This is a genomic window from Rhodoferax sp., from assembly GCF_018780565.1.
In the GTDB taxonomy this organism is placed as follows: domain Bacteria; phylum Pseudomonadota; class Gammaproteobacteria; order Burkholderiales; family Burkholderiaceae_C; genus Rhodoferax.
Genome location: NZ_JADMJN010000011.1, coordinates 1 through 57671 on the forward strand (window position 1 = coordinate 1; position 57671 = coordinate 57671).

The window sequence follows — 57671 nt, forward strand, 5'->3', positions numbered from 1 at the left end:
CCCTCGTATGAAGCTTGGGAAGCTGCCGTTCTGCCATTGAACTACACCCGCAGCGCTAAAAATTATAGGAGCCGCCCCCGGGGAGGATGCCCTTCACCCAGGGCGGTTGAAACGCTCAAGGGCGTATGTAGGCCCAACCTTCTTTTTGCCGTTGCATGAGTTGAACAACACCGGCGGGCACATAGCCAATGCCGGCATGCATGTCGTCCTTGCCCAGCTTCTGGTTTTTCATGGTGTTTTCGCAGGCCACCATTTTCATACCGGCTTTGGTCGCTTCGGTGACGCGATTGCCGGTGGTGGCGTCAGCCTTGAGCATGCCAATGCCGGGGCCATAGGCGACGATCTCAATATCGACCTTGTCGGCGCCCAATTCGTCTTGCACGTTCTTGGCGTTGTTCAGGGCAAGGTTCCATTTGGCAGCATCGCCATCGCTGACCTGAAAGACGACTTTGGCCTTGGCGGGCGCAGCGGTCTGCGCCATTGTTCCCAAAGCGAGGGTGGCGCTCAGCGCCCATACGGTGGTTCGGATGAAGGCTTTGCGGTTCATTTCTGAATGTCTCCAATGCAAAGGTATTTGATCTCTACATAGTCGTCCATGCCATGGTGCGAGCCCTCGCGGCCCAAGCCCGACTGCTTGACACCGCCGAATGGCACGTGCTCGGTTGCCAGTATGCCGACGTTGATGCCCACCATGCCGTATTCCAGCGCTTCGCCTACACGGTAGATGCGGCCGATGTCACGGCTGTAGAAGTAGCTGGCCAGGCCGAACTCGGTATTGTTCGCCGCGTCAACGGCTTCCTGTTCGGTTTTGAAACGGAACACCGGTGCAAAGGGACCAAAGGTTTCTTCTTTGGCGCAGATCATGTCGGCAGTGGCGTCTGCAATCACGGTGGGTTCGAAAAACTGGCCCGGCAGTCGCTTTCCGCCTGCCACGATGCGTCCACCCTTGGCGACCGCGTCATCGACATGGCGTTGCACTTTGACGAGCGCAGCTTCTTCGATCAGCGGGCCCTGCGTGACGCCCTCTTCAAAGCCGTTGCCAACCTTCGTGGTCTTGACCTTGGCTGCGAACTTCTGCACGAACTCGTCATAGACGCCTTCTTGCACGTAGATCCGGTTGGAGCAAACGCAGGTCTGGCCTGCATTGCGGTACTTGCTGGCAAAAGCGCCTTCTACCGCGCTGTCGATGTCCGCATCGTCAAACACGATGAAGGGGGCATTGCCACCCAGTTCAAGAGACATCTTCTTCACGGTGGGCGCGCTTTGAGCCATCAGGATGCGGCCTACTTCAGTGCTGCCGGTGAAACTGATGTGTCGCACCACATCGCTTGCGCAGATGACCTTGCCCACGGCAATCGAGTTGTCGGCATCAGCCGTGATCATGTTGAGCACGCCTGCTGGAATGCCGGCGCGAATGGCCAACTCTGCGGCCGCCAGGGCCGTCAGCGGCGTCAATTCGGCAGGCTTGATGATGACCGGGCAGCCTGCGGCGAGTGCGGGGGCAACCTTGCGGGTGATCATGGCCAGCGGGAAATTCCAGGGCGTGATGGCGGCGCACACGCCGATCGGCTGCTTGATCACCATCAGACGGCGGTTGTTGTCAAACTGGGGGAGTGTTTCACCATTGACGCGCTTGGCTTCTTCGGCAAACCATTCCACGAAGCTGGCGCCATAGGCGACTTCGCCCTTGGCTTCGGCAAAAGGCTTGCCCTGTTCGGCGGTCATGATGCGCCCCAGGTCTTCCTGGTTGGCCATCAGCAAGTCAAACCATTTGCGCAGGATGGTGCTGCGTTCCTTGGCGGTCTTGTTACGCCAGGCGGGCCATGCCGCATTGGCGGCGGCGATGGCTTTCTCTGCATCGGCGGGCCCCAGGTTGGCCACGTCAGCCAGCTTTTGGCCGGTGGCCGGGTCCAGCACATCAAAGCGGCTGGCGCCAGACAGCCATTGGCCGTTGACCAGTGCATCGGTCTTGAACAGGGTGGGGTCTTTCAGCAGGGAAAGGGGTGATGTGTTGTCAATGCCTGCAGTTTTTACATTCATTCAAAGTGCTCCTAGGGATCTCAAGATTGTGCCTTAACTGCCAGTCAGGGCTTGTTCAAGGATTTCCAGAGCCTCGTTGAAAATGGGCTGTTCAATCGTCAGCGGGAAGAGAAAACGCAACACGTTGCCATCCACGCCGCAGGACAACAGAATCAGGCCCCGCTCCAGTGCGCGGGCCTGCACTTTTTTGGTGAAGTCCGCATCCGGGTTGCCTTCTGCATTGCGGAATTCGGCGGCGACCATGGCGCCCCAGCCCCGAATGTCGGCGATCTGGGGCACACGGCCTTGAAGGGCCGTCAAGTGTGCCTTGAGCTGATTGCCAAGTTGTGCGCCTCGGGCAGGCAGGTTTTCTTCTGCCATGACCTCAATCACTGCATGGGCTGCGGCAACTGCCAGCGGGCTACCCGCATAGGTACCGCCCAAGCCGCCGGGGGCTGGTGCATCCATGAGTTCGGCACGCCCTGTCACTGCGGAAAGGGTAAGACCACCGGCCAACGATTTGGCAATCGTCATGAGGTCAGGCGTGATGCCATCGTCTGCGAAATGGTCCATGGCAAACATCTTGCCTGTGCGTCCAAAGCCGGTTTGAATTTCGTCAGCGATGAGAACAATGCCGTGTTCGTCGCAGAGTTGGCGCAACCATTTCGCCGCCTCACGATGGAGGGTGTTGAAGCCACCTTCACCCTGGATCGGTTCAAAAATAATGGCGGCCACCCGCGATGGTTCCAGGTCACATTTGAAGAGCTGGTAGATGGCCCGTTTGGCGTCGGCAAGAGAGGTCTCATCTGAAGGGAAGGGGACGTGATAGACCTCAGGGGCAAAAGGACCGAATCCCGCCTTGTACGGCTGTACTTTGCCAGTCAGCGAGACGGCGAACAGGCTTCGGCCGTGAAATCCGCCACCAAATGCGATAACGCCGCTGCGCTTGGTGGCATAGCGCGCAATCTTGATCGCATTTTCAACCGCCTCGGCGCCGGTCGAGAACAAGGCCGTCTTCTTGGCATGGGTGCCAGGGGTCAACTGGTTCAACTTCTCGGCAAGCGCGATATAGCTTTCGTACGGCACAACCTGGTAGCAGGTGTGGGTGAATCTTTCCAGCTGAGCCTGGATGGCGGCAACGACCTTCGGGTGGCGATGCCCCGTATTGAGGACGGCAATACCGCCCGCAAAGTCGATGTAGCGACGGCCCTCGACATCCCACAGCTCGGCGTTGGTGGCGCGATCTGCGAAGAAGGTGCCCATCACGCCCACGCCCCGTGGCGTCGCGGCCGCCTTGCGGGCCATCAGGGATTCATTCAAGGAGTGTTTCATAGTCATATTTCCTTTACAGCTTGATCATCACGTGGCGTGCCACGGTGTAGTCTTCCAGCGCATACATCGACATGTCCTTGCCGTAGCCGGAGGACTTCAGACCACCATGCGGCATTTCGTTGACGAGCATGAAATGCGTGTTGACCCAGGTGCATCCGTACTGAAGTTGCTTGGCAACGCGCATGGCGCGACCCACATCCTGCGTCCAAACGCTGGAGGCGAGGCCGTATTCGGAGTCGTTGGCCCAGCCGACGACCTGCTCGGCATCCGTGAACCGGGTGACGGACACCACCGGGCCAAATACTTCGCGCTGCACGATTTCGTCGTCCTGGCGAGCGCCAGCGATGACGGTGGGCTCGAAGAAAAAGCCGGGACCCTGGCGCAGCTTGCCACCTGTGGTGACCTCCATGTGGCCGGCCATTTGAGCGCGCTCGACAAAGCTGGCCACGCGGTTGCGCTGGCGGTCGGAGATCAATGGTCCAAGTTCGACGCCTTCTTCATCCTGTGTACCCATCTTGATGGTGGAGACGGCTGAAGTGAGCTCGGCGACGAGTCGCTCGTAGATTTTGGGGCCTGCGTAGATCCGGCAGGCCGCCGTGCAGTCCTGTCCCGCGTTGTAGTAGCCAAACGTCCGCACGCCCGCAACCACTTCCTCGAGGTTGGCATCATCAAAGACAATCACCGGCGCCTTGCCGCCCAGTTCGAGATGGGTGCGTTTGAGCGTCGTGGAGGCCGCCTGAAGAATCTTGCGCCCCGTGGCAACATCCCCGGTCACTGACACCATGCGAACATGAGGGTGCTCGACCAGGGGCTCGCCTACGCTGACGCCCCGGCCGCACACGACGTTGAGAACGCCTTTGGGCAGGATTTCTGCGGCCAGCCGGGCGAACAGCAAGGCCGTCAACGGTGTCTGCTCGCTGGGTTTGAGGACCACGGTATTGCCGGCGGCGAGAGCCGGTGCGGTTTTCCAGGCGGCCATCATCAGCGGATAGTTCCAGGGCGCAATCGACGCGACAACGCCAATGGGGTCGCGCCGGATCATGCTGGTGTGACCACTGAGGTACTCGCCAGCGATGGAGCCGGTCATGCAACGTGTGGCGCCGGCGAAATAGCGAAAACAGTCGGCAATCGCGGGAATCTCATCGCCCAGGGCACGGGCATAAGGTTTGCCGCAGTTGAGCGATTCGAGCCGCGCAAACTGCTCGGCATGCGATTCAATGGCATCGGCCAGCTTGAGCAGCAATCCGGAGCGCTCTGCGGGCGTGGTTTGCGACCACGTTGCATAAGCCCGATTCGCCGCTGAGACGGCACGATTCACCTGCTCGTGCGAAGCCTCCGGGACCAGGCACAGTACTTCGCCGGTTGCGGGATTGAGAATGGGTTCCTCGGGGCCTTCGCCCCTGACCAATTGCTGGTCAATCAGAAGTTCTACGGGAAACTGTTGGCTGATTTCGGTGGTGTGTCCCATGGACTTGGCTCCTTGTGGCGGGTCGGTATAAAGTTGGATTGGCAGGCTCAGCGACTGTGACTGTCCTCGTCGGAGCGAGTCAGCCAGTACGCAGCAATGATGGGAATGAATGTCAGTGCGATCATGATGACTGCCACAACATTGGTAACAGGCCGCTGGCGGGGTCGGATCAGTTCCTGAAACATCCAGATGGGAAGGGTGGTCTGCTGCCCGGCGGTGAACGTGGTCACGATCACTTCGTCAAAGCTCAGAGCAAAAGCCAGCAGTCCCCCGGCCAGCAGGGCCGAGCCGAGTTGTGGCAAAAGCACGTAGCGGAAAGTCTGGAATGCATTGGCGCCCAGGTCCATGGAGGCCTCCAGCAGGGACGGACTGATGCGGCGCAACCTCGCAACGACATTGTTGTAAACCACGACGACACAAAATGTGGCGTGGCCGATCACGATGGTCCAGAAACTGAACGGGATATCCATCGCGTGATAGGCCGAACGCAGCGAGATGCCGGTAATGACCCCGGGCAATGCAATGGGCAGGATCAACAGCAGGTTGATGGCCTCACGCCCAAAAAACTGGGTTCGTGCCAATGCGCCTGCAGCCAGTGTGCCAAGTACCATGGCAAGGCCGGTGGCCCAGAGGGCGACCTGAAAAGACAGCTTCATTGCATCCCAGACATCCTGGCGTCCCAAGGCCACGGCAAACCACTGGGTGGTCAGGCCCGGTGGGGGGAAGACATAGCTCTTGTCCTCGCTGCTGAACGCATACAGGACGATGAGCGCCAGAGGAATATGCAGAAACAGGACGCCTGACCAGACGGCCAGCTTCAGGCCCACGGACGCGCCGCGAACTGGACGGGACACTTTTTGGGTGGAATCAGATTGCATCGAAAGCTCCCTTGCGTTTGGCGAGCCACAGATAGATGCCAATGATGATGATGGGAACTATCGAGAACGCGGCGGCAAATGGCAGGTTGCCCGCTACGCCCTGCTGGCGGTAGACGACCTGCCCGATGTAGAGCGTGGAATTGCCAATGACCTGGGGAATGATGTAGTCCCCCAGCGTCAGGGAAAAGGAAAAGATGGACCCCGCGGCGATGCCTGGCATGGCCAGAGGAAGGATGACCTTGCGGAAGGTCTGTGACGGCGTTGCGCCCAGGTCGCTCGATGCCTCCAGATAGGAGCCAGGGATGCGCTCAATGGCGGCCTGAATCGGCAGGATCATGAAGGGCAGCCACATGTACACAAATACGATGAATGTTCCCAGCGGTGAAAAGCTCATGGAGCTGCCGCCGACCACCGGCATGGACAGCAAGCCGTCCAGCAGCCATTGCAGATGCAGACTGCTCAACACCCAGGAAATGGCCCCTTCTTTGGCCAGCAGAAGTTTCCAGGCATAGAGGCGGACGAGGTAGCTGGACCAGAGTGGCAGCATGACCGCTACATAGAGCAGCGCCTTTTGCGAGCCGCGAGCATGGCGCGCCATGTAAAAGGCAATCGGGAATCCGATGATTGAACAGGCCAGCGTGACCAGAATTGCCATCACCGTGCTGCGCAGGGCGACGTCCAGATTGGTCGGTGTGAAAATCTCAATGAAGTTGCCGAGGCCGACTTCACGCACCACTTGACCGGTGAAGTCATCCAGTCTGAAAAAGCTGTTTGCCAGCAGGCTGAACAATGAGCCCAGGTAGACAACGCCAAACCAGAGAAGCGGTGGCGTGAGCAACAGGGCGAGCAGCAATCCGCGTCGTGTGTACAGGAGTGTCGACAGGCGGTTGAGCACGCCCGTGTGGGGGCTGAACGAGCTGTGATCCGGTTTCATGGTGCGACGCTATCCCGGTCTTCGATCGGATGGATCGCGGCATCATCCCAGTGAAGATGGGCCACATCGCCCACGCTGGGGGCCTGCGGTGCCGAATGCACCGCCAGGTCGGCCAGCAGTGACTCGGCACCATTCGGCCGCTGCACGGTAACGCGCCAGAAGGAGCCGAAAAACTGAACTTCCTGGACCCGTCCTTCCACACGGGCAATGGACTCTGTCGGTGTTTGGGTGCCGAGTTCAAGCCGGATATGTTCAGGCCGGATCATGATGGTTGAAGCGTTGCCGAACACCTTGGCATCCGCGCCGTGCAACACGTTCGCCGTGCCAACAAATTCGGCAACGAATCGGGTGCTGGGCCGGTTGTACAGCTCGGAGGGTGTGGCAATTTGCTCCAGTCGGCCTTTGTTGAAGACGCCGATCCGGTCGCTCATCGACAGCGCTTCGTGCTGGTCGTGGGTCACGAAGATGAAGGTAATGCCCAGCTTGCGCTGAAGGGCTTTGAGTTCGCTTTGCATTTGTTCGCGCAGCTTCAAGTCCAGTGCGCCCAGTGGCTCATCCAGCAGCAATACCTTGGGTTCACTGATCAGGGCGCGCGCCAGGGCGACCCGCTGGCGTTGTCCACCGGACAACTGCACGGGTTTGCGATGTGCGACCTCGGGCAACTGCACTGTCTCCAGCAGGGCGAGCGCGCGCCGATCACGGGTGCTGCGGTCCACGCCGCGCACCATCAGGCTGTAGGCCACGTTGTCCAGGATGGTCATGTGCGGAAACAGGGCGTAGTCCTGAAACACCGTGTTCACAGGGCGTGAGTAGGGTGGTAGCTGACTCACATCGGCACCGTGAATACTGATGCTGCCGCTGGTGGGCAGGGTGAAGCCACCGATCATCCGCAGGCAGGTTGTTTTGCCCGAGCCGGAGGGGCCCAGCAGGGTGAAGAATTCGCCGGATTGAACATCCAGGCTGACACGGTCCACTGCGTGTACGGATTTTCCCGAAGAGCGAAATACGCACGATACCTCGCGCAAGCTAACAGCCGCAGTCATGAGATGCAGACCTTTTCAAGTAGTCAATAAACTGGATGGTGTACCGTGGATCAGGCCAGTGCCTGATTCACGGTACTGTCTCAAACTTGCAGGCTCACGTGGCGTACGCGAGCCTGTCAGGCTTTAGCGGCCGCCCAGGACGGCGATGTAGTCAGAGGCCCACTTGTGGTAGGGGACACATTGGTTGTTTTGCGTCTTGCACTGGGTGGTAGGTGTTTTCCAGAAGGAAATGCGCTCGAAGTCCTTGTAGCCCTGACGGTCACAACCTGTATCGCCCAGCAACTTGTTGCCCTTGCATGCGGCAGGAACGGCAGGGACCGAGCCAAACCAGGCCGACAGATCACCCTGCAGCTTGGGGTTGAGCGAGTGCTCCATCCACATGTATGCGCAGTTGGGGTTCTTGGCTTCAGCATGCATCATGGTGGAGTCAGCCCAGCCGGACGCGCCCTCGACGGGGACAACGGTTGCAATCGGCGCTTTCTTGGAACCCAGGATATTGGCCTGGAATTGCCAGCTGCCCGATGCCACTACACCTTCGTTGGTGAAGTCGTCGATCTGCACAAAGGCATCGTGCCAGTATTTGCCCACGATCTTGCGCTGGCCGCGCAGCAGGTCCAGGGCGGCCTTGTACTGGGCTTCATTGAGCTCGTAAGGATCCTTGATGCCCAGTGCCGGGTTTTTCTTCATCAGGTACAGGGCAGCGTCGGCGATGTAGATCGGGCCGTCAAAGGCCTGAACGCGACCCTTGTTGCTCTTGCCATCCGGCAAGGTCTGCTCTTCAAACACTACGCTCCAACTGGTGGGCTTCTTGTCGCCAAATACCTTGGTGTTGTACATCAGCACATTCCAGCCCCACTGGTAGGGGACGCCATAGTGTGTGTTGTTCTCAAAATGCCAGGGTGACTTTTGCAGGCGCGGGTCAACGTTTTTGTAGCTGGGGATCAGGCTGACATTGATGGGTTGAACCTTTTTGCCGCGGATCAGGCGGGTGCTGGCGTCGCCGGATGCTGTCACCAGGTCAAATCCGCCCTCGTTCATCAGTGCCACCATCTCGTCCGAGGTGCCTGCGGTCTTGACGTTGACCTTGCAGCCGGTGGCCTTTTCAAAGCCGGTCACCCAGTCAAAATTTTTATCGGTTGCGCCGCGCTCGATGTAGCCAGCCCAGGCGACGATATCCACCTGGCCTTCACCTTTGCCAAGTTTTTGCAGGGGCTGCTGGGCCAAGCCGGCGCTGCCGATCGCCATGACACCCATTGCCACCGCTGCATATTTCAGGAATTTCATAGAGGTACTCCGTTCGGTTTGTTCGATTTCCAGCTGGGCTGGGCCTTTTGCCAGATGCCAAAAGCAGAGGAAATGTAGTCTTGACACCAAGGTCTGTGAAGTTCAATATTCGAAGCCCTTCCTATCTGAATAATAGATAGGAAGGGTAAACCCGAATATTTTTGCGATATCCACGTCCTCGGCTCTGGTCATGCAACGTCACATCACACTCAAGCAATTCCGCTATTTCCTGGCGGTTTCCGAAACGGCCTCCGTTGCTGGCGCGGCCCGAATGATCAACATCGCACAGTCGGCGGTCACCAAGAGTATTCAGGAGCTGGAAGAATCCCTGGGTGTGTTCTTGTTTGAACGTAACTCCAGGGGTATGGTGCTCACGCAGGAAGGGCACCGGTTTCAGGCCAGTGCGCGCAAAGTCATTGCGGCCGTCGCGGAAGCCGGTCAGCTGGCGCGTGGCAAGGTTGAGACCCTGACCGGCAACCTCACGATCGGGGTGACGAGCCTGGTGGCGGGCTATTATCTTGCCGACCTTTTTGCCCGCTTCCAGCGCTCCCATCCTTCGGTCAATATTTCGGTGGTTGAGGATTCGCCCCAGTTTCTGGAGCATTTGCTGATCAATGGCGAGGTGGATCTGGCAATCATGGTGTCCAACGCCCTGGGTGATCCGCAGGCGCTGGTGGTCGAGGAGCTGACCAGTTCACCGAATCGGGTCTGGATGGCCTCCAGCCATGCCCTGGCTGAGCGGCAGGAGTTGACGCTGGCCGAGTGTGCGGCACATCCCCAGGTGGTGCTGGAGGCAGATCGTGTGGAGGGGGTGCTCAGCGCCGTGTGGTCCCGCTATGGTTTGCATCCGCAAGTATTGATGCGAACCTCTTCCCTGGAGGCGGTGCGTTCACTGGTCGGCATTGGTGCGGGCATCACGATCCTGCCGGATTTTCTGTACCGGCCCTGGACCCTGGATGCAGACCATATCGATGTGCGCAGTTTGCGCGATGCAGTGCCCAGTATCAATGTCGGCCTGGTCTGGCGACGTGGCTCTCGAAGTCGCGTGGTGGTCACGGAATTCATCGAGCTGGCGCGGGAGCAGTCCCGCAGCAACCGCATCCGGTAGATTGATGAAATCTATAATTGGCGCCATGAGCTTATCCACCCCTGCCGCCCCCCTTTTCAGCGTCGCCGCCATTCGCAAGGTATTCCTCGATTTTTTTGAGTCCAAGGGTCACACCGTGGTCCAGTCCAGTCCTCTGGTGCCGGGCAACGATCCCACCCTGATGTTCACCAACTCGGGCATGGTGCAGTTCAAGGACGTGTTTTTGGGCACCGACAAGCGCTCCTATGTGCGGGCGGCATCGGTACAGGCTTGCCTGCGCGCTGGTGGCAAGCACAATGACCTGGAAAACGTGGGCTACACCGCGCGCCATCACACCTTCTTCGAAATGCTGGGCAACTGGAGCTTTGGCGATTACTTCAAGCGCGATTCGCTCAAATGGGGTTGGGAGCTGTTGACTCAGGTCTACAAGTTGCCCCCTGAGAAACTGCTGGTCACCGTTTATAAGGACGATGATGAGGCTTATGACATCTGGCACAAGGAAATCGGCCTGCCCGCAGACCGTATCGTGCGCATCGGCGACAACAAGGGCAAGAAGTACGCGTCTGACAACTTCTGGATGATGGCCGACACCGGCCCGTGCGGCCCGTGCTCCGAGATTTTTTACGACCATGGCGCCCATATTCCTGGTGGTCCACCCGGAAGCCCGGACGAAGACGGTGACCGCTTCATCGAAATCTGGAACCACGTGTTCATGCAGTTTGACATGCAGCCCGATGGCAGCCTGGTCAAACTGCCAGCACCCTGCGTGGACACCGGCATGGGCCTTGAGCGCCTGGCGGCCATTCTGCAGCACGTGCACAGCAATTATGAAATCGACATCTTTGACGCGCTGATCAAGGCGGCGGCACGGGAAACGGGTTGTGCCGACTTGAACAACAAGAGCCTGCGCGTGATTGCCGACCACATCCGCGCTACCGCCTTCCTGGTAAGCGACGGCGTGACCCCCAGCAATGAAGGGCGCGGCTATGTGCAGCGCCGCATCATCCGCCGCGCCATTCGCCATGGCTACAAGCTGGACAAGAAGACGCCGTTCTTTCACAAGCTGGTGCCCGATCTGGTGGCCCTGATGGGTGACGCGTATCCGAAGCTGAAGTCTGAAGAGAAGCGGATCACCGAGGTTCTGAAAGCGGAAGAAGAGCGCTTCTTCGAGACACTGGAAAACGGCATGCAGATTCTGGATGCGGCGCTCGAAGGCGGTGTCCGGGTCTTGCCGGGCGAGGTGGCCTTCAAGCTGCACGACACCTTTGGCTTTCCGCTGGACTTGTCGGCCGACGTGTGCCGCGAGCGTGACCTGAGTGTGGACGAGGCCGGTTTCCAGGCCGCCATGGAAAAGCAAAAAGCCCAGGGCCGGGCTGCAGGCAAATTCAAGATGGACCGTGCGCTGGAATACAGCGGTGACGGCAATGACTTTGTCGGCTACGACAGCCTCACGCAGACTACCAAAGTTGTAGCACTGTATGCAGATGGTGTGCAGGCTACCGAACTGAAAGCCGGTCAATCGGGAGTGCTTGTCCTGGATACGACACCTTTCTATAGCGAGAGTGGTGGCCAGGTGGGTGATGCGGGCGCCATCTTCTGCGACAGTGCGATGTTTGAAGTTGGCGATACCCAAAAAATCAAGGCCGATGTGTTTGGCCACCACGGCACCCTGAAAACTGGCGTGCTCAAGGTGGGCGATACGGTGACGGCCCACGTGGACGCAAGCCTGCGCGCCGCCACAGAGCGCAACCACAGCGTGACCCACTTGATGCACAAAGCCCTGCGCGAAGTGCTGGGTGAACATGTGCAGCAAAAAGGCAGTCTGGTCAATGCCGAGCGCACCCGGTTTGACTTTGCCCACAACGCGCCAGTTACCGACTTGCAAATTCGCGACATCGAAGCCCGCGTCAACGCTGAAATTCTCAGCAATGCCGCCACCCAGGCGCGCGTGATGGACATTGAGTCGGCCCAGGCAACGGGCGCCATGATGCTGTTTGGCGAAAAGTACGGTGAGACGGTGCGGGTGCTCGACATCGGCGCCAGCCGCGAGCTCTGCGGTGGTACCCACGTGCAGCGCACCGGTGACATCGGGCTGTTCAAGGTGGTCGCTGAAAGCGGTGTGGCGTCTGGTGTGCGTCGTATCGAAGCCATCACCGGTCAGAACGCATTGGCTTACCTGCAAGACCTGGAAGACAAGGTGACTCAGGTAGCCGGAGCGCTCAAGGCGCCCGTCGTGGAGATCAATGACCGTTTGAGTCAGGTGCTGGACCATACCCGCGCACTGGAGAAAGAAATTGCCGCTCTCAAGGGCAAGCTGGCCTCTGCTCAGGGTGATGAGCTGGTGACCCAGGCGACGGAAGTGAAGGGCGTCAAGGTACTGGCGGCCAGGCTCGAAGGGGCGGATACCAAGACCCTGCGCGACACCATGGACAAGCTCAAGGACAAGCTGAAGACGGCCGTGATCGTGTTGGCCACCGTCGAGGGCGACAAGGTGCAAATTGCCGTAGGCGTCACACCCGACACCACCGGCAAGGTCAAGGCGGGTGAACTGGTCAATTTCATTGCGGCTCAAGTGGGTGGCAAAGGCGGTGGCAAGGCCGACATGGCCATGGCCGGGGGCACGGAACCGGCCAAACTGGCTGCTGCGCTCAGCGGTGTGCTGGCCTGGGTCTCTGCCAAGCTTTGATTTTCGCTATTTAAAAGATAGCGTGCTGTGCTTGTTTTGAAGGGCTGGAGGCTAAATTGGTACTGAAGCCGGCACGCGCCTTCGCCACCCTGTTGGCGGCATGTGCAGCTTTCACCATCTGCCCCCCGGCAGCGGCCCAGGGTTTTCAAGTCATTCCCTGGAGTGATCGCAAACCGGTTTCATTGCCGCTCGGGCCGGATCTGAATGGTCACGTCTGGCGGCTGGCCGATTTGCGCGGCAAAGCGGTGTTGATCAACTTCTGGGCCAGCTGGTGCGAGCCATGTCGTGCCGAAATGCCATCGCTGCAGTCGCTGGCGCAATTTTATGGCCCTGACAAACTGGTCGTGCTGGCGGTGAATTTCAAGGAATCGGCAACGATTGTCCAACGCTATGCCCAGCGTACTGATCTGCAGTTGCCGCTGTTGCTGGACCCCGATGGGAGCCAGGCTCGTCGGTGGGGTGCGAATGTATTCCCGTCCACTGTCCTGATCGGGGCCGATGGGCGCGTGCATGGCGTGGTGCGTGGTGAACTGGACTGGTTGGGCAGGGACGCTGCCAAACTGGTGTCGCCCCTGATGGCGCCGGCCGGTGCGGCCGCCAGGCCAAGCGAAAAAGCGGGCGTCCAGCGATAATTGCCCGGATGAGCCGGGCCTGCCCGTGTTCATCCAAGTCAATTCGGGGTACCTTGACATACGCCGATTGAACTTCCTTTTACCTTTCCGGAGTTCTTTTCATGACCACCGTTCACGCTCATGCGCGCCGAAGTTTTTTAAAAAATACGGCTGCCGCCGTTGTCTCCACTGCGCTGCCTGCTATCAATTTTGCGCAAACGGCCACGCCCGCCGAACGCCAGTTCAGCCCGCAACCCGGTAACTGGCGCACGTTCGAGGTGAGCACACGGGTTGACATCATCAAGCCGCAGGGCAGCACCCGCGTCTGGTTGCCGGTACCCGCCGTCAACACCGAATGGCAAAAATCAATGGAAAACCGCTTTGCCAGCAATGGCCGGGCCGAGTTGATGGACGACAAGCCAAGTGGCGCCCGCATGCTCTATGTCGAGTTTGCCGAGAACGAGGCAGCGCCCTTTGTTGAGCTGACCAGCCAGATCCAGACCCAAAACCGCGCCGTGAACTGGGCACAAAAGCAGGATGTCGTTGCGGACGCTGCCACCGTTCAGCAATGGACCCGTCCCACCAGTCTGCTGCCCACCGATGGCATCGTGCGCAAGACCGCGCAGGAAGCTGCACAGGGCGCCAGCACCGATATTGAAAAGGCCCAGAAAATCTACGACTGGATTGTGGCCAACACCTTCCGCGAACCCAAGGTGCGCGGTTGTGGCGAGGGTGATATCAAGACCATGCTCGAAACCGGCAATCTGGGCGGCAAGTGCGCTGACCTGAATGCGCTGTTCGTCGGCATGTGCCGCTCGCTGGGCATACCTGCCCGTGACGTGTATGGTCTGCGTGTGGCGCCTAGTGCCTTTGGGTACCGCGAGCTGGGTGGCAACCCGGTCAGCCTCAAGGGCGCGCAGCATTGCCGTGCCGAGGTTTTCCTCAAAGGTTACGGCTGGGTCGGCATGGACCCCGCCGATGTTGCCAAGGTCATGCGCATGGAGACTCCGCAGTGGATCAAGTCACCCAAAGACCCGATCGTGGCACCGGTGAACAAGGCCTTGTTTGGCAGCTGGGAAGGCAACTGGATGGCCTACAACACGGCCCATGATTTGAGCCTGCCCAACACCAAAGGTCCCAAACTTGGCTTTTTCATGTACCCCACCGCCGAGAATTCGGGGGGGCGACTGGACTCCTATGCGCCGGATGATTTCAAGTACCAGATCACGGCCAAGGAAATCAAGGCATAGGGTCATTGTCACCATTCGACCGGACTGACGCAACTCGGCATTTTGCTCAGGACCGGTTGAGGGCAGTCTCCTCACAGGAGACCCGATTTCGCCCACCTTGCTTCGCCTTGTAGAGTTGAACGTCGGCCTCGTTGAGGAGGTCTTCCAGATGACTGTGCTGGCGGCGCTCGGCCACACCGAAGCTGGCTGTCAGCACGATGGTTTCGTGCTCGGTGGGCAGGCCTTGGGCTTCGATCGACTGGCGCAGGCGTTCAGCGAACGAACGAGCCTGTTCGAGGCTGGTTTCAGGCAGCAAGAGCATGAATTCTTCACCGCCCCAACGCGCCAGGATGTCGCCATCTCTGCAGGCGAGAGCCAACTGTCTGGCGATGGCCACCAGGGCGTGGTCGCCCGTTTCGTGTCCGTATTGATCATTGACCCGTTTGAAATGGTCAATGTCCAGCATGATCACCGTCAAGGGGCGCTCATTGCGTACTGCGGTGCTCCAGATCGGTCCGGTTCGCTCCAGAAAGGCCCGGCGGTTGTGCAGCCCCGTCAAGGGGTCTATGCCTGCCAACTGGGTGGCTCGCAGGCTGGCCAGCTGGTATTGCCGCATCTGGTGGGTCAACGCGAGCGCCAGAAGCGTGGCCTCGACGACGATGCCCACCTCCACCGCGTGATAACTCACGGGTGTGAATGGCAACCATCCCCATGCAGCCAGGGTGGTTGTGATCGTGCCGACCATGCCGCACAAGGCCGCCGCCAAAAAATAGCGTCCTGCGACCCGGCCGTGGCGAACGGTGAGTATGCCCAAGCCCGCCATGCCCAGGGTGAACAAGGACAGGAAGCTGAAGGCCAGCAGGGCTGCGCCTTCGCGGTAACCCGTGGCGATGCACAAGCCCATCAGACCCAAGCCCAACCAGATACTTTGTCTCACGGTGCGCAGCACCCGGGGCGCATGTTCCCCCAGAGCCAGGAAGCGGCTGGCAAAGATCAAGCCGCTGGAGCCAAACAGCACCATCAGCACCAGGATCACATACTGTTGAATCCAGGGTTGCCCCGACCACAGCCAGGCGTTGCCATGTCCTGTGTAGGCCATATTGAGGAGGACGAGAATGGCCAGGTACAGCGAATAGTACAGGTAGCTGCGCTCCCTCAGCCCGGCGAACAGCATGCTGTTGTAGGCGAACAGGGCAAACAGAAAGCCGTACAGGAATCCATAACCGTAATGGACAAAGCGCTCGTTGGCAACGGCCTTCGTGGCGGGTGTCAACTCAAGGGGCAGCACCAGAACGTCATTCGTCTGGACCCGCAGATAGAGTTCGCTGCGCCCCGGTGCAAACTGGGGGTCGAAAGTGAAGCCTACGCCCGGCGTGAGGCCGTAGGGGTAGGGGTTTTCATCGCCTGTTTGCCAGTGGCTGCTGACCTGATTGTTGTGAACGACGAACACGTCGATCTGGTCGATCCAGGCGGTTCCTGCCACCAGCCGAAACGCCAGCGCGGTGGTGCCGGGGTTGAACACCTCCAGATGCACCCAGACCGGACGGGAGCCGATTCCGTAATTCAGCACCGGCCGGTCTCCCTGACGGAAACGGCCTTCGCGCAGTTGGGCCCGGGCTTCCTCCAGCGTCAGTTGGCGCCCATCCTCCACCAGCATGCGGGCGTGCTCGCCGAGGGATCCTTGCGGGAGATTGGTGAGTTGCAGGGTTTGCGCCTGTGCCAGCCCCGAGGCCACTGCCAGCAGAACCGCCCACAGCAGCTTGCGCCACCAGCCAGAATGCCTGCCCAGGCTCCACAAGCCCGTGACAGGCGCAGCGACGAGGCGAAAGGCGTGGATTGATTGGATTGCGCTGGCGGGTTGCATGTCGAGCTATTTGTTCCAGGCAGATGGTAGAGATGATAGTCTTGCGGTGCGCCTGCCGGGGGTTGATTTTCTCGCTCAAATGTGCGGGCTGGCGTTGGTGTAAACCCTTTCTTTTTGCTGCCGGAAATTCCACCAGGGCAGTACGCCGCGCATGGACAGCACCTGGCCGCTTTGCGTGGGCGCATAACCAGGAATACGGGCCACTTCGTCCTGCCAGGCAGGCGTTTGCAGCAGTTGCAGCAAAGCCTGGATGCCGGGCTGCACCAGAGCGGACTTGAGACACACGAGGTGATAGCGTTCCTGTGCCAGCGGCACAAAATCAAGCCCCGCCCGGTTGGCTGCTACCTCGATACCCAGCCCGGCGTCGGCCTGCCCTGCGGCCACTGCGTGGGCCACGGCGGCATGTGAAGGCTCAGTATGTGAATAGCCTTCAATGTCCCGGCCTGTCAAACCCGCCTGCGCGAGCAGTTCGTCCAGCACCACCCGGGTACCCGTTCCCAGCGCACGATTGGCAAAGCGGGCGCGGTGCGTGGCGATGTCGCTCAGGGTGCCCAGCCGAAGAGGGTTGCCTTTGGCCACCATCAGGCCTTGCGTGCGCAGGGCAAATCCAATGATCTTGTGCTGGCCCGGTTGCAGCAGGCTCTTGTAGGTGCGCTCCGTCAGCGTATCGGGACCCGTGCCCTGCAGGGTATGAAAACCGGCCATGACGCAGCGCCCCTCGTTAAGCGCGCGAATGGCATCCACGCTGCCGGTGAAGCGGATGTCCAGATGAAGCTGCCCGTCGCCATGTGCTTGCTGCAGCGCGTGCTCCCGCAGGGCGCTCAGGGCGTCATCGTGGCTGGCATACAGCGTCACCACGTGGGCGGTATCGTCAAAGGCCACGGCAAAACTGCGCTCCAGCTCGGCACGCAGCGCATCGATCTGCGGTGCCAACCGGGCCTGCGCCTGGCGCTCGGCCCACATCAGCTTGGAGCCAAACTCGGTCAGGCGTGCCGACTGGCCTTTTTCCCACACCACCAGTTCGTTACCGAGTTCGGCTTCCCAGCGCTTGAGTTCGCCCCAGACATGGCGGTACGACAGACCCAGCGCGCGCGCACCGGCAGAGATGGAGCCTTGGGTGCTCACCGCCTGCAGCAAGTCGATCAGCGGGTTGCGCACCAGTGCCGGGCTGCTGTCACGCGAGAGGGTGTAGTGGAATTGGAGCCTATGCACAGCGTTTCATATCGCAGGTAATTAAGTCGATGGCTACGATACCCCAAGTTATGACTTCATTCACTGACAGCGCGGCTACAGCGCTGCAACTTATCGCTTCCCTGGATCCTGGTCTGCTCGCCATCGTGGGCCGCTCTCTGTCCGTCAGTGCCACGGCCTGCGCCATCGCCTGCGTGCTCGGGCTGGCCTTTGGGGCCTGGCTGGGCGTAGCCCGTTTTGCTGGCCGCGCCGCTTTGCTGACTGTGCTGAACACCTTTCTGGCCGTGCCCTCGGTCGTGGTGGGCCTGGTGGTTTACCTGCTGTTATCGCGCTCCGGGCCATTGGGCTTTTTGGGATGGCTGTTTACCTTCAAGGCGATGGTGCTGGCGCAGGCCATTCTGGTGCTGCCGGTGGTCACTGCGCTCACGCGCCAGGCGGTGGAGGACGCGGAAGGCACTCACGGCGAGCAACTGCGTTCACTCGGGGCCAAACCCTTTGTGCGCAGCCTGTTGCTGGCCTGGGACGAACGCTATGCACTGTTGACGGTGATGATTGCCTCGTTTGGCCGTGCCGTATCGGAAGTGGGCGCTGTGATGATCGTTGGCGGCAATATCGAGGGTTTTACCCGCGTCATGACGACTGCCATTGCGCTGGAGACGAGCAAGGGCGATTTGCCTCTGGCGCTGGGATTGGGTTTGATTTTGCTTGGCGTGGTGCTTTTTCTCAATGTGATGATTTCTCTGGTGCGCCGCTGGCGTGAGCGCCAGGAAGTGCGTGGCAGCCGCGAGGTGCCAGCGCCGGTGCTGGAGATCAGCACATGAAGCCGGTGTTTCGACTGAACGCGGCAAGCGTACATTTTGGCCGCCCGGCAACGGCCGTACGCGCACTCTCGGACGTGACACTGAACATCCAGCCTGGCGAACGCGTGGCGCTGGTCGGGGCCAACGGCTGTGGCAAGAGCACCCTGCTGCGTCTGCTGCACGGGCTGACAGCGCCCACCGCGGGGCATGTTCAGTGTGCGCCCGAGGTGCGCCAGGCCATGCTGTTTCAACGTCCGCATTTGTTGCGCATGCCGGTGCAAAGCAATATTGCCCTTGGCCTGTGGCTGCGCGGCACGCCCTGGCGCGAGGCCAAGGTGCTGGCTCTGGCGGCCTTGGCGCGCGTCGGCCTGCCGGAGCTGGCTGCGCGCAATGCGCGCAAGCTGTCCGGTGGGCAACAGCAGCGCGTGGCGCTGGCACGGGCCTGGGCCACACGCCCCGAGGTGCTGCTGCTGGACGAACCCACGGCCAGTCTGGACCCGCATGCCAAACGCGAAGTTGAATTGCTGATTGAAGAGTTTGCCAACGCGGGCGCCCAGGTCACGCTGGTTTTTGCCAGCCACAACTTGGGGCAGGTCAAGCGTCTGGCAAGCCGTGTGATCTATCTGGAGCAGGGGCGGGTGCTGGCCGATTTACCGGTGGAAGATTTTTTCGGAGGGGACCTCCTGCAGTTGCAGTACCCGGCCGCCCATTTGTTTGTCAAAGGAGAACTCGTGTGATGAGATTTTTGGAGATTTTCAGGCCCCTGGCCCTCGTGAAATATGCAACATTTGCTGCTATTTTGATAGCAAATGCTGATGTTCAGGCGCAGTCCGTCGTCATGGCTTCCACCACCTCCACCGAGCAGTCCGGTCTGTTCAGTCACTTGTTGCCGGAGTTTAAAAAAGCCAGCGGGCTGGACGTGAAGGTGGTGGCACTGGGCACCGGGCAGGCGCTTGACATGGGGCGACGGGGCGATGCCGATGTGTTGTTCGTGCACGATCAGGCGGCCGAAGAAAAAATCGTGGCCGATGGCTTTGCCATCAAACGCTTCCCCGTGATGTACAACGACTTTGTGCTGATTGGCCCCGCCGCCGACCCTGCCAAAGCCCGGGGCAAAGACATTGTGGAAGCCCTCAAGAAATTGTCGGCAACCAGTGCCAGCTTTATTTCGCGCGGCGACAAGAGCGGCACGCACGCAGCCGAGTTGCGTTACTGGAAGGTGGCAGGCGCGCAGGACAGCAAAGGCAGTGGCTACAAGGAGTGCGGTTGTGGCATGGGCCCTGCGCTCAACATCGCGTCCAGCAGCGGTGCCTATGTGCTGGCCGATCGCGGGACCTGGCTCAGTTTCAAGAACCGCGGCGATTTGACCGTGCTGGTGGAAGGGGACACCAAGCTCTTTAACCAGTACGGCGTGATGGTGGTGAACCCAGCGAAGCACCCGCATGTGAAAGCGGCCGATGCGCAGAAGTTTGTTGACTGGGTCGTGTCCGCACGCGGACAGGAGGCGATTGCCAGCTACAAGATTGGCGGTGAACAGTTGTTCTTTCCGAATGCCAAGCCTTGAGAGGCTGTGTGGACGTGGCTTGAGTTTTATTTTTCGGGCGGCTGGTGGTGGCAGGGTTTGGGGCACTGGCCCCCGCCTCATACTGTCAAATGCCCAGAAATCGGCGGGGACCAATGCCCCAAACCCTGCGGGCCACCTGGCGTAGATGTCGACTGAAAATTGAGCGCGGCAGGTGCCGCCTATGCGGCGAGAGCGGTCTGTCAACCAACGCTCTCAACTGCAAGAAATTGCTTATTGGGGTCTAGAATTGCTCGAAGACAGTCTGCGGGGTTTGTCGGATTTTTTATACCTGTATAAATCTCAGGCAAAACCACCGCAAGCAAGGCTGCAAGCCATTCTTAGGAGGAAATGATGTCCAGATTATCCCGCAGCGCCCAGAATATCCTGCAAGTTTTGCGGTCTAAATTACGGTCGATCGACGTATAGAACAGTGGCGCTAGCACACATACTGGGTATTTATACAGCGACGATTTTCTGGTAGCGTGCGTAGCTGCGACACAGCGCACGGACAAAAGCGAGCTTTTGACACGGACGAAGTGACACAGCTACGTAGGCTGTTGACCAAAAAAGGGACGGTTTTGAATAGGCAGAATACGCGCCAAGAGGTGTTGCGATCCGCGACAGACCGAGTCAACCGTACGGACACCCGCTACGCGTGTGCCGCACATTTTCGACGTTATCCATGACCAAGCTCAACGCATCTTCAACTCCGCCATCGCGATTCGTGGTGGTCGGTGCGTGGGTTGGCGGATTCGCTGCTGCAGGCGGCTTGGTCGCGATGATCCTCATTGCCCTCGACAAGGTCAGTGGCGGGCATGGCCTCGACACATATCGAACCAAGTGGATGGTTGAAGACAATTGGATCGGCTTTCTTGTCTTTGTCGTCGTGACCATCGGGCGGCAATAATCGGGTGGTTTCAGCGGCGGCGCGAGCAGCGCGAAATTCAACAGCTTGAAACCAAGTATTCAGCGGGGCATCATGGATAACAGGTTAATCGATTGGACCACCAACGGCGGCCAATGGCACCGCCATTCTTCGGTCAGCAGTGCGCCGTTGCCGTCCAATCATCGCCAACGTTAGACCTCATGAAAGTCCCCGCGCTCCGGATCGAAGTCAACGGCGAGTTGGTCGCAGTCGCCGGTGCTCCAGACCTTTCCATGCTTTCGGGCCAAGTGGCGTTCGGCGCCGCCGGTCCCAATAGCATCATCGATACATCCAGCATCGTGTTCAACGTCATGGGCCTGGCACTCAACGGGACGCAGCCCCGACAGCTCACGTGGGCGAATGGGCTTGAACTAAAAGTCGGTGACAGAGTGACTTTTGAGATCGTCGAGGTGTCCGACCCTAGTCCCCCTGGAAAAGTGTTGGCGACACCGTCGTCAGCAGAACTCGCGCGGGAAGCGGCGAAGCAAAAGCGTGGTGGATCACAATGACACTGAGGTCTAACGGGTCGGCCCACGCGGACACACAACATCAAGTTGTCGCTTCGCGACGTGTGTTGCGTGCCGGTGGCCTCCAACGTTAAACATGGCCCACGCCGCTCCCACGTTCCCGTTCTTCGTATCTACTGAGGAGCGCGCTCTCAGCTCCGAAGAGCAGGAAGTTCTCGCGGTTCTCATTGACCGGGAGGCGTTCGAGCTGGCCTCCTCGGCGAGGCCTCTGCGTGTGGTTGGGCGTTGTGGCTGCGGCCAATGTCCCACAGTGTTCTTTCAACCTCCTCGCGTCGGGGAGAACGAACGCGAAGTCTGTTCGTACTCTGGAAAGGACGCGAGCGGAGGAATTGTTGGGGTGCTGCTGTGGGAAAAGGGCGGATGTCCGTCGCAGCTTGAGTTCTACTCTGTCGACGGTCACGACCCCTGGTCACTCCCGCTGCCTAGCACTCTGGAGCGCTTCTGAAGGCCATGTTTAACATGTCAATCGACACGGACCCACAACAGCAGGAGGCGGCTTCGCCGCAAGTTTTGGTGGTCCGGTCATCTTTACGTTGGGTGTCTCAATGAACGACTCCTCCGCTGTTCTCGCAATTGAGCTTGGCCCTGAGTGGGATGACGGTCTACTCTCAAAGCTTCGCATTGCGGTTACGCAAGCCGGAGGAACGATGAAAGAACTTTCGTGGGGTGTTGGCGGCTCTCAAGAAGTGACCACATATCAAATTCAACTCCCAGGTGGGTCAATTGAGGTCAAAGCGGAAACATACATGGGGCTTGTTATTCGAGGTCCCTCTGTGCTTGTCCAACAATTGGCTGCTGCAGCAAAGGCTTCAACCAACTAATCCACCTTGGTTCCCTTCCATGCTTATGTCGTTGTCCCGCTCGTTGGCTATACCTCTATCCGTAAAGACGCCCAACCCTGCGGTCGACCCCGTTCGCTTCGCTCTCTGGACGCTGCGCGATGAAGCTGCACAGCGCCGGTCACCTTGAACGTTAAATTGCACTCATGGTTGTAGATGCCATCAAGGTCTTGGGGTTGCTGTTTAGCGGACCCATTTTTGCGTTTGTCGTGTTGGCCGTGGGTTGCGCTGCACCTTGGCAATTGCTAGGCGTCTGGTGTGGACACAACGCGGTGCTTTCACTTGTTGTCTTATCGGTAGCTGGTTGGCTTGTAGCCGCTGTGGCTGTAGCAGTCATCGCGGGACGAAGGAGAACCAAATGAATTTTTTCAAAATGAACGCATTTGCAACTGTGCGTATTTGGGCGTGTAGTTCATCCGCGCCATGTGGGCACGCAAGCAATTTAACGGGTCGGCCCAGCGGCGACGGCCTGCGGCCTCGCCTGGCCTAAAACGTTAGCCAGCATATGTCCTTGCCATCGCTCTCACACATGGGGATTGGTCTGGCCCTTTCGGTCAGTCTTCACGTTGCTGCAGCAATCCCTCGACTGGTTGAGAAGAAAACAACCGCTTCAGGCCCCACCATCATTGCTTTTGCACCGTCTGAGGTTGAAGGACAAATGGATGATGGGTCAATTGAAGGCGTCGCACATACGCAGTACGCGATGCAAGACACGGCCAAATGCCTGAGCCCTAAGAAAGTCACGTTTCAATTCTGGTTCGCGGATCGCTTGGTAGTCCGCAGTGGAAACAAGACCACGACATTTGAAGTTGGGAAGTTGGGGCAAGGTTTTGGGGCAATCCTTATCGAGCCTGGCCGCCCGCCTAAGGTCGTGTACAGCACGGATGGCCCCTCCACCTTGCAGTTTCTATTGCCACAAGCTGCGTTCGAGCTTTGGCACGCCAAAGGATGTAAAGATGGCGGCTAACAGGTTCGTGGATTGGGCCCACAACGGCAGGAAGCGCTTCTGCCATTCTTCACAACTGAGTGCGCCGTTTCGGTCCATTTGAGACCAACGTTAGGCAACGATGCGAAGACAAGCCTTCTTTCTCGGTGCGATGTTTGTTGGTGCACTTGTGAACGCTCAGCCCGTTCTCAATCCTGTCGGTTCCGGCATAGGCCAGATTTCTATAGGCATGAACAGGTCGACGTTGGAAACAATACTGGGTCAGAAGCTGGAGATCCAATTTGCTGGAAATCGCAGAGGTGGTGTCACCATCTCTGAGCCATCAGCGCTTGCAACTCTGAGAGCCGAGAAGCTCTATGGGAGCGAGGTTGAAGGCATCGATTTGTTCTTCGTTGAAGACAAGGGCGAGCTTTCTCTGGAGATGTTTTCTATCGCCGTGCCATGTGACGCAGTTTCGGCGCTTCGCGTGCGTTTGTCTCAGCAAGCGAAGGCTGGCGCCGTCAGCGCATATGCTTGGGGCGCTGAAGCAAAGCCGGCATGCCGAGTGTGGATGCGGCATGCATAAATTCATTGCAAGAGCAGCCGCTTTGCCCAATCGGGTAGGCAGCGGCTTCTAACCGTCACCCCCCAAACCACCCACCGTGCGGATCCGCAGTGGGCGGTTTGGCGCATTTTGAATGACTGCAATCTGGAAATCTGTATGACCGGTATGGGCCTGCTAGAGGCGAGCCGTTTTCTCCGGACCGCTCACTCAAAATTTAACGTCAGCTTTGAATCGAAACCTAGACCTGGCACGCGGCGATAGCAGCCCTTAGAGGGCGTGGCCCCGTGGGCTATAGTGCTCCGCAACATATCCCAATACATATTCGTTAGGTTTGCGTATGGTGCGTCTTGTAATCATGACGATGGCTCTTGCCGCTGCGTTGCTTTGCCTAGTGACTATGGACTTAGCATGCTTGCTAGTCGCCTGTCGAACTGCACCGCGTTTTGAGTGGAACTTGTCTGACCTTTGGTGGAGTCGAGGCACGGTTCAATTGTTAAGCGAGTTTGCACTGCTTGTCGTTATCCCTCTCTCGATTTTGGCCAGGAAACACATCGAGAGGCCCTTAACGGCCGCTGTAATTGTTGGCTTTGCAAGTAGTGCGCTATCCACAGCGTATGCGTGGCATGCAGAGGGGGCAAGGTCTGAGTTGAAGATCTTTCACTATGCTTTCCCCTACTTAGTGGCCTGGAGCGTGTACGCATATTGCGTTATCCGTGCGTGGCCCAAAACCATTTTAACTTTCCACCCACTTCGCTGGTGCCTAGGTACATTCGCATGCTTCTTTTTCTTTATGTGGGTCAGCGCACCTCGTGGGGGCAACACGCCAATCCCCGTGGACTTTTTTGCAGTGGCTGAAGAGACCGTGCTTCTGATTCTGGTGCTTTTCCCTGTGTGGCTACCCGCGCCGCTGGGAACCAAATGGCCGACCTGGTCAAAAAGGATCGGGGCGCTCATGTTTGTGTTTGCAGTGATCTACCCTTTATCGGTCATATTCATGGTTGATTTTCGTTCTGAGGCCAATGCTTGGCTACTTTCCGCAGCGTCTGTACTGGTGGGTATTGCCCACGTAACTCTTCGTTCCAGTGGAATGCCTGTGGCCACCACTGAGCTCCGAGCTTAAAACTGCGCTTTCAGTGACCGCTTCGGAGCGGAGCGAAAGTCGGCTTTGGGCCTTCAAGCGCCGGTCAACCTTCTCGAAAGCTGTCGCCCGAAATTGAACATCCGCTCTGAATGGCTACGTACTTCGCTTCTGCAGCGGGATCTGTGTTGGCCGACTCAGGATGGCGTGGCGCTCAGCGCAGTGAGGTCAAGGAGGAGCCCAAAGGGCGGGAGACACGAACGGAGTTGAGTGCCACGCCGTCCTGAGTCCAGAAGTGTTCAAGTCTCAACAAGTCTGAAAACCGGTTTTGGAATGACTGCAACGGACTTATCGCGTGCTCAAGCAATGTCGAAGCTATTCAATCCTTTGCCGCGGCGTAAAGATCGAATAATTGCCATTGGCCTGCGCGACCAGAACTTCGCCCGAGTAAACGCGTGATTGCAGATGAGCCACTGTTTTGCCTCTGTTCACAATCTCCGTGGTGCAAGTGATGAGGCCAGAGACCACCGGCTTGAAGTAGCTGATGCTTATTTCCACAGTGGCGCAGATTTCGCCTGAGGCCAGCGTGGGGTACAGTGCGGCGCCCATGCCGGTGTCGGCCAGCGCGTAGACCACCGCGCCGTGCACCACCCGGTGCGGATTCAAATGGTGTTCGGCGATTGTCAGTGAGCATTTGCTGAAGCCTCTCGACTGTTTTTCAAAGCTCAGGCCAATCAGGTCTGAAAATGGGTGATGCATGGGGCTACACCACCAGTTTCAGGCCGCCGTCAACCACAAAGATTTGTCCGGTGGCGTAGCGTGTTCTCAGCAGGCCCAGCGTGGCTTCCACGCAGTCGTCGGGCGTGGCTGAGCGTTTGAGTGGTGCCATGGCCTTGACGCCTTCGTGCTGCGCCTGCCAGTCCTTGGTCCAGGGGGTGGCCACCAGGCCGGGGGCAACGGCATTCACGCGCACGGGCCCACATGATTTGGCCAGCAGCAGCGTCATGTGATTGAGCGCGGCCTTGCTCATGGAATAGGCAATGGAGCTGCCCACGGGGCGCACACCTGCGATGGAGGTGATGTTGACCACATTGCCGTCGTCGCTTTGCTTGAGGTAGGGCATGGCCGCCTTGGTGAGCATCCAGGTTCCTTTGACGTTGACCTCAAAGGTGCGGCTGAAGATGTCGTCGGTGAGGGCCTCCAGATCGTGGTGCGGTATGGCGGTGGTCCATCCCGCGTTGTTCACCAGAATGTCGAGCTTGCCAAAGCGCTGGAGGGTGGCTGCCAGCAGGTGTTCGCCCGAGGCTTTGTCGCTGATGTCGGCTTGCACATACAGGGCGTTGTCACCCAACTCTTTGGCGATGTTCTGTCCGGCCTCCACCGAGGACGCGGAGTTGATGACCACCGAGGCACCCAGCCCGCTGAGGCGCCGGGCAATGGCCTCGCCAATGCCGCTTGAGGAGCCTGTGACGATGGCAACTTTGCCTGAAAATTCTTTCATTGCTGTCTCCTTGTTGAATGTGCGTATTCTGGTGAATCGGCATGGTCCCCAGTGTCCCAGAATTTTGGGCCGGATGGGTCTTGGGGTTTGCGCAAGTTTCATGTGCAAATCCTGTGCCTTGTCGAGGGCCATGGCGTCCCGGCGGCGACAGCAGGCGTCATCCGGTGTATCTTGCCTCCCGTATCCTGTGCTACCGCAAAATTTCCCCCTTACTCATCACCTCACACTGAGAAAGCATTGCCATATGGACCAGTCTTCAAGTTCCGTGACGCCCAAGGTTAAATCGGAACCTCGCGCTCACTATCGTTTCTGGCCCAAGCGGGTGCCGCACGCGATCACGCTCCCGGAGACCTCCTTGTGGGACAACCTGGAGACCAGTGCCCGGCGCTATCCCAAGCATGCGGCGCTGGTCTTTTTTGGACGCGTTTACAGCTATGCCGAGGTGCTACAAAAAGCGGAGCGGCTGGCCGCCTGTTTGCATGGGCTGGGGGTTCAAAAGGGTGACCGGGTGGTGCTGAGCATGCAAAACTGCCCGCAGCTCGTGATTGCGCACTTTGCAATTCTGCGTGCCAACGCGGTGGTGGTGCCGGTCAACCCCATGAACCGCGCCGAAGAGCTCAAGCATTACATCTCGGACCCCGATGCCAAGGTGGCCATCACCACGGCCGATCTCGCGGCCGAGCTGGCCCGTGCCAGTGATGCGCTGGCGCCTGAAATCCGCTTGAAACACATGGTGGTGACGCACTTCACCGATGCATTTGACGCCAACATCTCCGGCGACGATGCTCCGCCCGCCGCATGGACCGAGTGGCTGCTGACGCGTCATGCGCTGCCCGCCCTGCAGGGCGGACAATTGCACAGCTGGGATGACGCGTTAAGCGTGAGCTCTGCGGCACCCGTATTGACCGTTGGCCCGACCGATCTGGCCATCCTGCCCTACACCAGTGGCACTACCGGGCTTCCCAAGGGTTGCATGCATGCCCATTCCAGCATCATGCACAACGCCATTGCCGGTGGTCTATGGGGCAATGGCTCGGCTGAAAACGTGGTTCTCACCGTGGTGCCCATGTTCCACATCACGGGCATGGTCAGTCTGATGCATACCAGCATCCGGGGTGCTGCCACGCTGGTCATCATGCCGCGCTGGGACCGCGAGCTGGCCGGGCGGCTCATCTCGCGCTGGCAGGTGACGCACTGGACCAACATTCCCACCATGGTGATTGACCTGCTGGGCAGTCCTAACTTTGCGCAGTTCGACCTGTCCAGTCTGGTCTACATTGGCGGCGGCGGGGCCGCCATGCCGCAGGCCGTGGCGCAGCGCCTGCTTGAGCAATACGGCTTGCGTTACGTAGAGGGCTACGGCTTGACCGAAACCGCAGCACCTTCGCACAGCAATCCGCCGGATGATCCCAAGCAGCAATGTCTGGGCATTCCGTTCATGAGCACCGATGCGCGGGTCATCGATCCTGAAACCCGGCAGGAAATGCCCCTGGGTGAGCAGGGCGAAATCATCATCCACGGCCCCGAAGTTTTCCAGGGCTACTGGAAGCGGCCCGATGCCACGGCCGAGGTGTTCATCGAGTTGGAGGGCAAGCGCTTTTTCCGCTCGGGGGATTTGGGCCATGTGGATGCGGACGGCTATTTCTTCCTGACTGACCGGCTCAAGCGCATGATCAATGCATCCGGTTTCAAGGTCTGGCCGGCCGAGGTGGAAGCGCTGATGTTCAAACACCCGGCGGTGCAGGAGGCTTGCATCATTTCCACCAAGGACAGTTACCGTGGTGAGTCGGTGAAGGCCGTGATCGTGTTGCGGCAGTCGCACAAGGGTGCGGTGACCGAACAGGACATCATCGGCTGGTGCCGTGACAATATGGCGGTCTACAAGGTGCCACGTACGGTACAGTTTGTGGATGCCTTGCCCAAGAGCGGAAGCGGCAAGGTGATGTGGCGTACTTTGCAAGAGGCAGAGAGCGCCTGATAGCCTTTTTCAGGAGATCGATGTGTTTGAAACTTCTATTGCGGGCAGTCTGCCCAAACCGGCCTGGCTTTCTGAAACGCAAAAACTCTGGCCACAATGGAAGGCGCAGGGCGCCGAATTGCAGCAAGCCAAGGCCGACGCCACGCTCTTGTGGATCAAGGCGCAGGAGGATGCCGGGCTGGACATCGTTGGCGACGGCGAGCAGTCCCGCCAGCATTTTGTGCACGGCTTTCTGGAGCAGGTCGAGGGCATCGACTTCGAGCACAAGGTCACCATGGGCATTCGCAATGGCCGTTACGACGCCCAGGTGCCGCAGGTGATTGCGCCACTCAGGCTCAAAGGCCGTGTTCATGCGTTTGAGGCCCAGCTGGCACGCGCTCACACGAAAAAGAAGCTGAAGTTCACCTTGCCTGGCCCCATGACCATTGTGGATACCGTGGCGGACCGCTTTTATGGCAACAAGGTCGACATGGCGATGGCCTTTGCCGATCTGCTCAACCAGGAGGCGCTTGCCTTGCAGGCCGATGGCGTGGACATCATCCAGTTTGATGAGCCGGCCTTCAATGTGTACCTCAAGGAAGCTGCCGACTGGGGTGTCAAGGCGCTGGAGCGTGCTGCGCGGGGGCTGACCTGCACCACCGCCGTGCACATTTGCTACGGCTACGGCATCAAAGCCAATCTGGACTGGAAAGAAACCCTGGGGCAGGAATGGCGCCAGTACGAGGCCATCTTTCCGGCACTGGCCAAAAGCAGCATCCAGCAAGTGAGCCTGGAGTGCTATCACTCGCATGTGCCGCCAGATCTGATGAAGCTCCTTGAAGGCAAAGACGTGATGGTGGGGGTGATTGACGTGGCCAGCGACGAGGTGGAAACACCTGAGCAGGTGGCCGATACCATTGGCAAGGCCTTGCAGTTTGTGGCAAAAAACAGGTTATTTCCCTGTACCAATTGCGGACTGGCCCCCATGAGCCGCGAGCTTGCGGTGAAGAAACTGGAGGCCTTGGCAGCAGGGGCTGCGTTGGCTCGGCAACGTTATGGCGCAACAGGAGCATCCGCATGAGTCGCAAACCGCTACACACAGCTTCGACAGCAAGCTTTTTGCCCACTGCGGCACCGCAAGATGCTGGTTTGTGTCCAGAGCGCACGGCCCGGCTGATGCAGGTCCTGCAGTCGGAGGTGGATCGTCAGCGCTTGCCCGGCGCCGTCGCACTGATTGCGCGGCACGGAAAGCTGGCCTTGTTTGAAAGCCTGGGTGCACGCGATCCGGCCGCGGGCGCCCCGATGGCACGGGACGCTATTTTCCGCATTTATTCGATGACCAAGCCGATCGTCTCGGTGGCGGCCCTGATGCTGATGGAGCAGGGCAAGCTGCTGCTCAACGATCCTGTTGCTAAGTACCTGCCCGAGTACGGTGCCCAAAAGGTGGCCATGCTGGTGGATGGCAAGGTGCAATTGCAGGATGTGCGCCAGCCAGCGACGGTGCAGGATTTGTTGCGTCACACCGCGGGCCTGACCTATGAATTCATGGGCAATTCCCCTGTGCAGCGGCAATATGCGCAAACCCGCATCGGCTCACGCGATCGCACCAATGCCGAGTTCTCGCATGAATTGGCCGCCTTGCCTCTGATGTTCGAGCCTGGCACGGCTTGGGAGTACGGTCGTGCCACGGACGTATTGGGGCGGCTGGTTGAGGTGGTCAGCGGCCAGGCGCTGGGCGCTTACCTGCAGGAACATATCTTCAAGCCCCTGGGCATGACGGACACCGGATTTTCCGTGCCTGAATCTGACTTTGACCGTATTGCCGAGCCCTTTGCCCGCGACCCCGAGGGCGGCCTGCAGATGCGTGTGATTGATGTGCGGGAAAACGCCGCGATGGAGTCGGGTGGTGGTGGTCTGGTTTCCACGACCATGGATTACGCGCGCTTTCTGCAGTTCATGTTGAACAAGGGCGAGCTCCATGGTGTGCGTCTGCTGGGCTCCAGATCGGTGGCCTTCATGACGGCGGATCATCTGGGCACTATTCCGGTGAACGCGGGTGCGTCGACTGCGTTGCTGCCACCTGGCCATGGTTTCGGCCTTGGCTTTGCGGTACGCAAAGACCTGGGCGTGGCGGCGGTGCCAGGGTCGGTGGGTATGTATTTCTGGAGTGGCATGGCGGGTACGACCTTCTTTGTCGACCCCGCTGAGGATATGTTTGCCATTCTGATGCTGCAAGCCCCGAACCAGCGCGAGTACTACCGCATGCTGTTCCGGGATCTGGTCTACGCCACGCTGGCAGACTGAAAGGACAATAAAAAAGCCGGTAGCCCTTGTTTTATAAGGACTGCCGGCTATTTATTTAATAGCAAATTGCTGTTCAGTCTTCGGCAACCTGCAGTACGAGCTTGCCAAAATTCTCACCGGTGAAGAGCTTGATCAGGGCCTCGGGGAACGTGTCCAGGCCTTTCACCACGTCTTCCTTGCTCTTCATGCGGCCGTCTTTCAGGTAGCCTGCCATTTCAGCCACGGCCAGGTGGTAGCGGTCAGCGTAGTCAAACACCACAATGCCTTCCATGCGGGCGCGATTGACCAGCAGGCTCAGGTAATTCTTGGGTCCTTGAATCGGCGTTGTGTTGTTGTACTGGCTGATGGCGCCACAGATGATGATGCGTGCACCGCGCGTGATTTTGGCCAGCACGTCGTCCAGAATCTCGCCGCCTACGTTGTCGAAGTAGATGTCCACGCCTTTGGGGCAATGTTCTTTCAAACCGGCGCGTACCGCACCGGGTCCGGCCTTGTAGTCGATGCAGGCGTCAAAGCCCAGTTCTTTCACCACCCACTCGCACTTGGCGGCACCGCCCGCAATACCCACGACGCGGCAACCCTTGATCTTGGCGATCTGGCCCACGGTCTGGCCGACTGCGCCTGCCGCACCGGACACCACCACGGTCTCCCCCGCTTTGGGCTGACCGACGTCCATCAGGCCGAAATAGCCGGTCATGCCCGGCATGCCCAGAACGTTGAGCCATTGGGTCAGGCTGCCCACTTTGAGGTCGATCTTGACCAGTCCGTTGCGCTTGAAGTCGGCCTCGGCCAGGGTCAGATACTCCTGAACGCCAAAGGTGGCGGAGACATGGTCACCCACGGCATACTTTGAATTTTTGGAAGCAATGACCTTGCCCACGCCGCCAGCACGCATGACTTCGCCAATGCCCACGGGTGGAATGTAGCTCTTGCCTTCATTCATCCAGCCGCGCATGGCCGGGTCCAGTGAAAGTGCCAGCGTTTTGAGCAGCACGCCGCCCTCGGGTGTCTCGGGCACGGCTTCGCTGGCGCTCTGCCAGTTGGCGCGGGTAGGGATGCCAACGGGGCGGGCTGCCAGACGAATCTGGTGGTTGGTCAGGGTGGCTACGGTAGACATGGAAAACTCCAGAATGAAAAACTGGGCAATCCTAGCGCGAAGCCCATCGGGCCGGGGTAGCGAAAGCGACAGTCGCTAGAGGGTCATGTAGCGGCCAGCCCGGTGGTTGGTCGCCAGCGTCTGGTTCATCACGACAGCACCCAGCACAGACAGTGCCACATGCTGCCAATCCACCAGGGCAAGTGAGCACAGCACAATGCCGCAGTCAAAAGCCATTTGAATCCGGCCGGCGCGCCAGCCAAAATGCTCCTGCAGGTACAGGGCCAGCACATTGAAGCCCCCCAGGCTGGCCCGGTGGCGAAACAGCATGAGCATGCCGGCACCCATCAGCAAGCCCCCCATGACGGCAGCAAAGGGTGCCCAAAGGGTCTGAAAACCGATCAACCGGGGCAATAAGTTGACAAACAGCGAAAGCAGGCCAATGGCCACAAATGTTTTCAGAGTGAAGGCCTTCCCCATGCGTTTCCATGCCAGGCCGTAAAACGGCAGATTGACCAGAAAGAAGACCAGGCCAAAGTTCCAGCCGGTGGCGTAGTGAATCAGGAATGCAATGCCGGCAGTTCCGCCCGTCAGCAGGCCGGTATGGCCAAACATGACAACCCCCAAGGCCACAAACAGGGTGCCCGTGATGAGCGCCTGGACATCCTCGTAGGGACGATGGCGCAGCGAAGCACCCGCCGATTCCGGCACGGTGTCAGGCGCTGAGGTGCGCCGCTGTCTGCGTGCTTTCGTCGTTCGCCGGACTGGAGCAGGTTGCACCACCACAACCGTGAATCGCCTCCTGTGGCAGTGCCTGGGGTGCGTGCACGATGCCGGTGGCTGCGTCATAGCCGACGTTGCGCAAGTGCAGTGCCAGCGCTGCATCCATGCTTTGCGCATGCTGCGGAAACCAGATGCCAAGCTCATAAGCCATTTGGCGCACCACGCCCAGGTCGCCGGCCCGGCCTCGTTTGTCACCTTCGCGCATCACTTGCAAGATCACATCGTGTTGTGTCGTGTGGCAGTTGGAAGACGAAAAATGGGTGTCCTTCATCCATTGATCTTCGCGGCCAAAATGATCGTCCGTATGAGCGATCAAGGTCTCCCATGCTTCCAGCAGCAGTTCGTCCGGTGCGTTGACCACGATGGCCAGCAAATCGACAAACTCACGGTGAGTGTCGTCCATGAAGGGCAAATCGAGTGCGAGTGAATCAGACCATTGCAAGGTGGACATACTGAGATTTCCTGAGAAGTTTTGGCGAGCATACGGGAATCGATTTTTGACAGTTTGACCAAGGTCATAAAATCAGGCAAATCACCTCAAGCCCATGACTGTATCGTTTTCCCCCACCACTATAGCCGCGCCGGCTGACATTGGCGCAGCTTTGCGAAAGCAGGGCTATGCCGTACTGGATGCGCAAACCGTCAGCGCGCAAAGTGGATGCTCTGCGCAAGATCTCCTGGCTTTGCGGCCCCAGTGGGAGGACCTTCCCCCCGATTTGTATCTCAAGGATGGTGGGCGTTACCGTCGGCGTCGGCACTCCTGCTTTGTCGTACAGGATGACCAGGTGACACAGGCGCCTCATCGGGCGCATTGGCAGCCTCTGGAGTACAACGCCTTGCACGGTGGCATGCAGCGCCTGTTTGAGCCAATGCCGCCTGAAATGCTGGCGCAAGCCGTATGGCGGCAATTGCTGGTGTGGCTGGGGCGCCTGTGCTCGGAGCTAAAGGGTGTGCAACCCTGGTTTGTGGAGGCCCATCAGTTCCGGATTGACACCACGGACGGCATTGGGCGTCCGACGCCGGAGGGGGCCCATCGCGACGGTGTTGACCTGGTCGCCGTGTTCCTTGTGGACCGCGAGGGAATCAAGGGTGGTGAGACCCGTGTATTTGATGCCGCTGGACCCAATGGTCAGCGCTTTACATTGACCCAGCCCTGGTCGGTTTTGTTGCTGGACGATGCGCGTGTCATTCATGAGTCCACGCCCATTCAACCCATCACGCACGGCGGACACCGCGATACGCTGGTCGTGACGCTTCGCGCAGAGGGGTTCCAGGGAGAACCCTTCGCTTGATATGGGTCAAAGGGGCATAGTCCAGCAGGTCAGAAACTCAAGCTTATTTCATTTCACCCCAAGGAAAACTCATCATGTTCAAGCACATACTCGTTCCCGTAGATGGTTCATCGACCTCGCAGCTGGCCGTGGAGAAAGCTGTGGGTTTGGCGAAGGCCTTCGGTAGTCGCGTCACGGCGATCTTCGTGATTGATCCTTATCCATTCACCGGTGTGGGGACGGACTTTGCCTACGGGCAGGCCGAGTATCTCAATGCCGCGACGGCGGAAGCCAATGCGGCCATCGCAGCGGCAAAGGCCATGATCGAGAAGGCGGGCGTCACAGTGGATACCGCCGTGATCGAAGCGCACGCCGCCTGGCGCGGTGTGGTTCAGGCGGCAGAGTCTGCGCAGGCGGATCTGATCGTCATGGGCTCACACGGTCGCAGCGGCCTGGAGAAGCTGGTGCTTGGCAGTGTGACCCAAGCCGTTCTGTCGCACACCCATTTGCCTGTGCTGGTGGTGCGCGACTGAACCTCCTGCTCAGCAGCTTTTAGCCGCATTGCCCCACATAACCACAGGCAGTGCAGAAGTCACAACCATCCTTATGGATGACGGTCGGATTGCCACACTCGGGGCAGACTTTTCCTGCCATGGTGGTGGACACCGCGTGATTTTTAGGGGCGTCGAGAACGCCCATCTCGCGCAAGGGGAAACCTTCTTCGTCCAGCACACCGAGCATGGCGTAGCGGTGAATGATCAGGCGTGCGATATAGGCCACGGTGGAGGGCCACGTTTGCTGGCGACGTTCTCCATGCGGCAGGCCCGGCACAAAGGCCATGAAGTGGCCCAGAGGCTCGGCATAGTTGAGCAGCTTGCGCAATTTCATGCCAATCCACGCTGGATCAATGACCCGCATGTCGAGTGACAGCAAGCGGGCCAATCCATCCAGCGCCCGGGGATAGTTTCCCGAGAACCCCACGGCACAAGGTCTGGCAACGATCGCACCATCGGGGCTGGGCAGGTTGACCTCTTTGAGTGTGACCGTGAAGGCTTCGCCAGTTGCAGGGTTGTCGACGTCAACTGACCATGCCAGCGTGCCAGACGGCCCGGTCTGCGGCTCGCCACGGCTGAACATGGCATCGATCACAGGGGTGGGCACCAGCGCATCTTTGCCGGGCAGGGCTTTGAGCTGGTCGCAACGCCAGCGAATCACTGCCGCTGTAGCGGCTACAACACCTGGAAACAGACGATGCTCACCGTGCGGAGGAAATGGCATTTCGAAGGAATGCTCTTCGGCCACGGTGGCCAGCGCGTCCAGTTTCAATTGCAGCCAGGCCGGATCGTTGGCGCGAAGGTCCATCGACAAGGTTTTCGCCAGGGCGCCCAAGCCTCGCGGCTGGTCCGTGCCATTGACCCAGACTTCGAAGGGTTTGGGTGCTCCGCCTTCCTCGGGCGCCAGTTCGCCGACGAACAATGCGAAATCACCAAATGGGTGGTGCACCATGAAGGTCCATGCCGGGTTGCCTGCGGGCAACTCAGGTCGACTCGGCCAGCGCAAGGACGACAGCACGGGAGCGGGCAGGCGCTCCAGCGCGAGGCGCTGATTGGCGCCGTCGATCTGCAGGGGCGTGGCGGTGGCGGGCGAGGAGGTGGGCGTCACACTCAACACGGAGCCCAGTACCGAGTTGGGCCGGTAGGTGGCCAGCCCCTTCAGACCCGATTGCCAGGCTTCCATGTACAGGTGCTGGAAGTCGGCGTAGGGATAGTCAGCGGGCACGTTGACTGTTTTGGAGATGGCGGTGTCGATGAAGGGCGCTACCGCTGCCACCATGGATTCATGGGCCTGTGCGCTCATTTCCAGCGCAGTCACGAAAGCTGATGTGAGTGCTTTTTCCGTGCCGTGCAGATGACGGTAAAGACGCCACGCGTGATCTTCCACGGCGTATTCCTTGAAGCTACCATCCACCATGCGTTTCTTGCGGGTGTAGCTCCAGCTGAAGGCGGGTTCGATACCGTTGCTGGCGTTATCGGCGAAGGCCAGGCTGATGGTGCCGGTAGGCGCAATGGACAAGAGATGTGAATTGCGCAGACCATGGGCCCGTACGCGCTCTTTCAGTCCGGCCGGCAAACGCGATGCAAAGGTCTGACCACTGAGGTAGAGGTCGGCATTGAACAGGGGAAATGCGCCGCGCTCACGCGCCAGTTCCACCGAGGCATCGTAGGCCGTGTCTCGCATCAATTCGGAGATCTGCCGGGCCATGTCCCGAGCCTCTTGTGTGTCGTAGCGCAAATTCAGCATCACCAGGGCATCGCCCAGTCCGGTGAAGCCCAAACCCACGCGGCGCTTGCTGCGCGCCTCTTCCTGCTGCTGTGGCAGCGGCCAGACGGTCACGTCCAGCACGTTGTCGAGCATGCGTGTGGCGACGCGGGCCACATCGGCAAATCCGGCCCGGTCAAATCGTGCGGTTTCTTCAAACGGATTTTCAATGAATCGTGTCAGGTCGATAGAGCCGAGGCAACAGCAGCCGTAAGGGGGAAGGGGTTGCTCCGCACAAGGGTTGGTGCTGGCAATGGTTTCGCAGTAGGACAGGTTGTTGTCCCGGTTGATATGGTCCAGGAACAGCACACCGGGTTCTGCGTGGTCGTAGGTAGAGCGCATGATCTGGTCCCACAACTCGCGTGCCTGCAATTTGCGGTAAACCCACAAGCCCGTGTCCTGCTCTTGATAGGCGCCAGCCGACTTTTGCGCCACACCGGGTTCGGCTCGATGGATCAGTGCGAACTCGCCGTTCTTTTGCACCGCTTCCATGAAGGCGTCACTGACACCCACAGATATATTGAAGTTCTTCAAGTCCCCCGTATCCTTGGCGTGGATGAATTCCTCAATGTCCGGATGATCACAGCGCAGGACGCCCATTTGCGCGCCACGGCGGGCACCAGCGGATTCAACTGTTTCGCACGAGCGATCGAATACCCGCATGTAGCTCACTGGCCCCGAGGCGCTGCTCTGCGTACTTCCGACCCATGCGCCGCGAGGCCGAATGCGCGAGAAGTCATAGCCCACACCACCGCCACGGCGCATGGTTTCTGCAGCCTCGGTCAGGGCCGTGTAGATGCCAGGATGGCCATCTTCGACATGGGCGATAGAGTCACCGACCGGTTGCACAAAGCAGTTGATCAGCGTGGCCGCCAAGTCGGTGCCTGCCGCAGACTGGATACGTCCGGCCGGTAGGAACCCGTTTTGAAGGGCCTGCAGAAACTGGGTCTCCCAATGCTTTTGATGTTCGGGGGACTCAACTTTGGCCAGGGCATGTGCTACACGCTGGTTGACGTCAAAGATGCTCTGCTCGGTGCCTTTGCTGTACTTTTCAAGAAGCACCTCCATGCTGATTTGCTGCGGCGACAATGCAAGAGCTTGTTTTTCCCGATGGGGGGTTTTTTGCGACATATCTGGTTTCCTCAAAATTCGATGGAATACTAGAGCCCCGCTTTGTGAAGTTCATTGATTTGAAACAAGCTTGTCACGATCAATTTAATCCGGACGATACTGTCTGCGTTCCTCCTTGCTGAAGGCAGGAACTGTTTTTTTGGAAGAGGATGCTGAACCATGGATATCTCAAGTTTTGATGATTTGCTGAATGCTGCCCGACAGCAAGCGCAGCCACAACGTTTGCTTTTTGTTTTTGCCAATGCCGATTTGCCGGAAGACAGCACACCAGCACAGCGTGAACGTTTTCTGGCCGGCGAGGGCGGCGCCCTGGTCCCGGTCATGTGCGTGGACAAGACGCCGCAGGAGCTGCTGAGTTTTGCCGATCTGGTGGAGGAATCGCGCGAGTTTGGACAAGACTGGACTATTGTCTTTGCCGCGGCCTTGTCCGGCAGTGCAGGACAGGCGCCCAGCAGTGAAAGCGCTGAAAAGCCTTTGCAGCGCATGGTCGAATCCATCAAGGCGGGCAGCTTGGGAACCTTCATTCCATTTGACCGGCAGGGGCAGCCGGTCATGCTCGCTTAGACCGTCAATAGATCGACTTTCATATTTCTCTACCTTCTCAACAATGTCTTGATATTTTTGATTTAAGTTAAGGACGAGGCCTAAAGGTCGGGCGGACAATGAATTTGCTCGAATCGAATTGTTGCAGCCTTCGGCGAGCCCTGATTGCCACCCGCGTGGTGGTTTGGCTGCTCGGTACAACGGAGTAAGAAACATGAAAGTCCCACGTCTTTCCAGTGTTGCGGCGGTACTGCTGACAAGCCTGGCAATCGCTGCGTTAGCGCAAGATAAGAAGGGTGTCACGCAACCTGAAATGAATTACCAGGCCGGCACCTCTCCTTTGGCCAGTGAACCTATGGTGCAAAGCACCAATCCGAAGGCGCCGCCGATGACGCAGGCTGAGTTTGATGCGGCTCGCAAGATTTACTTCGAGCGCTGCGCGGGTTGCCATGGTGTGTTGCGCAAAGGCGCTACAGGCAAGCCTTTGACGCCGGACATCACAGTGGGCAAAGGTACGGATTACCTGAAAATCTTCATTGCCTACGGCTCTCCGGCCGGCATGCCCAACTGGCAGACCTCGGGTGAAATGACTGAAAAAGAAGTGGATCTGATGGCCCGCTACATCCAGCATGAGCCTCCGACTCCACCCGAGTTCGGCATGGCGCAGATGAAGTCCACATGGAAGGTCATCGTGCCCCCGGCCCAGCGGCCAACGAAGAAGATGAACAGCTACAACATCGAGAACATCTTCTCGACCACGCTGCGTGATACCGGTGAAGTCGCGTTGATTGACGGTGACACCAAGAAGATCATCAATATTGTCAAAACAGGCTATGCGGTGCACATCTCCCGGACATCCGCTTCGGGGCGCTATTTGTTTGTGATTGGACGCGATGCCAAGATCAACATGATTGACCTTTGGATGCCTACCCCCGACAACGTGGCTGAAGTTCGCATTGGCCTTGAGGCCCGCTCCGTGGACACCAGCAAATACAAAGGCAAGGAAGGTGACTTCACCGACAAGCTGGCGATTGCCGGTGCCTACTGGCCACCCCAGTACGTGATCATGAAGGGCGATACGCTGGAACCCCTGAAGATCGTTTCCACACGCGGCATGGTGGTGGGCACGCAGGAATACCATCCGGAGCCCCGGGTGGCATCGATCGTTGCATCTCACTTCAAGCCTGAGTTTGTGGTCAACGTCAAGGAGACCGGCAAGACCCTGATGGTGGATTACAGCAACATTGATGCGCTGAAGGTCACTGAAATCGGCTCGGCGCCTTTCCTGCATGACGGCGGATGGGATTCGACCAAGCGCTATTTCATGGTGGCGGCCAACAACAGCAACAAGATCTCGGTGATTGATGCCAAGGAAGGCAAATTGGCCGCGCTGGTCGAAGTTGGCAAGATTCCGCACCCGGGCCGTGGCGCGAACTTCATTCATCCGAAGTTTGGCCCCGTATGGGCAACAGGTCACCTTGGCGATGAGACTATTTCCCTGATCGGCACTGACCCCGTCAAGCACAAGGCACAGGCCTTCAAGGTGGTGGCCACGCTCAAAGGTCAGGGCGGTGGTGCGCTGTTCATCAAGAGCCATCCAAAGAGCCAGCATCTGTATTCAGACACGCCGTTGAATCCTGATGCCGCACTGTCGCAGTCTGTGGCCGTGTATGACATCAAAAATCTTGAGAAAGGTTACGTGGTGCTGCCCATTGCCAAATGGGCTGACCTCAATGACGACGGTGCCAAACGGGTTGTTCAACCCGAGTACAACAAGGCAGGTAACGAAGTCTGGTTCTCGGTGTGGTCCGCTAAAAACAAACAGAGTGCCATGGTTGTCGTGGACGACAAGACGCTCAAGCTCAAGGCTGTCATCAAGGATCCGCGTCTGATTACCCCGACCGGTCACTTCAATGTGCACAACACCCAGCACGATGTGTATTGATCGCAGCCACGGATGACGTTGATGGTCGAGCCGCTTTGGCGGTCGCGAGAGCCGCCGTATTCTCTCGGATGCGGTGGCTTTTTTGCGGTTGACCTGGATGGGTCGCCGAGGTTTTCTAAATTGATCGGAGTTGATTTTATGAAATACGTTCTTTCTCTGTCTGCTCTTTTTCTGGCCTTTGGGGCCCAGGCGGCAACGCCTGAAGAAGCCATGAACAAGGCCGGTTGTATGGCTTGCCACGCCAAAGACAAAAAGATGGTGGGCCCGGCATTCAAGGACATTGCGGCCAAGTACAAAGGCCAGGATGCGGTTGCCAAATTGATGGAGAAAGTCCGCAAGGGCGGCTCCGGCACTTTTGGCCCAGTGCCCATGGCACCCAATGGCGTTGACAAAATCACTGACGCCGATTTGAAGGCGGCGGTTGAGTCGATTTTGAAGTCTTGAGGCGGGGAGCAGCAGATTGAGAAATCTGTTGCTCGCCTTTTGTCTATTGGCATTCGGCGCCATGGGGTGGGCGGTGGATGCCCGTGAGTCAAAACTCACGCCTGTCCTGTCACCTGATGGGCATCAGGTATGGATGGTGGACTCCGATCGCTTCGCCATCGCCCATCGCATGGCCTCTCCTTTTGAGTTGGCGGGTGAGTTCCAGTTCTCGCCGGATGGTCGCTACGTGTATGCAGCTTCCCCCCAGGGGTGGATCGTCAAGTTCGATCTCTGGAGTTTTTCTGTTGTGGCAACGGCCAGGATCGGATTGGGTGTGCCCAACCTTGCCGTCTCGGGTGATGGCAGCTGGGTGATGGCGACCGGTGCCGAAACGCCTGCTTTGAGCCTTCTGGATGCAAGCTTGCGGCTGGTCAGATCCTATGATGTTCGTGCTGCAGATGGGAAGCAGACTTCACGGATCGCAACGCTACATGTTGCACCAGCGCGAAAGAGTTTTTTCGTGGCGTTGAAAGATAGCCCTGAAATCTGGGAAATTTCGTACGACCGAAACGCTGAACCGATTTATGAAGGCTTGGTGCATGATTACCGGATGGGTGAGGCCATTCCCAAGCCGGGATTTTTGGGCGTCAAGCGAACGATTCTGGACGAGTCGCTGGAAGATATCTTTTTTTTCGTTGACGGTCGCCATGCCCTGGGCAGGGCCCGCTCTAATGTGGCTGGGAGTTCGCAACTGCATGTGATCAATCTCGATATCCGTCGCCGGATTTCGCTTGTGGCACTGCCGGGTCTAGCAAGCCCTGGTTCTGCCGTTTCCTTTGCACAGGCGGGAACTGCGATGCTCGCCATTCCCGATCGCCAGGCCGGTTTGGTCAATGTCGTCGAAGTGAAAAGCTGGAAGTTTCTGAAGACTATTGAAACGGTGGCGCGAGGCATTGTTTTGCGCAGCCATGAGAACGCCGATCATCTCTGGATAGCGTCGCGACAAGTAGCGCCGGACCACGCCGGACTGATCCTGATTGACAAGAAGACACTGGCGGTAGTCGCGCCCGTGTCAGAACTTCAATATCCTTTGATGCGGATTGCATTTACCCGAGATGGACAACGCGTCCTGGCTAGCCAACAGGACATCACGGCTCCCTGGATGGTTTATCAAACCCGAACCTTGGTGGAGCTTGGCCGCGTGCCGATGGATGCATCACCCGAAGGCGTGCGTTGACGCACGAGGCTGGAGTTCAAAACTCCGCAACAAGTGACATGTTCAAGTGTCTACCCGGCTGTGTGTAGGCATCCATCACGGGCAACAGTGGTGCGACGGGGTTGGATGCCAGTCCCTGTACGTCGGACCAGTGCCAGTACTTCTGATCGGTGAGGTTGACGATGGCGAAGTTCAGTCGGAGATCCTTGCGAATTCGCCATTGGCCACTCAAATCAAAAGTCGTGGAGGACGGCGTCGTGAATTGCAGCTGCGTGCTGGACTTGGGTATGAAGACGCTATCGAGTTCTGTCAGCGTTTTTTCCGCGTGATGCTTCACATCCAGACGCAAATCCCATGAGCTTGTCTCGAATTTCACGCCTGCTGTCAGCTTGGCGGGTTCGATGTAATTCAGGGGAAGTCCATTGCTGTCGTTGGTGCCACGTGTTTTTCCGTAGCTGAATGGTGAACTCAGTTTGCCAGCCGCAAACGTACCCCAAGCCATGCTCCCTTTCATTTCAAAACCACTGATGCTTGCCTTGTCGATGTTGACCGTTTGAAAAAGCGTTGGATTGGCCACGGAAGCAGCCAGTCCGTTCGCTGTTCCCAGGTCTTTTTTATCGACGATCAAGTTGCTGTAAGTCGCTCTGAAGACGGCCATATCCAGTGTCATTCGATCCGTACGCGCGCGCAACCCAAATTCAAAGTTGCGACTTTCCTCCGGCTTTAAGTCCGGGTTGGGCAGTAGTCTGGCAGTGGAGACCTCCAGGGCACTGTTGACTTGTTGCCCCTCCGGCGCCCTGAAACCGCTGGCGTAGTTGCCATAGACGGAAAATTCGGGTGTGGCGCGAAGCAAGACTCCCAGTTTGGGCGAGACCGCCGAGCCAGACAGTGACTTGCCCGCAGCGCTGGCTATGCCTGGAAAATATCCATCCTGGCTCAGTACATCCAGCGAAAACTGATCGAAGCGGACGCCAGGAACAATGCTCCATTGATCGCTGATCAATTCACCCTGGATGTAAATGGCCTGGCTGGTGTCACGCGTGTCGGGAAAATACCTTTTTGGCACAAACGGTGTCAATGGTGCAGGATCGCTGCCATCTGCAAAGCTGGAAATATCGACGCTTGCATAGTCGAACCCATAGGTCAGTTTTTGAGACCACGTGGGTGAAAAACGCATCGACTTCTCGGCCTGGACGTTGCCTTGCCAGGCGCGTTCCTGGTAAGAGGTTTTACGTACTCGGGTGCCATCATTTGCAAAAGCTGTCTTCAGCACTGTTTGACCGTTGTCTTGCGAGGAAGCATCCTGCCAGCTGACCGCGGTCTTCACGCTGTCAGCCATCGGCATGTTCAAGCGGTACAGGGCATCCCAGGTTATGCGGCTCCGATCCATGGTTTTCACGGAGCTCTCCCCCAGTATGGCTGCCGCAGGTGCTGCTGCCTTCTGGGCGGCCGTCAAGGCCGCATAGCCCAAGGGAATGGCCACGGGTGTCTTGACACGACTTGACAGCAGATCCACGTCTGTTTTTGTTTGCACATGTTCCACCGTCAATACATGGCGCTGTGCCGCGGTGGGCCGAAACACCAGTTTGGCGAGCAATGAATCGCCACCGTTCGATTGGGGATTGGGAGTGGTCCGGTCTACGTTTGCGCTATCGTTTTCGCCCTTGTTGCCCAATGCGCTGCTGCGACTTTGGGTGCCGGTGATGGACCACTCGGCGTTGTCACCGGCGCGAGCTGCCACGGTCGCACCCACGGTGGCGCCCTGGTCGTCGCCGCTGTAGTTCATCCAGGCTTTTCCACCAAAGGCTTTGGCCGTTCCATCGGATCGTGTCAGGAAATCAGCCGGCTCCAGGGTGATGAAATTCACCATACCAGCCAATCCATCCGATCCGTACAGCACGGACGTGGGGCCATGTACCACCTCAATGCGCTTCAGCAGTCCGATGGAGACGGAGTCGCGGCCGAACGCATTGCTGCCATTGATGTAGCTTCGCGGAAGTCGCACGCCGTCGATCAGCATGACCACACGATTGCCACCTTGACCACGGATATTGAAACCCGCATTGCCATCTGCACCAACCGGATTGCCCCTGCCGGTCACACTGAAACGGGCCGGTGCGCGCTTGACGGACACATTGGGCAGGTACTTGGCCGCATCCCGGATATCGCCGATCTGCCCATCCTCGATTTCCGTGGCGTTGATGACGTCCATCGAGATGGGCAAATCGTCCAGGTACTGCTCGCTGCGCGAACCACTGATCACGACCTCCTTCAGCGAGCCTGTGCTTGTCGTTGAAACGGTTTGTGCATGCGCACTGAGGGGTGTGCTTAACGACAGACCGACCAGCCAGGCGAGCTGGTTCAAAGCGATTGTTTTTGAAGAATTCAGCATCACAGACCTATGGATATATTCATCGGGGCAGTTGTATGGGGCTCAGCCCGGACGGCCGTCCGGGCGAGGTCGACCAAACCAGCGCCCATAGCGAATGGACCACGCGACGGTGGCGCTCGTCCAGAATGAGATTGCCAATAGCGCCAGTGGCGTACTGCCCGCTGGCCAAATGGCTGCGACGACGCGCAAAACCACCGCAGTTTGCAATATCCAGTACAAGACCCAGGCTGTCTGGTCCGCCGCGACGGTGCGGCCACCATGACCACTGCTAACGCGTGTCGTCATCGCGAACATGGTGGCGCCAAGGTAGCCCATGGTCATCGCGTGAAGCGGCGCCAATCCCAAAGACAGTTCGCCATCTGTCAATGCCATCAGGGCGTGCGATAGTGCGCTCAGGGCAAAGGCTATCCCTAGCCAAATAAAACCACCGTGCAGCATCGCGAGCAGTCGTATTTTCAGGCTTTGCACCAAGCCCCAGCGAACGGCCAGCCAGAGCAACAGAATTGACATGGGCAACTCGAATACAACCTGGCTCCAGCGCAGCATGGCAGGCCAGTGCCACCACCTTGCATCGGCCGCATTCATCAAGGCCTCCAGCCACATCATGCTCACCATGACCCATAGCAGCCACAGGGGTTGCCAGACATCCAGAACCGGAACTGCACTGGCGCCGAAAAAGGGAATCATTCGGTGCGAAACCACGACAAACACGGTTGCCACAAAGCCCCATAGGCCGAGTTGTGTGACGGCTCGCAGCAGTGATTCGGAATGGGTGAAGAGGGCCCCGCTCGCGATCCACAACGCGAGCGCGCCGACCGCGCAGGCGAATGCCACGGCACGGACATGAACCCGATCCGACACGCGGCTGTGCCGCACCATGGAGCGAAACATCAGGCACAAGCCAGTCCATCCGGTCGCGACGAGTGAAAGTCCCGTACCAGCCAGCGTGGCGTGGGTGTGGAAACCTATTAGCACAATGATCCAGCCGCCCAGCATCAGCCCAATGGTCGGCAGGAGGCTGCGCGCCGCTACGGCCGGCAAGGCCATCCACTTGGGCCCCGCCGTGAAAAGGAAGCCTGCGAAAAACAAGGGCATGAACCCCATGCTCATCAGCAAACCGTGGGTCGCCGAAGGCGCTATCGACCATGTGAGTGTCATGTTCAAAGTTCGGCTGGCCAAGACGATGCCCCACCAGATCGAACTCGTCATCAGCATCAATCCCGCCGCGAAAAATGCCAGGCGATGGGGTGCGGCCAATAGCCAGATCCATCTCCATCTCGCACTTTCATCCGGGAGGCTTGCTGCTGTTCCAGGCGTTGTCATGACCCAATCTTCGTACGTGAGCCCTAAGCCCGATGCATCGAGCTTAGGGTCCGGCACAGAGAAAGAAAATGACTTAGGTCAAGCGCGGCTGAATTAGTGCCGACGGCCAGTCAGCAACGGTCAATGCGAACCGTAGGCTGCGAGTCGTTGCACGTCAAGGATACGAATCTCGCGTTTGTCGATTTCGATCAGATTCTCGGCTTCCAGCTCATGCAGCACGCGGGAAAAGTATTCAGGGGTGAGGGAGAGACGCGAGGCAATCGTGGCCTTGCTGACTGGCAAGGAGACGGTGACGATGCCATTGTTGCCTGCAACTTCTCCCTGAACATCGCGCAGCAGGTAGCCAATGAGCCGTTGCATGCCACTGTGCAAGGCATAGCCTTCCACGTCCCGCACCAGCCCATGCAATCGGCGAGAAATGCCGGCAAGCATGTGCATGGAAAATTTTGGATCCCGTTCGATTTCCCCGAAGACGGCTTGTTTGCTGACGCACAGCAGCAGGGTATCGGCAAGCGCCTGCGCGTTCAGAATGCAGGGCATGCTCAGGAACATCATCGCTTCGGCAAAGCTGTGACCAGGACCGACCAGTTCGATGACCTTTTCCTGGCCGGCCGGAGAGGCAACGTAAAGCTTGACCTGGCCCAGTACCACGACGTGAAAGGCCTCGCATGGCTCACCGACCCGAAACACCATGTCGCCACGTGTCAACCGCCGCAACTGACAGCCCTGGGCAACACGGTCGCGTTCAAGTTGTGACAGATCGCTGAATAGAGGCAGCACCGACAGGTAGCGCTGCATATCGAATTGTTCGACATCCATTTTGATTGTTCTCTGCGTGGGCCAAGGGAGGGTGGCGGCCCAATTGTAGTGGCCGAGTCAGGGACACGCGTCAGGTTGGACCTTGTCTGCTGTCTTCGCACTCCACCGGCGAGATGGTGCAGATCACGATCTGCTTTTACGGGGGAGGGGCGGGCAGAAACGCATCGGAAAAACAGGCGTCGCCATCGAGTCCGTGCGCAAAAAATGCGGGTATGGCGGACTCCACCATTTTGACGGAGCCGCAAACATAGACCTCGTGACCCTGGAGACTGGGGAAGTCTTGCAGCATGGCTTCATGGACCATTCCCTTGCGTCCCGACCACATGTCCTGTGGCATGGCTTCGGAAAGAACCGGTACGAAGTGGAAGTTGGAGTGCTCGCGCGCCCATTGTTGGGCCAGATCGAGCAGATAAAGCTCACGGCGTGTTCGCACGCCCCAATACAGCCACATCTGCCGCTTGATGTCCCGGTGGAAGGCGTCCTCAACAATGCTTTTGATGGGGGCGAATCCGGTGGCGCCAGCCACAAAGAGAATAGGCCGGGTACTTTCGTGAAGGACAAAACTACCCAGTGGCCCCTCAAATTGAAGTGTGTCGCCAACCCGGAGTTCCGTGAACACATAGGTGGTGAACCGCCCATGGGGTATCCACCGGACGTGCAGTTCTATGTGTTCCTTTTCATGCGGCGGATTGGCAAACGAAAAAGCACGTCGCTGACCATCTTCGAGCAGCACATTGATGTACTGCCCTGCTGCAAAGTCAATTTTCACGCCTTCCGGCAGCGACAGCGTCAAGCGAACGAGATCCGGGCTCAGGCGGTCGATATGTTCTACCCGTCCTGCATAGTGCTTCACGGGATGCAAGGGGGTGATGGTGCTGCGCTCCACTGCAATTTCGAGATCGGACAGGGCTGTGGCGCAGCACATCAGCGTTTTGCCTTGTTCACGCATGGGGTCCGGCAGCGCGCTGCGTTGATACGGGCCGTGGTCTACCTGACCGTGGACCACGCTGCAAACGCACACCCCGCAGCCGCCATTGCGGCACTCATATGGCAATGCGATGCCGTGGCGCAGGCCGGCATCAAGCAGCGTTTCGCCCAAGCGCACACTTACCGGTGTGGGCTCGCCCACGATGACCATCTGAAAGTCTGCGTGTTTGCGCTTGTCCAGGTGCAGCGGCAGCCAGGGTAACGCCGCGATGAGGGAGCTGCCGCCAAGCATCAGTGCCCATATCTGCCCCAGCGGCCACAGGTAAAACAAGGGGAAAAGAGAAAGGTAGAACCAATCGAATTGCAGATGGGTCACCGCGACACCCAGATCTGCAGCCCCGCCCTGACTCAGGGCTGGCTTTGCCAGGGATAGAACAAGCAAGGTCAGCAGCAGACTCACAACGATGGGCTGCGGCGGAGTAGTGCTGGCTTTGGGAACTCGCTGTACGTGAATCCACATGACCAGCAGCACCAGCAGGGAAATTCCAATGTGCATGAAAGCCAGGAGTGAAAAGAATCGATCATTGACGCTGCTGGCGTAGATGAAATTGCGCATCAGGGTGCCGCCAAAGCTGGGCAGCCAGTCGATCCACTCAAAGGTGGCGACGATCACGAACTGTGCCATCTGGTCCCACGGCAGCATGTAGCCGTTGATGCCTGTGACATACACCAGCCATATCAAGGCCACGCCGGTGAGCCACGAAAACCAGCGAAATCCACGGAAGCGGTTGAACGCGAAATAGCGCAGCATGTGCAGCAACATCGTCAGGACAAATGCGTCGGAGGCGTACCGGTGCATGCTGCGCAGAATGCCACCGGCGAACCATTGCCGGTGCGTAAGGGATTCAACCGACGCGTAGGCATCTGCCACCCCGGTTTCAAAGAACGCGTAAAGGTAAAGACCAGAGGCCGCGATGAGCCAGAAAAGGAAGAAGCTGATGGCCCCCAAGTGATACAGGGGATTGAGTTTGTCGCCAAAGGCCTTGTTGAACAGGGCTTCGACGCGCATGAACAGCCATTGCAGAGCGCCCTGCAAAGATCGAATCATGACGAAGCGACTCCTGTGGCTGCTGGCAGCTTGCGTCGCTTGAGGGCTCCAATCACAATCACCACAAACACCAGGCCGCCGATGATGGCCACCAGGCCACCCAGACCCATCAGCCCCATTCCGGCCTTCTCGGCCACAGTCTGCAACACCTGATCGGTCCCGGCAACTTTGCGTTGCACGCCGTAGCCACCGGACCAGACCAGGCCGATGATGTGCATCAACTGGCCTGCCCCATACAGATAGGGTTGAGCGATTGCCCACTTGCCTCGAACGGCACTGTAGCCGAGTTGCGGTAGCAGGTGGTAAACCAAACCCATGAATGCCAGCGTGACCCCCACAATGCAGCCATGGTAGTGGGCCGGTATCTTGACGTTGTTTCCACTGATCAACGCGCCGATCACGCCACCCGCTGCAAACAACAGCATGGACGAAATGAGCGCGGCCCGCAGTGGACGGGCGGTTTCATCGGTCTGCACGGTGCCATGCAAGCCAAACCACAAGGAGAGTGCAATAGGTGCAATGGCAATTCCGCCGCCCAGGCGCATGGCCCAGGTGTGCAGGTTGCGATGTTCTACCGTTGCCACGTCGTATGCCAGATAGGCATAGGGTGTCACAAAAACACTGGCCAAGGCCAGTGCAAACATCAGTATCGTTAGCCGTGGCGATAGCAGGATGCGGGCACCGCATGCACTGCCAAGCCATAGCCAGGCGACCAGCATCAGGAGTGTCCAGGTGAATTGCAGGGCATGCCCGCCGCCCCAAAAAAGTATCTCGTAATAAGCCTTGCCACCCAGAGATTGCGGAAGCACGGCGAATGACCACCCAAATGCTAGCAGCGCGATGGCTGTCGCTACGGCGCTGGCGTTGGTACCGAAGCGCAGGGCCTTGGCGCCATCGATCAGGAGCCCGACTTTCGGCGCACAGACCAGGGCTCGCAGTACCAACACCCCAACAGCCAAGCCGAAGACAAGCAAGCCGGTGATGAAGAGGTGGCTGTCCAGCACCGGTATGTAGTTGGCCATGATGGGCTCGCCCGGAGTGATGAAAGCGGCCATCGACATGATGGCCGCGCCCGAACCCGCCAAGCCCAGCGCAATCCAGCCCCAGGCAAGCCCTGCGCGTGCGCCATTGATGGTCCACAGCAGGCCGGCAATGGCGATAAACCATACGAGAACGGACAAGTCGACATGGACAACGAGCGCTATCCGAAAGAAATCTGCACCCGGAAAGATCTGGTTCACGCCGGGCGTTCGCGCCAGGACCAGAAGCACAGAAAATATGCCGGAACCCATGAGCGCGAGCAAGCCCAACCATAGCCAGCCCCGAGCCAAGGCGCGACGCGCATCCAGCGGAACCGGAATTGCGAAGGCGTTGCCGGCACTCGAATGAGACGGGGATGCCGCGAGTGGGAATGTTGCCCGGGAATCATGCATGCTGGTATTCATTGCAGAGTGATCCCTCCTTTTTCGGAATCAAAGTCGATGACCAGGATTTGCGCGGGCTCCAGCGTGATGGCGGCTTCGCGGACATGGACGAACCCGTCCTTTCGCGCATCATCATTGAGCCTGACGGCGACTCGATGGGTACCGGCAGGCACCGTCAGCCGGTGGTAAACCGCAGAGGCCCCGTCTTTTGATAGTCCGGAGGGGATTGCGACATGACGGTAGGCTGCCACGCCGTCCACGTCGAGCTCCACCTTGACGGGGCTGCGCTCTCGTGGGCAGCGGGTCGGCGCCCGCATATTGGGTGGAAGACTTGCAAGTTCGGCCGCACTGGCCTGGCGACACTCCGATACGGGCTTGCCGTGATGGCTGAAGCTCAGCTTGATGATGGCGTGATTCGGTGCAAGCGCTACATAGGATGGCCAGCGCGAGAACACGCCGATCACTGTTGCGAACAGCAAATACAAGAGGACTTGCCCCAACACCACCTTTGGCTTCATTTTCAAGCAGGCTCCGCAACGTGAAATGGGCCTGGGATGATCTCAGTTCGCGCCCGAAGAACACGCAGTCCCTCCTTCAATGTGGCTTCGTCGCCCGAATCTGCCCAGACCATCTCGAAGCGAGACCGTGGAACGGCAGTGCGCAAATGGGGTTCGCGTTGCCCAAGCAGGCGCTGCTCAGTCCACTGCTGACCGAGGCGAAATTCACATCCATCATGGCTGCAGCCGGCGACCAGGACGCCGGCGGCGCCGTCACGCAATGCATACTCAACGAAGGAGGGCGGCAGCATTCCGATGCATGGCAGGCTGAAGGCAGCTACGCCATGTTCGCGCAAGCTATTGACGGATGCACCATGATCACAACCGAATGCAACAATCTTTGGCTGGGTCTGGAGGCGCCCGAGTTGTGTTCGCAGTTCATGGCGGAGATGATTGATGGGCGAGCTGGGCAGGTCAATTCCTGTGACGAGCGCCGCCACACTGCGAAACGGGGTCGATGAGGGGCAGGCGCCAACACAAATTCCGCAACTGGCACACAGGTCCGCATCGACCTGCGCCATCTGCCGCGCCAAGCCTCGGTTGGGGTGCGGCACCATCGTCACGGCGGCGTAGGGGCAGTCATCGAAGCAGCGTCGGCATCCATTGCAGTTTTCAGGATCCACCTTGGCAATCGGGGCCACGTGTGTCTGCGGCCAAAGCGGCAACAACAAGAGGATAAGCAGCACAACTGTGAGTGTGCCCCATACGAAGCCGGGCGACGTGATGTACATCATGGGATGGATGAAGAGCAGAAACCAGTCCATCGCAAGGATCGTGGGCATTCGTGAGAGGTCTGCTGCCGGATGACTTAGAACCGGCGCGACGATTGCCAGTAGGATCATGGTTGTCAACGTCCCTGCAGAGAGTGCACGAGGGGGGAATACCTTGGCAAGACTGATGCGTTGGATGTGAAACCACGAGCCGAACAACATCAGTAATGGAAGCCCGAGGTGAATGAATACAAACAAGGAAAATAGACGATCGCTTACCGCCGATGTGCTCAGGAAATTTCTTGTCAATGGGGATGCAAATAGAGGTAGGCTGTCAAGCCATTCCGCTGTCGCTTGCGCCGAGAATTGTCCCAGCTGATCCCAATTCAGCCAGAATCCACCGACGCCGCACGCGAAGCCAAACAGCAGCAGGGGAACCCCGGTTAACCACGAGAAGCGTCGAAAGCCCTGGAAGTGGCCCAGTACCCACTCGCGAATCAGGTGAGCCACCATGACGATCAGAAATGCGTCTGCCGAATAGCGATGCAGGCTGCGCAACAAGCCGCCCAAGTACCATTGTTCCCGCGAAATTGCATCAATCGAACGGTAGGCGCCGGTCGCAGAGGTGTCCAGCACCGCGTAGAGATAGATGCCCGTGACGGCGATCATCCAGAAGAATAGGAAGCCGAGGGAACCCAGGTGGCGCAGCGGATTCAGCGCCGATCCGAACCTTGAAGCAAGTCCATGATCAGGCCGTTGCTTGGATTCCTGCATACGAATCACAATGGGGACTGCACGGTCGGAGCTGGCTTTGTCGGAGATTGCCAGCGGGCTCTTCGTCGGGATATCCATTCGGAAGCGAAGAACCAGATCATGGCCAGGAAGAATGTCAGGCCTCCTGCGATTTCGAGAATAAGACCATAGTCATACCGGTAGCCGCCAGTGGTTGGGTCATACACCGTGCAAATGATGCGTACCCGCTCAACCAAGTCCGAAAGGCGCGAGGCTTGCACCAGCGGCGCACCCCGCAGCAGCTGGCGCAAGGGTTCTCCGAGTTTCTCCGGGGTAAGAAGGTCGCCGTAAACCTGCGTGTAGATTCGGCCCTGTGCATCGAGTAGGGTGACTTTGAGAACATGATCAATGCCTGCTGCAGTGGATTCGTAACTGAAACCGAAGTCACGCGTCAAGGGCTCCACGATGGATCCGTGTGGACTGAGAAACTCCCAGTTGGCGGCGTTGATCGAATGCTGCGCAGCGAAGGCCCGCAGTGCCTGTGGCGAATCGAAGGGCTGGTTGAATCCGATGCTCACCACATTGAACTGGTCCGGCCCAACGATTTTCTGTAAGGTTTGCACAGCCTCATGCAGGGAACGCGTCGTGGTGGGGCATACCTGAAAGCAACCTGTGTAGATGAAGCTGACGAGCAGCGGCTTGCCGAGGTAATTTGAAAGTCGGACCGGGCGCCCCTGACGATCAAGAAACGTGTAATTCGCGGGCGCACCTCCTATGGCCGCCTGGCTGACGCGCAATGCGTCAGCCTGATCGAACTTGCCTGCTTCGTTCACTGCCAATGCCGTGTTCATCGCACTGGCAAGGAGCAGCAACAACATCACCGTGCGCTTCAACCATCCTCTGGGGGGAAGCGGCCCATCGCAAGCCCGTTGTCGCCACATCAGGTATCTACCGGATCACGCCATCGATACTTGCTGCGGCAAGAAGAACGGCGAGTTGAACCAGCGAGGCGAAGAAGGACCCCAACGCTGTTGTGCGATTTGGCGCGCGAGCGAGACGCCACGCCTTGTACAGGAAATAAATGCCGCCAACCGCTGCACCCGCTATGTAAACGGGACCCGCACCAAACCAGGCGGGCAGCAATGACGCTGTCACGAGCGCAATGGTGCTGGCAAAAACCACCACGGCTGCGCGTTGTGGACCGACGACGACCGGAAGCATGGGAACGGCAGCCGCTGCATAGTCGGACTGGTTTGCAATCGCCAGACTCCAAAAATGCGGCGGTGTCCATAAGAACAACGTCAGGGCGAGCAGCAGTGGAAGCGGACCGGGAATCGGATCAATGGCAGCGGCACCTGCCAAAACGGCGAAGCTGCCTGCCAGACCCCCAACCACGATGTTGAGCCAGGTGCGACGCTTTAGCCAAACGGTGTACACGACGGCATAAAAAAATGCACCAAGGAAGACGAAGAGCGCCGACATGGCATTGATAACTGTCCAAGTGGCCACTACCGAGCCCGCCAGCAGTGCGCAGATGATCCACAACCACATGGGTGTGTGCGCCAGCTTGCCTGTAACGAATGCCCGGGTTCGCGTGCGGGCCATCAAACGGTCACTGTCGTACTCGTAGTACTGGTTGAAGGCGCCTGCACTGGCAGAGGAGAGAAACACGGAGCCCGCAAGAACAAGCCACTGTGTGACACTCAACGACGCACCGGGTGTGACGGCCAATCCCGCGAGCGCAGTGATCATGATCATCACGCCGATGCGCAGTTTGAACACACCGAGTACGTCGCGCACGCGGCTGGCGAATGTGTCTTCAGCGTGAACGAGTACCGTACTCATGGCCATGCCCTAGCTCAGTCCCCACACCTGGGAGAGGTACTTCCAGTTAATGAAGTAGTACAACACAAAGGCTACTAAAAACACCATTGCCAATGTGAATGTACCTGGTGCGGCGAATCCCGCCGAGCCATAAGTTTGCACCGCCGGAGCCAATGGTGTGGGAGGAATTGGTGTTGGCTTGGCGCTTTGCTTGCCCTGATCCAGTGGCTTCCCCCAAAGCAGCGAACCGACCGTCACGTAAATGTAGATTGCGCCGCCAGCGATAGCCGCTATGCCTGCGATGCCGACCAGGCCCATCATCAGGTAAGCCGCTCCTGGCCATTCATAGGCCAGCGCTGCGCCGTTGAAGGCCATGTCCCAGTGCCGGCGGGAGACGCCCAGGGTACCCGCGCCCATCATCACGAGGCAGAAAAAGTACATGGAAAGACCGAATAAATAGGGCTGAATCTTGGCCAGCCCGGGGGCAATCATTTCACGCTTGAACAGCACAGGAATCAGGAAGTAGGTCAACGCCATGAATGACAGTGTGGTCCCTACAACAACCGTCGCATGGAAGTGTCCTGGCACATAGATCGTGTTGTGAATGATCATGTTGAGCTGTTCGGTGCCCATCATGACGCCGGATATTCCACCGAGAAAACCAAAGCCGATCAGGGAAATGAAGACGCCAGAGAAAACGGGATTGTCCCAAGGCGCTTTGCGCAGCCATTCAAACAAGCCGTTGTTATAGCCTTTTTGCCGCTGCGCTACTTCAATGGCGCCCGGAATGGTCAACCCGTGGATCATGGATGCAAGCACTGCAAAATACATGAAGTAGCTGGTGTTAACGACTTTCCATGCGGTGCTGACACCGGGGTCGGCCAGCAGATGGTGTGCGCTGGCAAGCTGCAGAAAAAGAATGTAGAGAAGAAAAGCGCCACGACTCACCCGTTCTGACATGGGCTTGGCGTTGAATGCGATGGCCGCAACGGCATACCAGATGGAAATATGGGCCGCAACGTTGATCTGTTGGGACGAGTGACCAAATGCCCACCAGATGGTGCGGTATATCAGTGGATCAACTTGCTTCACAAGCCCGACAGACATCAGGAAGGTCGGAATAAGAATGATCGCACCTGATGTGATTGTGAACACGGCAATGATGCAAGCAACGATGGCGCCAAAAGTCACCAGGGGCACTGAGCCTTGGTATGTCTTGTCCCGCTTGGCAATGACCAATGTACCCAAAAACACAAAGCAGGCAATCAGTGCACCAACCGCAAACAGGATAAGACCCAGATAGAACGATGGCGCAGCCATCATGGGTACGTAGGACGTCATCATGACGCTGGAGCCACCCTGAAAAACCGCCACGTTGTTCATGATGGCACCGATCAGCATCAGTGCAAAAGCGAGCCATGCAAAGCGCGGCGTCGCGAGGCGGCACCGCAGGAGTGTCGAAGAACAAAAGTAGAGAACGGCGACTTCAAAAAATATGATCCAGAAGATCAGCATGTCGATACCGTGTGCGGTGAGAACCTGGTAAAAGGTATCGGCCTCCAGCCAGTGCACCGCAGGCCAGCGGGTCAGAACGACGCCTATGGCCAATATGCCACCGATCAGCAGAAAGACCACCGCCACGACAGCGTTGGCCAGCATGAGCTTCTCGGCCTGTGCTTCAAATTGAAGACCTGAACGTGGGCAGGTCCGGTATGTTGTTGTGTTGGACATGTTGCTTCCCTCTATTTCACGTAGATGCGACCGACCATCGTATGATGGTTGATTCCACAATATTCGTTGCAAACGACAGAGTACGTGCCGGACTGATTCGGAGTCACGGTAACGACATGCTCATAACCCGGAACGATTTGAATATTGATGTTGGCCGGCTGCAGTGAAAATCCGTGGTTGTAGTCGACCGAGGTCAGGTGAAGACGGTAGGTCTTGCCCTTCTCGAATTCGATGATGGGCCAGAAATTCCACAGTCGGGCGACCAGATAGACATCGCTTCCTGCCGGTGGTGCGACCACTGGAATCTTGGCGTCGGTTTCTGTGCGGATGGTGTATTTGTCAACGACGGCCTGGGCCTTTTGTGTGAACAGCTCAGGTGTTGTCTTGTATGTTTCGGTCGAGAGATTCTGCTTTCCATAGATATGCCAGCCCACCATCATGGCAAACATGATGAGGCACCAGACCAAAGCTATGACAATCCAGGTTCCCTCAACGCGGTCCAGAGGATGTTTCCACCAGAGACGCTCTGCCGGGGGGAGTATGGCGCTCATATTGATGTCCTTCTTGTGCAGGTTTTAGAGAGGCTTGCCCGTATACCGGTCGTTACTTGGCGAGGGGCACTGTCAGGATGTCAATCACCCCCCAGAGCGTGTACACGATCATTGGAATCATCACGCCTAGAAATAGCAAAAGAAACGGGTTGTCCAGCAGCTTTTGCATCCATGGAACGGGTTCGTTGTCAGTGTTGTTGTCGCTCATTTTGTGACCTCACGGAATATCACTAGGATGTGGATGGGGGTTGCATTCGACGAAGGAAAGTATGCTTCTGCACATGATGGGAAGTACTTGATCCAGTGCAAGAAAATGAACAAAAGAACAGATGCAGATCAAGGAAATTGTTTGTGCCATGGCCATCCGGGTCGACAATGACAATCTCTAACGGTGCTGCTGCCAGTGCCAAACAAATGCCTTTGAACACATGACTTCTGAAGATTCCCGTCTTGCTCTGCTACAACGATTGGCGCTGTGGAGCGCGCTCCTGGTCATCATGATTGTGGGTATCAGTGCATTCATTCGCCTGTCGGGTGTCGGACTCGGTTGTTCACCCTGGCCTCAATGTTATGGACAGGTTTCGCATGCAGAGCAGCGCGGCGTTTTGCAGACAGCCGATGCGGAGGTGAAGCAGTCCATCACCCTGGCGCGACTGGCTCATCGGGTTTTCGCGGTTTTGTTGCTGCCTTTGATACTGGTTCTCGTGATCGCCGGATTCACCATGAAGCCCAGACCATGGGGCGAGCGCTGGGTGGCGCTCCTGGCGCTGTGTTTGGTGCTGTTTCTGGCGGTCCTTGGGCGCTGGACCGCAGGGGTTCGTGTGCCTGCCGTGGCATTGGGAAACCTGCTCGGTGGCTTCCTGCTGTTTGGACTTTGCTGGCGAATGGCTGCCATCGGACGGGCTGGGGCAAATAACCCTTCGCTGTCACCTCGAACATGCTTTGGGCGGTACATCGCGGTTGCTATTTTGTTGTTGCAAATCGGGCTTGGCGGTTTGGTCAGCAGCAGCCTGGCCGGTCTGAGTTGTCCTGAACTATCGGTTTGCACCGTAGCAAAACCTGTGCACTGGGATACCTTGAATCTGCTGCGTGAACCAAATTTTGATGCCAGTCTTGCGCCGGTCAATGCCGATGGGGCACTGGCACACGCATTGCATCGATGGGTTGCAGCACTGGCGGTTTTGACGGTATCGGTTGTGGCAATTGCGCTCCTGCGCCAGGGGCGCCGCCGAGAGGGCCTCACCCTTCTTTTCCTGCTGCTTGCCCAACTGGCGCTAGGCCTGGGGCTGGTTGCTGCAGGGCTTCCCTTGGCGATTGCAGTGGCGCACAACATCGTTGCGGCGCTGCTGCTGGCAAATTTGCTGAGCGTGGATTGATTGGCGGTGGCGCGTAGTGTGTAGCGTGGGGAGACGGCTATCCGCGCTCAGACCGTCTTTGCATTTGGCTTGGTGGCAGTGAATGCATAGCTCTCGTCAATCTCATTGAACAAGGGACTGGCAATCGAATCCTCGATATCCTGGTATGGACCCGTACCGCTGTGTGAGGCCGTGGAGGCAGGGACAAACTCGCCGCTTTTGACATCGAACACATGCACTTCACCGTCCTCAATGACGTAGTGCCAGCCGTGCAGAGAAATTTTCTTGGCTTCAACCTGCTCACGTACCATGGGGTAACCCATCAGACGTTCCAGTTGCAGGACGACGGCGCGCTGTTCTGTGCGACGCAAGGCCTCTGCTGACACCTGCACAGGCAGGGTTGCTTCGCGCCCCAGTTCCAGCCACGCTTTAAGGTTTTGTGCCTGTGGCGCGACCTCTTCGTAGAGCGCCCGGATGCCACCGCAGTGGCTGTGACCACAAACCACAATACGGGATACCTTGAGATTCAATACGGCGAATTCAATGGCCGCGGAGGTCCCGTGATAGCCTGCCGATCCATCGTAGGGTGGCACGAATGCGCCAACGTTGCGCACAATGAACAATTCCCCCGGTCCGGTGCCCGTCAGAAGATAGGGCACCAGACGTGAGTCGGAGCAACCAATGAACAGGATCGTCGGATGTTGTCCGTCCTTCACCAGCGTTTGAAACTGCTCCTGTACTCCGGGGAACGTGTGATCATGGAACCGGCGCAGTCGCTCCAGCAGTTCATCAGGCACAAAAACTCCCTGTCAACGGCATCACTTACTGGACCAAAGGCGTGTCAGACGCTTCGAGATCAACACCTTCGACGCGAGCTTCT

Annotated in this window: 53 protein-coding genes (1 of these 53 running past the window's edge); 23 read left to right on the top strand and 30 right to left on the bottom strand. The window is 58.3% G+C overall.

Going from position 1 to position 57671, the window contains the following annotated elements:
• Nucleotides 1-115 precede the first annotated feature (115 nt).
• The 8 genes from IV109_RS15650 to IV109_RS15685 form a co-directional block, all read right to left on the bottom strand.
• Nucleotides 116-547, bottom strand: coding sequence for a DsrE family protein (locus IV109_RS15650; protein ID WP_296698565.1), 432 nt, complete (start codon nucleotides 545-547; stop codon nucleotides 116-118).
• Complete coding sequence (locus IV109_RS15655; RefSeq protein ID WP_296699105.1) at nucleotides 544-2019, bottom strand: NAD-dependent succinate-semialdehyde dehydrogenase; 1476 nt, start codon at nucleotides 2017-2019, stop codon at nucleotides 544-546. Before IV109_RS15655 ends, IV109_RS15650 begins: the two co-directional genes overlap by 4 nt.
• A gap of 54 nt (nucleotides 2020-2073) precedes the next feature.
• A complete protein-coding gene (gene gabT / locus IV109_RS15660) occupies nucleotides 2074-3351 on the bottom strand; it encodes a 4-aminobutyrate--2-oxoglutarate transaminase (protein WP_296698568.1) in 1278 nt (425 codons plus the stop codon).
• A gap of 13 nt (nucleotides 3352-3364) precedes the next feature.
• Nucleotides 3365-4819, bottom strand: a complete 1455-nt coding sequence (locus tag IV109_RS15665) for a gamma-aminobutyraldehyde dehydrogenase (protein ID WP_296698571.1) — start codon at nucleotides 4817-4819, stop codon at nucleotides 3365-3367.
• Between the two features lie 47 nt (nucleotides 4820-4866).
• The gene (locus tag IV109_RS15670) at nucleotides 4867-5697 is read right to left on the bottom strand and encodes an ABC transporter permease (RefSeq protein ID WP_296698574.1); all 831 of its coding nucleotides are present in this window, start codon (nucleotides 5695-5697) and stop codon (nucleotides 4867-4869) included.
• A complete protein-coding gene (locus IV109_RS15675; protein ID WP_296698577.1) occupies nucleotides 5687-6631 on the bottom strand; it encodes an ABC transporter permease in 945 nt (314 codons plus the stop codon). Before IV109_RS15675 ends, IV109_RS15670 begins: the two co-directional genes overlap by 11 nt.
• Entirely contained in the window at nucleotides 6628-7674 is a 1047-nt protein-coding gene (locus IV109_RS15680) for an ABC transporter ATP-binding protein (RefSeq protein WP_296698580.1), read from the bottom strand. The genes IV109_RS15675 and IV109_RS15680 overlap by 4 nt, the downstream gene beginning before the upstream one ends.
• 123 nt (nucleotides 7675-7797) lie before the next feature.
• Nucleotides 7798-8958 (bottom strand): ABC transporter substrate-binding protein, encoded by a 1161-nt coding sequence (locus IV109_RS15685; RefSeq protein ID WP_296698583.1) that lies wholly within the window; start codon nucleotides 8956-8958, stop codon nucleotides 7798-7800.
• 190 nt (nucleotides 8959-9148) lie between these two features.
• Between IV109_RS15685 and IV109_RS15690 the strand changes: the two genes are divergently transcribed.
• From IV109_RS15690 to IV109_RS15705, 4 genes are all read left to right on the top strand, one after another.
• Nucleotides 9149-10066, top strand: a complete 918-nt coding sequence (locus IV109_RS15690) for a LysR family transcriptional regulator (RefSeq protein WP_296698585.1) — start codon at nucleotides 9149-9151, stop codon at nucleotides 10064-10066.
• A 25-nt stretch (nucleotides 10067-10091) separates the two neighbouring features.
• Nucleotides 10092-12731, top strand: a complete 2640-nt coding sequence (gene alaS, locus IV109_RS15695; RefSeq protein ID WP_296698588.1) for an alanine--tRNA ligase — start codon at nucleotides 10092-10094, stop codon at nucleotides 12729-12731.
• Between the two features lie 56 nt (nucleotides 12732-12787).
• Complete coding sequence (locus tag IV109_RS15700) at nucleotides 12788-13363, top strand: TlpA disulfide reductase family protein (protein ID WP_296698590.1); 576 nt, start codon at nucleotides 12788-12790, stop codon at nucleotides 13361-13363.
• A gap of 101 nt (nucleotides 13364-13464) precedes the next feature.
• Entirely contained in the window at nucleotides 13465-14592 is a 1128-nt protein-coding gene (locus IV109_RS15705) for a transglutaminase family protein (RefSeq protein WP_296698593.1), read from the top strand.
• 46 nt (nucleotides 14593-14638) lie between these two features.
• On the opposite strand, the gene IV109_RS15710 is transcribed toward IV109_RS15705, so the two are convergent.
• Nucleotides 14639-16435, bottom strand: coding sequence for a diguanylate cyclase (locus IV109_RS15710; protein WP_296698597.1), 1797 nt, complete (start codon nucleotides 16433-16435; stop codon nucleotides 14639-14641).
• Nucleotides 16436-16510: 75 nt separating this feature from the next.
• Nucleotides 16511-17647 carry a substrate-binding domain-containing protein gene (locus tag IV109_RS15715; protein ID WP_296698600.1) on the bottom strand — a complete coding sequence of 379 codons (1137 nt, stop codon included), beginning with the start codon at nucleotides 17645-17647 and terminating at the stop codon, nucleotides 16511-16513.
• A gap of 50 nt (nucleotides 17648-17697) precedes the next feature.
• Between IV109_RS15715 and IV109_RS15720 the strand changes: the two genes are divergently transcribed.
• The 8 genes from IV109_RS15720 to IV109_RS15755 all read left to right on the top strand — a co-directional run bounded on the left by IV109_RS15720 (nucleotide 17698) and on the right by IV109_RS15755 (nucleotide 23792).
• Entirely contained in the window at nucleotides 17698-18447 is a 750-nt protein-coding gene (locus IV109_RS15720; protein WP_296698602.1) for an ABC transporter permease, read from the top strand.
• Nucleotides 18444-19163, top strand: coding sequence for a phosphate ABC transporter ATP-binding protein (locus tag IV109_RS15725; protein ID WP_296698604.1), 720 nt, complete (start codon nucleotides 18444-18446; stop codon nucleotides 19161-19163). Before IV109_RS15720 ends, IV109_RS15725 begins: the two co-directional genes overlap by 4 nt.
• Nucleotides 19163-19990, top strand: coding sequence for a substrate-binding domain-containing protein (locus IV109_RS15730; RefSeq protein WP_296698606.1), 828 nt, complete (start codon nucleotides 19163-19165; stop codon nucleotides 19988-19990). Before IV109_RS15725 ends, IV109_RS15730 begins: the two co-directional genes overlap by 1 nt.
• 682 nt (nucleotides 19991-20672) lie before the next feature.
• The gene (locus IV109_RS15735) at nucleotides 20673-20897 is read left to right on the top strand and encodes a hypothetical protein (protein WP_296698608.1); all 225 of its coding nucleotides are present in this window, start codon (nucleotides 20673-20675) and stop codon (nucleotides 20895-20897) included.
• A gap of 179 nt (nucleotides 20898-21076) precedes the next feature.
• Nucleotides 21077-21424, top strand: coding sequence for a hypothetical protein (locus tag IV109_RS15740; RefSeq protein ID WP_296698613.1), 348 nt, complete (start codon nucleotides 21077-21079; stop codon nucleotides 21422-21424).
• Between the two features lie 563 nt (nucleotides 21425-21987).
• Nucleotides 21988-22263: a hypothetical protein gene (locus tag IV109_RS15745; protein ID WP_296698616.1), complete on the top strand. Its 276-nt coding sequence runs from the start codon at nucleotides 21988-21990 to the stop codon at nucleotides 22261-22263.
• 547 nt (nucleotides 22264-22810) lie between these two features.
• Nucleotides 22811-23248, top strand: coding sequence for a hypothetical protein (locus IV109_RS15750; RefSeq protein ID WP_296698619.1), 438 nt, complete (start codon nucleotides 22811-22813; stop codon nucleotides 23246-23248).
• Between the two features lie 100 nt (nucleotides 23249-23348).
• Nucleotides 23349-23792, top strand: a complete 444-nt coding sequence (locus IV109_RS15755; RefSeq protein ID WP_296698625.1) for a hypothetical protein — start codon at nucleotides 23349-23351, stop codon at nucleotides 23790-23792.
• A gap of 1432 nt (nucleotides 23793-25224) precedes the next feature.
• Here the strand turns inward: IV109_RS15755 and IV109_RS15760 are convergent.
• Nucleotides 25225-25608: a PaaI family thioesterase gene (locus IV109_RS15760; RefSeq protein ID WP_296698629.1), complete on the bottom strand. Its 384-nt coding sequence runs from the start codon at nucleotides 25606-25608 to the stop codon at nucleotides 25225-25227.
• Nucleotides 25609-25612: 4 nt separating this feature from the next.
• Complete coding sequence (locus tag IV109_RS15765; RefSeq protein WP_296698632.1) at nucleotides 25613-26350, bottom strand: SDR family oxidoreductase; 738 nt, start codon at nucleotides 26348-26350, stop codon at nucleotides 25613-25615.
• Nucleotides 26351-26594: 244 nt separating this feature from the next.
• Between IV109_RS15765 and IV109_RS15770 the strand changes: the two genes are divergently transcribed.
• Genes IV109_RS15770 through IV109_RS15780 form a run of 3 tightly spaced genes read left to right on the top strand, consistent with a single transcriptional unit; the run spans nucleotide 26595 to nucleotide 30611 of the window.
• The gene (locus IV109_RS15770; protein ID WP_296698635.1) at nucleotides 26595-28328 is read left to right on the top strand and encodes a long-chain fatty acid--CoA ligase; all 1734 of its coding nucleotides are present in this window, start codon (nucleotides 26595-26597) and stop codon (nucleotides 28326-28328) included.
• 22 nt (nucleotides 28329-28350) lie between these two features.
• Nucleotides 28351-29388, top strand: a complete 1038-nt coding sequence (locus IV109_RS15775) for a methionine synthase (RefSeq protein ID WP_296698636.1) — start codon at nucleotides 28351-28353, stop codon at nucleotides 29386-29388.
• Nucleotides 29385-30611 carry a serine hydrolase domain-containing protein gene (locus IV109_RS15780; protein WP_296698640.1) on the top strand — a complete coding sequence of 409 codons (1227 nt, stop codon included), beginning with the start codon at nucleotides 29385-29387 and terminating at the stop codon, nucleotides 30609-30611. The genes IV109_RS15775 and IV109_RS15780 overlap by 4 nt, the downstream gene beginning before the upstream one ends.
• A 73-nt stretch (nucleotides 30612-30684) precedes the next feature.
• Here the strand turns inward: IV109_RS15780 and IV109_RS15785 are convergent, their stop codons facing one another.
• The 3 genes from IV109_RS15785 to IV109_RS15795 form a co-directional block, all read right to left on the bottom strand.
• On the bottom strand, nucleotides 30685-31728 hold the full coding sequence (locus IV109_RS15785; protein WP_296698643.1) for an NADP-dependent oxidoreductase: 1044 nt from the start codon (nucleotides 31726-31728) through the stop codon (nucleotides 30685-30687).
• A 75-nt stretch (nucleotides 31729-31803) separates the two neighbouring features.
• On the bottom strand, nucleotides 31804-32418 hold the full coding sequence (locus IV109_RS15790; RefSeq protein WP_296698647.1) for a YitT family protein: 615 nt from the start codon (nucleotides 32416-32418) through the stop codon (nucleotides 31804-31806).
• Between the two features lie 4 nt (nucleotides 32419-32422).
• Nucleotides 32423-32941 (bottom strand): hemerythrin domain-containing protein, encoded by a 519-nt coding sequence (locus tag IV109_RS15795; protein ID WP_296698650.1) that lies wholly within the window; start codon nucleotides 32939-32941, stop codon nucleotides 32423-32425.
• A 94-nt stretch (nucleotides 32942-33035) separates the two neighbouring features.
• Between IV109_RS15795 and IV109_RS15800 the strand changes: the two genes are divergently transcribed.
• Together IV109_RS15800 and IV109_RS15805 are read left to right on the top strand one after the other, a co-directional pair.
• Nucleotides 33036-33782: a 2OG-Fe dioxygenase family protein gene (locus tag IV109_RS15800; protein WP_296698653.1), complete on the top strand. Its 747-nt coding sequence runs from the start codon at nucleotides 33036-33038 to the stop codon at nucleotides 33780-33782.
• 74 nt (nucleotides 33783-33856) lie between these two features.
• A complete protein-coding gene (locus tag IV109_RS15805) occupies nucleotides 33857-34294 on the top strand; it encodes a universal stress protein (RefSeq protein ID WP_296698658.1) in 438 nt (145 codons plus the stop codon).
• Between the two features lie 19 nt (nucleotides 34295-34313).
• Here IV109_RS15805 and IV109_RS15810 read toward each other — a convergent pair whose 3' ends face one another.
• Entirely contained in the window at nucleotides 34314-37211 is a 2898-nt protein-coding gene (locus tag IV109_RS15810) for an adenosylcobalamin-dependent ribonucleoside-diphosphate reductase (protein WP_296698660.1), read from the bottom strand.
• A gap of 159 nt (nucleotides 37212-37370) precedes the next feature.
• Here IV109_RS15810 and IV109_RS15815 point away from each other — a divergent pair, with 159 nt between their 5' ends.
• From IV109_RS15815 to IV109_RS15830, 4 genes are all read left to right on the top strand, one after another.
• Nucleotides 37371-37775 carry a ribonucleotide reductase subunit alpha gene (locus tag IV109_RS15815; protein ID WP_296698662.1) on the top strand — a complete coding sequence of 135 codons (405 nt, stop codon included), beginning with the start codon at nucleotides 37371-37373 and terminating at the stop codon, nucleotides 37773-37775.
• A 193-nt stretch (nucleotides 37776-37968) separates the two neighbouring features.
• A complete protein-coding gene (locus tag IV109_RS15820; RefSeq protein ID WP_296698666.1) occupies nucleotides 37969-39699 on the top strand; it encodes a nitrite reductase in 1731 nt (576 codons plus the stop codon).
• Between the two features lie 138 nt (nucleotides 39700-39837).
• Entirely contained in the window at nucleotides 39838-40143 is a 306-nt protein-coding gene (locus IV109_RS15825; protein WP_296698670.1) for a c-type cytochrome, read from the top strand.
• Between the two features lie 16 nt (nucleotides 40144-40159).
• A complete protein-coding gene (locus tag IV109_RS15830; RefSeq protein ID WP_296698673.1) occupies nucleotides 40160-41359 on the top strand; it encodes a cytochrome D1 domain-containing protein in 1200 nt (399 codons plus the stop codon).
• 16 nt (nucleotides 41360-41375) lie between these two features.
• Here the strand turns inward: IV109_RS15830 and IV109_RS15835 are convergent, their stop codons facing one another.
• Complete coding sequence (locus tag IV109_RS15835) at nucleotides 41376-43703, bottom strand: TonB-dependent hemoglobin/transferrin/lactoferrin family receptor (RefSeq protein ID WP_296698676.1); 2328 nt, start codon at nucleotides 43701-43703, stop codon at nucleotides 41376-41378.
• Nucleotides 43704-43772: 69 nt separating this feature from the next.
• Nucleotides 43773-44939, bottom strand: a complete 1167-nt coding sequence (locus IV109_RS15840) for an NnrS family protein (RefSeq protein ID WP_296698681.1) — start codon at nucleotides 44937-44939, stop codon at nucleotides 43773-43775.
• Between IV109_RS15840 and IV109_RS15845 the strand changes: the two genes are divergently transcribed.
• A complete protein-coding gene (locus IV109_RS15845; RefSeq protein ID WP_296699128.1) occupies nucleotides 44824-45150 on the top strand; it encodes a hypothetical protein in 327 nt (108 codons plus the stop codon). The genes IV109_RS15840 and IV109_RS15845 overlap by 116 nt on opposite strands.
• Before the next feature lie 23 nt (nucleotides 45151-45173).
• Here IV109_RS15845 and IV109_RS15850 read toward each other — a convergent pair whose 3' ends face one another.
• The 10 genes from IV109_RS15850 to IV109_RS15895 form a co-directional block, all read right to left on the bottom strand.
• On the bottom strand, nucleotides 45174-45872 hold the full coding sequence (locus IV109_RS15850; protein ID WP_296698684.1) for a Crp/Fnr family transcriptional regulator: 699 nt from the start codon (nucleotides 45870-45872) through the stop codon (nucleotides 45174-45176).
• 136 nt (nucleotides 45873-46008) lie between these two features.
• A complete protein-coding gene (locus tag IV109_RS15855) occupies nucleotides 46009-47907 on the bottom strand; it encodes an FAD-binding oxidoreductase (protein WP_296698687.1) in 1899 nt (632 codons plus the stop codon).
• A complete protein-coding gene (locus tag IV109_RS15860; RefSeq protein WP_296698691.1) occupies nucleotides 47904-49352 on the bottom strand; it encodes a cbb3-type cytochrome c oxidase subunit I in 1449 nt (482 codons plus the stop codon). Before IV109_RS15860 ends, IV109_RS15855 begins: the two co-directional genes overlap by 4 nt.
• A complete protein-coding gene (locus tag IV109_RS15865) occupies nucleotides 49349-49849 on the bottom strand; it encodes a hypothetical protein (RefSeq protein WP_296699107.1) in 501 nt (166 codons plus the stop codon). The genes IV109_RS15860 and IV109_RS15865 overlap by 4 nt, the downstream gene beginning before the upstream one ends.
• Nucleotides 49850-49851: 2 nt before the next feature.
• Nucleotides 49852-51450, bottom strand: a complete 1599-nt coding sequence (locus IV109_RS15870) for a hydrogenase iron-sulfur subunit (RefSeq protein WP_296698694.1) — start codon at nucleotides 51448-51450, stop codon at nucleotides 49852-49854.
• Nucleotides 51378-52208, bottom strand: coding sequence for an SCO family protein (locus IV109_RS15875; RefSeq protein WP_296698697.1), 831 nt, complete (start codon nucleotides 52206-52208; stop codon nucleotides 51378-51380). The genes IV109_RS15870 and IV109_RS15875 overlap by 73 nt, the downstream gene beginning before the upstream one ends.
• Nucleotides 52209-52278: 70 nt before the next feature.
• Nucleotides 52279-53175, bottom strand: coding sequence for a heme o synthase (gene cyoE / locus IV109_RS15880; protein ID WP_296698700.1), 897 nt, complete (start codon nucleotides 53173-53175; stop codon nucleotides 52279-52281).
• A gap of 9 nt (nucleotides 53176-53184) precedes the next feature.
• Nucleotides 53185-54885, bottom strand: coding sequence for a cbb3-type cytochrome c oxidase subunit I (locus IV109_RS15885; protein WP_296698703.1), 1701 nt, complete (start codon nucleotides 54883-54885; stop codon nucleotides 53185-53187).
• Nucleotides 54886-54896: 11 nt separating this feature from the next.
• Nucleotides 54897-55436, bottom strand: coding sequence for a cytochrome C oxidase subunit II (locus IV109_RS15890; protein WP_296698705.1), 540 nt, complete (start codon nucleotides 55434-55436; stop codon nucleotides 54897-54899).
• 52 nt (nucleotides 55437-55488) lie between these two features.
• A complete protein-coding gene (locus IV109_RS15895) occupies nucleotides 55489-55644 on the bottom strand; it encodes a hypothetical protein (RefSeq protein WP_296698708.1) in 156 nt (51 codons plus the stop codon).
• Nucleotides 55645-55864: 220 nt separating this feature from the next.
• Here IV109_RS15895 and IV109_RS15900 point away from each other — a divergent pair, with 220 nt between their 5' ends.
• Nucleotides 55865-56812: a COX15/CtaA family protein gene (locus IV109_RS15900; RefSeq protein ID WP_296698711.1), complete on the top strand. Its 948-nt coding sequence runs from the start codon at nucleotides 55865-55867 to the stop codon at nucleotides 56810-56812.
• A gap of 47 nt (nucleotides 56813-56859) precedes the next feature.
• Here IV109_RS15900 and IV109_RS15905 read toward each other — a convergent pair whose 3' ends face one another.
• Nucleotides 56860-57588, bottom strand: coding sequence for a carbonic anhydrase (locus IV109_RS15905; protein WP_296698714.1), 729 nt, complete (start codon nucleotides 57586-57588; stop codon nucleotides 56860-56862).
• Between the two features lie 25 nt (nucleotides 57589-57613).
• Nucleotides 57614-57671 carry the 3' end of a peptidylprolyl isomerase gene (locus IV109_RS15910; protein ID WP_296698717.1) on the bottom strand. It continues 734 nt past the right edge of the window, so 58 of the gene's 792 nt are visible here — the last part of the coding sequence; its start codon lies off the right edge, out of view; the stop codon is at nucleotides 57614-57616.

Coding starts and splice junctions, on each gene's coding strand:
- IV109_RS15740 (WP_296698613.1), top strand. CDS start 21,077: ATGAAAGTCCCCGCGCTCCGGATCGAAGTCAACGGCGAGTTGGTCGCA.
- IV109_RS15780 (WP_296698640.1), top strand. CDS start 29,385: ATGAGTCGCAAACCGCTACACACAGCTTCGACAGCAAGCTTTTTGCCC.
- IV109_RS15680 (WP_296698580.1), bottom strand. CDS start 7,674: ATGACTGCGGCTGTTAGCTTGCGCGAGGTATCGTGCGTATTTCGCTCT.
- IV109_RS15650 (WP_296698565.1), bottom strand. CDS start 547: ATGAACCGCAAAGCCTTCATCCGAACCACCGTATGGGCGCTGAGCGCC.
- IV109_RS15870 (WP_296698694.1), bottom strand. CDS start 51,450: ATGGATATCCCGACGAAGAGCCCGCTGGCAATCTCCGACAAAGCCAGC.
- IV109_RS15785 (WP_296698643.1), bottom strand. CDS start 31,728: ATGTCTACCGTAGCCACCCTGACCAACCACCAGATTCGTCTGGCAGCC.
- IV109_RS15670 (WP_296698574.1), bottom strand. CDS start 5,697: ATGCAATCTGATTCCACCCAAAAAGTGTCCCGTCCAGTTCGCGGCGCG.
- IV109_RS15685 (WP_296698583.1), bottom strand. CDS start 8,958: ATGAAATTCCTGAAATATGCAGCGGTGGCAATGGGTGTCATGGCGATC.
- IV109_RS15765 (WP_296698632.1), bottom strand. CDS start 26,350: ATGAAAGAATTTTCAGGCAAAGTTGCCATCGTCACAGGCTCCTCAAGC.
- IV109_RS15750 (WP_296698619.1), top strand. CDS start 22,811: ATGGGGATTGGTCTGGCCCTTTCGGTCAGTCTTCACGTTGCTGCAGCA.
- IV109_RS15735 (WP_296698608.1), top strand. CDS start 20,673: ATGACCAAGCTCAACGCATCTTCAACTCCGCCATCGCGATTCGTGGTG.
- IV109_RS15760 (WP_296698629.1), bottom strand. CDS start 25,608: ATGCATCACCCATTTTCAGACCTGATTGGCCTGAGCTTTGAAAAACAG.
- IV109_RS15825 (WP_296698670.1), top strand. CDS start 39,838: ATGAAATACGTTCTTTCTCTGTCTGCTCTTTTTCTGGCCTTTGGGGCC.
- IV109_RS15895 (WP_296698708.1), bottom strand. CDS start 55,644: ATGAGCGACAACAACACTGACAACGAACCCGTTCCATGGATGCAAAAG.
- IV109_RS15875 (WP_296698697.1), bottom strand. CDS start 52,208: ATGTTGTTGCTGCTCCTTGCCAGTGCGATGAACACGGCATTGGCAGTG.
- IV109_RS15665 (WP_296698571.1), bottom strand. CDS start 4,819: ATGGGACACACCACCGAAATCAGCCAACAGTTTCCCGTAGAACTTCTG.
- IV109_RS15705 (WP_296698593.1), top strand. CDS start 13,465: ATGACCACCGTTCACGCTCATGCGCGCCGAAGTTTTTTAAAAAATACG.
- IV109_RS15745 (WP_296698616.1), top strand. CDS start 21,988: ATGAACGACTCCTCCGCTGTTCTCGCAATTGAGCTTGGCCCTGAGTGG.
- IV109_RS15675 (WP_296698577.1), bottom strand. CDS start 6,631: ATGAAACCGGATCACAGCTCGTTCAGCCCCCACACGGGCGTGCTCAAC.
- IV109_RS15795 (WP_296698650.1), bottom strand. CDS start 32,941: ATGTCCACCTTGCAATGGTCTGATTCACTCGCACTCGATTTGCCCTTC.
- alaS (WP_296698588.1), top strand. CDS start 10,092: ATGAGCTTATCCACCCCTGCCGCCCCCCTTTTCAGCGTCGCCGCCATT.
- IV109_RS15815 (WP_296698662.1), top strand. CDS start 37,371: ATGGATATCTCAAGTTTTGATGATTTGCTGAATGCTGCCCGACAGCAA.
- IV109_RS15855 (WP_296698687.1), bottom strand. CDS start 47,907: ATGATTCGATCTTTGCAGGGCGCTCTGCAATGGCTGTTCATGCGCGTC.
- IV109_RS15730 (WP_296698606.1), top strand. CDS start 19,163: ATGAGATTTTTGGAGATTTTCAGGCCCCTGGCCCTCGTGAAATATGCA.
- IV109_RS15900 (WP_296698711.1), top strand. CDS start 55,865: ATGACTTCTGAAGATTCCCGTCTTGCTCTGCTACAACGATTGGCGCTG.
- IV109_RS15770 (WP_296698635.1), top strand. CDS start 26,595: ATGGACCAGTCTTCAAGTTCCGTGACGCCCAAGGTTAAATCGGAACCT.
- IV109_RS15840 (WP_296698681.1), bottom strand. CDS start 44,939: ATGACGAGTTCGATCTGGTGGGGCATCGTCTTGGCCAGCCGAACTTTG.
- IV109_RS15820 (WP_296698666.1), top strand. CDS start 37,969: ATGAAAGTCCCACGTCTTTCCAGTGTTGCGGCGGTACTGCTGACAAGC.
- IV109_RS15850 (WP_296698684.1), bottom strand. CDS start 45,872: ATGGATGTCGAACAATTCGATATGCAGCGCTACCTGTCGGTGCTGCCT.
- IV109_RS15860 (WP_296698691.1), bottom strand. CDS start 49,352: ATGAATACCAGCATGCATGATTCCCGGGCAACATTCCCACTCGCGGCA.
- IV109_RS15845 (WP_296699128.1), top strand. CDS start 44,824: ATGAACCCCATGCTCATCAGCAAACCGTGGGTCGCCGAAGGCGCTATC.
- gabT (WP_296698568.1), bottom strand. CDS start 3,351: ATGAAACACTCCTTGAATGAATCCCTGATGGCCCGCAAGGCGGCCGCG.
- IV109_RS15865 (WP_296699107.1), bottom strand. CDS start 49,849: ATGAAGCCAAAGGTGGTGTTGGGGCAAGTCCTCTTGTATTTGCTGTTC.
- IV109_RS15810 (WP_296698660.1), bottom strand. CDS start 37,211: ATGTCGCAAAAAACCCCCCATCGGGAAAAACAAGCTCTTGCATTGTCG.
- IV109_RS15885 (WP_296698703.1), bottom strand. CDS start 54,885: ATGTCCAACACAACAACATACCGGACCTGCCCACGTTCAGGTCTTCAA.
- cyoE (WP_296698700.1), bottom strand. CDS start 53,175: ATGAGTACGGTACTCGTTCACGCTGAAGACACATTCGCCAGCCGCGTG.
- IV109_RS15710 (WP_296698597.1), bottom strand. CDS start 16,435: ATGCAACCCGCCAGCGCAATCCAATCAATCCACGCCTTTCGCCTCGTC.
- IV109_RS15800 (WP_296698653.1), top strand. CDS start 33,036: ATGACTGTATCGTTTTCCCCCACCACTATAGCCGCGCCGGCTGACATT.
- IV109_RS15720 (WP_296698602.1), top strand. CDS start 17,698: ATGACTTCATTCACTGACAGCGCGGCTACAGCGCTGCAACTTATCGCT.
- IV109_RS15890 (WP_296698705.1), bottom strand. CDS start 55,436: ATGAGCGCCATACTCCCCCCGGCAGAGCGTCTCTGGTGGAAACATCCT.
- IV109_RS15690 (WP_296698585.1), top strand. CDS start 9,149: ATGCAACGTCACATCACACTCAAGCAATTCCGCTATTTCCTGGCGGTT.
- IV109_RS15725 (WP_296698604.1), top strand. CDS start 18,444: ATGAAGCCGGTGTTTCGACTGAACGCGGCAAGCGTACATTTTGGCCGC.
- IV109_RS15755 (WP_296698625.1), top strand. CDS start 23,349: ATGCGAAGACAAGCCTTCTTTCTCGGTGCGATGTTTGTTGGTGCACTT.
- IV109_RS15805 (WP_296698658.1), top strand. CDS start 33,857: ATGTTCAAGCACATACTCGTTCCCGTAGATGGTTCATCGACCTCGCAG.